Genomic DNA, 57,671 nt, shown 5'->3' on the forward strand with positions numbered 1-57,671 from the left:
CCATATTACTGTCTGCACGGAAGGTTTTCTTGGCAGTTTCTGCTCGCATATCTGCAGCATATTGGTTCAACAGCTTTTGCTCTTGAAGGCGTAAAGCCTCACGAGTAAAGATAGCCCCTTGTGGGTGTGCAAATTCAGTTAAGCCGCCAGCACGTTCTAATAGTTCACCTAAGGTTTCACCTTGGCGAACTGTGTAAGTACCAGGGAAGCGAACCTCACCTTGCAGTGTTACTGTGCTTTGCAATTTGACGTTTGGCTTTTCAAGAATGTTTAGGCGATCGCGACCAACAATAACGATATCGTCGGCAATACTACCCTTGATGGCTTGGCGCAAATCAATACGCTCTACGTCAATTACAGCACGCTCATCTTTACTGTTAATTACCGTACGTGCTAACTCGGCGTTGATGGTGAATGCGTTATAAGTTAAACCACCCGCAGCTTCAATTAAGGTAGAAATCGTCATACGTGGGGTAATTGGGTAACGACCAGGGTGTTTTACCTCACCGAAGACTTCGGCAATTTGCGGAGCCAAACCTAGACGAGATTGCTGTTGAAGCTGAAGCAACACAGGAGCAAGCAACGTACGACGCGTATTTTGTTTTAATGCTTCAAAATCATCTTTAGTGATTTCTTTGCCACGGAACACGATCTTTGGTTGTTTTGAATCTTTTTCTAGTGGAGTGCCAGAAGACACCGCCACTGATGAGCTCATGACTTCTTGCTCTTTCAATTGCTCTTGTTGTGCTTGAAGTTGAGCCTGCTCTAAGGTTTTCGCTTTGGTAACGGTTTCTTGATCCGCTAATGTATCCAAATCTTCGTTATTGAAACGGTTAAATACCAAGACTCGATCGCGAGAGTTTAGCTTCAAGTTATCTTTACTAGTTGGAGAAAGAATCGCATTAGCAAGGTTAACTTGGTAAACCTCAATATCGCGTTGAGGGTTAATCTCACGTACAACAACAGCGTAGTTAACATCGGCTGTAGAATTGAAAGACGTATCGACAGATTGGAATAAATCTGCGATTTGCAGACCGCTCTTCCATTCAATATAACCCGGATGGCGGACATCACCTTCAATTTGTACGTAACGGGTCAGCTCTTCACTTTTCTTAAGCACATCAACCGCATCACCATCTTTGACTTTAGTTTGTTGGTCATGTGACTGGCTAAAGTTCAGTGTTAATGCATCTCGAGCACCTTTTGCGGCATAACGCTTCACTTCGATTTGATCGCTATATGCGTTAGCCGTAAAGCCACCTGCCATTTGAATCGCTTGCTTATAGGTTTCACCTGGCTTGATTTCATAGATTGCAGGGCGGTTTACTTCACCATCAATCGAAATCGTGTTACCCAACGCGCCGATGAAGACTACGTCTCCTGGTAACAAGCGGATGTCGTTACGCGCATCACCTTTTAGTAGCAGGTCGTACATATCCAGTTTACGAATTACCTGACCATTGCGCTTAAGTTGTACGTTACGAAGAGCACCACTTTCACTAAAGCCACCACTGTAGTAAATCGCTTGAGAGATCGTGGTTAGGGCGCTCACCGTGTAAGCGCCAGGCTTGTACGCGTCACCCATCACAAAAACTTGCATGGTGCGCATTTCGCCCAACGAAATATCACTACGAACCCCGATCATTTGCTCTTTTACACGCTGATTTAAAGAATCACGCACATCAGAGAATGTCATGCCGGCCACTTGAACAGGACCAAGAGAAGGGAAATTAATGATACCAGCGCGATTAACACGAAGGCGATGCGTCGTGTTCTCTTTACCAAACAGTTGGATAACGATTTCATCACCAGCTCCTACCGTGTAGTCAGCCGGAACAGGCACATCACTGATTGGTGCAAACGTCGTAGGTGAACCTGCAAACAAATCTAAACCAAAACGCTTTAGACCTTGCTCGTTTTTTTCGGCGTCGTTTACTTTTGCTTCAGTCGCGCTACTAGTAACCGGACGTTGTTCAACCACTTGAGGATTTTGGTAACTACTTGGCTGAGAAGAAGCGCCGGATGGAATAGAGATACCATACTTACTCGCCAGTGCTTGTTGCTGGTCAGCAGGTAAGTTTTGAAACATCTGAATTTGTTCTGGGGTTGGAGTCTGCGCATTAGTAAGCGGCGCAAATAGGCTTGCCAGAATGCAAGCACCTATCGAGAAATATCCTTTGAGCATGATAATTCGCTATTTAAAGTCAGGAGTTAAAAATCCTAGCCACAAAACTAGGCGCTAGGTCTTTAATTAAAATCGGTGTTGAAAGCCAAGAGTAAGTGCGTTCAAGCGAACCTGATCTTCAGATGTACTGTCAACAAACTCAAAGACAACCGCATTCTGCTTATCTAAAGCGTAATGCATCCCTAAACCAAAGCTAAAACCTTGATCTTTATTTGAGCCTACATTTTGTTGGTCGATCTGAACACTCGAATAACCAGCAAGTCCGTAAAGTGCGATACGTTCGGAAACGGGCATGTTCAATTTGATAAAGCCACTCGCGAGGCTGTCTACTGCCACTCCGCTGTCTCGTTGTACAGAGGTTCCGTAACGCGCTTCAAAAGCGAGGTAATCATTGAAGAAGTAACCAGCTTGCGCTTGGAGAAGGAAAGGGTTTCCCTCGGTTACCGAAGAAGAGGAATGATGAAATTCAGCGTTAGAGTAACTGACTAACGCACCAGCATAAAAATCTGCTGAGGCAGAAAATGAGCACAAGCCTAAGCTGATTGCACTCAACGCCCCTAGCCATGGTCGTTTATTAATCACGTAAGTGTTCCTTGGGTGTCGACTGACCGCTGCACATTATGAACGACGCGCGCAGTGAATGTCTGTTAACTTTTGTCAATTTCGCTTGTGCGTTTACACGCTACCGCCCGGCGGCATTACGCGTTAGCCACTGTTCGCTGATTCCCGATCTATTCGGTTTATTGATATAAATATTCTTTTTAAGCCTCACTTTTGCGACTAACCGTTCAAAAATACAATCTTTTATAAACGCAACACAAAAGCTGGCAAATTATGCATGTATTAGCGCAAAACGGCAAGAGGGGGGGACTTCGAAGAGTTCTGTTTATGGTTAGCAAATTCTCACAGATGAGAAACTCATCGGCTGTCAGCGACTTAAAACAAGACATACAAAGAGTCGCGTTGAATAAAAATCGTGAACGTTTGCGTGAACTCTTAGGTGACTTGAACTTAAGTAGTAGGATACGCATTTTTATTAAATACGATAACTACACATAAGCAACCCTCAATACTCCTACGATCTTTCTTTAACGTTAGGTAAATTCGCATAGGAAACTATTTACATGCTGATTGTTTTTTAACTAGAATGAGAAGTGGTATGTGATAAACAGACCAAACATCGATGTTTTAAAATCTGAAATACAAGGATTAATAATGAAGAACACAGCTCTAGCTATTCTTATGGCTCTAAGCGCATCAACTGCATTTGCAGCGACTGAAGCAGGTACTACTGGTACTGCAGCAGCATCTGCAACTGGCACAACTGCAGTAGCAGTAGGTGCAGCAGCAGCAGTAACTGTAGTAGCAGTTGCAGCGTCAGACAGCGATTCTACTTCTACTTCTACTTCTACTTCAGGCTCAGGTTCTAACCCACAATAACCTAGTTGAGTTCTAAGTAAAATCATCGCCCTGAGTACTCAGGGCGATTTTATTTGTTATGAGGGAATGATGAACACCTTTCTATCGCTAAAATGGATGCGCTTATTTATTGCCCTACCTTTAATGAGTTCAATCTTTGGCTGTACACAAAAATTTAATGACGTATCCGCGACAGTCCAAGAAGCTTATGGCAACTACATCGATGTCGAGCTAACGCCAGAAGAAGTTGAAGCGGTTCCTTATGCTAGTGCTTACTTAAAAATTGGTGACCAAAAACAGGTCTTCGTAGTGTTGGCCTTTGCTGAGCAAAACCCATTAACTGGCAATACCCAATTAAAGTGGGTAAGTGCGGACAAGGCAATGGTGGTAACAGAAAACGGTCATATCGTTAAAACTATTGGCTTGCAAACCACCAATCTAGCAGGCATTTATGGCAACGTTCCTGCCTACTCAGCGCCCTCTGCACAATATTCTCTTTCTTACGATTGGGCTGACAAATACCGTTATGGGTTCCCGGCTAAAGTCCAACGTTCTCGTCAAGGTAAAGAAACCGTCATCACCCCTATTTCATCTACCTCTACTGATGTTTATACCGAGGTTGTAACGTTTACCAGCTTAGAAAAAACTGTAGAGAACCAATACTGGGTAAACGGTAAAGGAGAAGTAGTGAAAACACGTCAACACTTAGGTCCAAACATGGTGCCTGTTGAATTGACGATTCTGAAAGGGTACAGCAAATCATGAATAAGCGACTGCTATCTTTATTAAGCCTAAGTTTAACGGCAACGATTCTGGCGACACCTACTATCGTTCAAGCTCAAAATCACACTTCACCACTGCTCAATATAGAACTTGTAGGAACGGGCAAAGCATTGCAATTCCAACAAGCAGCACGTTTAGAGAGCATACTTAAGCATGCGCAAAAACAACAAATCGCCCTGCAATACCCTTTAGCTGTGACTCTATTTGATAATTCCGAATCAGCAGTGCAAAGAAGTACTGCCTTAAAGAATTCGGTGTTAAACCAAATGATTCAACATAATTTAGTTGCGCACCCATTTTACAAGTTTATCCAACGAAGCCAGTTTGCACCTCGCGTGCTGTCGGCCATTGATGTTGATCGCATCCGTCTGGATAAATTTGATAACCCTCTTTTACAAGGTCAACTGGCGTTAAGTGCACCAAAACGCAAAGAGAAAGTGTTGTATGTGGGTAACTTAGAAAAAGTCTACGCGGTAGAAAACCAAGCGGGTATCGCTCTGCATGAACAGATCGATAATCTACGTTCAAGTGATATTGATGAGCTGGCCTATCCGCCAATTCTAATTTACCCGGATGGCAAGGTTATTCATCCTCACCATGGCAGTTGGTTAACCACTCAATATTACTTGCCGCCACTTACCATTGTGTATATCCCATTTGATGAGTTCGAAAAATCACAAATGGATAAAGACATTGTCGCTCTGCTTGCACAACGTAAACCAACCTCATCGAAGAACTAGACATGAACCTGATCAGAACCAGTTTATCCCTTTCTTTAATGGGTCCAGCGTTGGTGTGGGCTCAAGACATACCTTTTGAAGTGCCGCCATTGCAACCATCACAAATGGACTTTGGTGGTGTCGGCTTAATGCAGATGCCAACAGGTCGTATGGCGCCTGAAGGCGAGTTTAACTTTGCTGTTACTGGCAGCGATGAGTACCTTTTCTATAACGTCACACTGCAAGTCATGCCCTGGTTAGAAACGACGATTCGCTACACCATGGTGAATGATCTTTTCTATAGTAGCGATCCAAGCTTCTCAGGTGATACCAAATACACTGACAAAGGCATCGATTTTAAAGTTCGACTTTTGCAAGAGTCAGAGTACTTGCCAGAGCTTTCTGTTGGTGTGCGTGATTTTGCAGGTACCGGTCTTTTTGATGGTGAGTTTGTTGCTGCAACAAAACGTTATTCTAACCCAAACCTTGGTACCTTTGATTTCACTTTAGGTATGGGCTGGGGCTACTTAGGTACGCGCGACAACATCAGCAACCCAGCTTGTAAGCTGTCCGATAGTTTCTGTGAGCGCCCTTCTGATTACAAAGGTAATGGTGGTAGTGTGGATTTTGAACGTTGGTTCAAAGGTTCTGCTGCACTCTTTGGTGGTGTCGAGTACCAAACTTTGCACGCGCCACTGCGATTTAAGCTTGAATACGACAGCAACGATTACAGCGAAGATTTCCCTGTGGTACGTGGTGGTGTAGACATGACACCTCATACGCCTTGGAACTTTGGTGTTCTATATCGTTTAGGACATATGGCAGATTTGCGCTTGAGCTACGAGCGCGGAGATACGTTAGTTGCTGGCGTGAGTCTTTACACTAACTTCAATGATATGCCATCTTTCTGGCGTGATACACCAACACCAGAAGTTGAAGACAAGCAACCAGAGCAACTGTCTGATGTAGATTGGGAACGTGTTACCGAGGAGCTGGATAAAATTGCTGGCTACCAAAATACCCAACTCTATGTTAAAGACAATACCATTTCGGTTGTCGGCGAGCAGAAAAAGTATCGTGATCGCAATGAAGCTCATGAAAAAGCGGCGGCAGTCCTTTATAACGAAATGCCAGACAACATTGATACCTTTACTATCAATGAACGCAGTCGTGGTCTGATCGGCGATCAAACGGTTATCTCCAAAGAGAAATACCATGACTTTGCAGAAGTTAACTACATCAATCCAAATATCGAAGATGCAACATCGACCTCGAGCGATAAACCGCAAGGTAAACCTGCTTACGATGGTTTTGAGCGCTTTGATTGGGGCTTTTCACCAAAACTGGCTCAGACCTTAGGCAACCCAGAAGAGTTCTATCTGTTCAGTGTCGGTTTAAGTGGTAGCGCGTCTTACTGGCTGACAGATAACCTAGAAATTGGTGGCTCGCTATACTGGGATTGGTACAACAACTACGACAAGTTTAACTACGTCACCCCACCAGACGGCACTTCGATTCCTCGTGTACGTACCATGTTCCGTGCTTATCAAAATGAACACGCGGTAACCATGTCCAACCTACAGTTAACTTGGTTCCAAGAGTATTCAGATACCATGGACCAGCAATTCTACACGGGCTATCTGGAGAGCATGTTTGCCGGAGTCGGTACCGAGTTTCTTTACCGACCACAAGGAGCTAACTGGGCGATTGGCGCTGACGTCAACTTAATTTCTCAACGTGATCCACAAAGTTACTTCGGTGTTTACGATGAGAAATGGCAAAACGTGCCAGAATATGGACGTCCGTTCCAAGTTATTGATAAAGGATTCACTGGTTTTGTATCTGGTTACTACTACCCTCAATGGGAATTCCTGCAAGATTTGATGATCCAAGTCGATGTTGGTCAGTTCCTAGCTGGCGATGTTGGTACACAAATCAATGTTTCTAAGCAGTTCAAGAGTGGCGTAATTGCTGGCGCCTTTGCCTCATTTACAGACTTGTCTGCGGATGAATTTGGTGAAGGTAGTTTTACTAAAGGTTTCTACTTGTCGATTCCGTTTGACATCATGACCGTTAAGCCAAGTAACAATCGTGCGAACTTTAGTTGGCAGCCTCTTACTCGTGACGGAGGGCAGAAGCTCGGCCGCAAATACAGCTTAATTGAGTTAACCGACGAACGAAATCCTTGGTACCAAAGACCTAACCGTTCGGATGTGGAATAATAAAGTAATCAAGGGAGCTGAGGCTCCCTTTTTCATATCTAGATACTGAGCAATAGAAGACTCAAACCTATCTTCCTGCTTCCAATAGCGCTACTTTTCGTTTCTTGCTAGAATTCCTGAGAAAATTTTAATCTATGGTGGAAGTTCTATGATCATCGTAACTGGTGGTGCTGGCATGATCGGCAGCAACATTGTTAAAGCACTAAACGAAGCTGGTATTAACGATATCCTGGTTGTCGACAACCTAAAAAATGGCAAAAAGTTTAAGAACTTAGTTGATCTGGACATCACAGATTACATGGATCGTGACGACTTTCTGACCCAAATTATGGCGGGCGATGATTTTGGTCCGATTGAGGCAATTTTCCACGAAGGTGCTTGCTCTGCAACGACTGAGTGGGATGGTAAGTACATGATGCTAAACAACTACGAGTACTCTAAAGAGCTGCTTCATTACTGTTTAGATCGCGAGATTCCATTCCTATACGCTTCTTCAGCAGCCACTTACGGCGATACAGATACTTTCGTTGAAGAACGCGAATACGAAGGCGCACTGAATGTATACGGTTACTCGAAACAGCAGTTTGATAACTACGTTCGTCGCCTATGGCAAGACGCTGAAGAACATGGTGAGACCCTTTCTCAAATCACCGGCTTCCGCTACTTCAACGTATATGGCCCACGTGAAGACCACAAAGGTAGCATGGCATCAGTTGCGTTCCACCTAAACAACCAACTTAACGCAGGTGAAAATCCTAAATTGTTCGCGGGCAGCGAATCATTCAAACGCGACTTCGTTTACGTTGGTGATGTCTGTAAAGTAAACCTGTGGTTCTTAGAAAACGGCGTATCAGGCATTTTTAACTGTGGTACTGGCCGTGCTGAATCTTTTGAAGAGGTAGCAAAAGCAGTTATCAAGCATCATGGCAAAGGCCAAATTGAAACCATCCCATTCCCTGAGCACCTAAAAGGCGCTTACCAAGAATTCACACAAGCGGATCTGACCAAACTGCGCACCGCAGGCTGTGATGTTGAATTCAAGACAGTTGCAGAAGGCGTTGCCGAATACTTGACTATTCAAAACCGTTAAGCACCACAAGGTGGTAGAACCATAACCTGCCACCTTTACTCAAGTGCAATAGCCTGTATCATTCCTAACTATCTTTTTTCTCATTTAAACCACTTCGCCCGTACACGAATAGGTAACTAGACACGCCATGACCATAAAACGTGATGACTTCGACCCTAAAGCATATAACCCTGAGTTTAAGCGCCACTTTCTGTCGCCTAAGTACTGGGGCACGTGGTTAGGTGTTCTCTTATTTTTACCTTTATCATTAATGCCACTGGGTTTACAAAAGTGGTTGGCGAAAACCATAGCCAAAAAACTGTCGAAATCCCACAAAGGGCCAGCTCACCGAGCGAGGGTTAACTTTGAGCTGTGTTTTCCAGAAAAGTCGTTCCAAGAACGTGAAGCTTTGATAGAAAAAACACTCTACACAGCAGCCATGTTCTTTTTTCGCTTCGGGTTACTAAGTTTACGCTCACCAAAGTGGCTTCAGAACCGTTGCCAAATTCGCGGCCTAGACATTTTACGACAGCACATTGATAACAACGAAAATGTGATTTTAATGGTTCCCCACTCTTGGGCAATTGATGTGCCTGCTATCTTGCTCGCTTCAATGGGAATGCCAGTTTCTGCAATGGCGAAGAAACAAAAGAATGATGTTGCTGACTGGCTGATGCACAAGCAAAGAGTTCAATACGGTGGTCGTGTTTATGAACGCTCAGGTGGCATTAAGCCTTTTCTGAAATCCATTCGAGATGGCTATGTGGGGTATTATCTACCCGATCAAGATCACGGCCCAGAGCATAGTGTGTTTGTCGATTTTTTTGCCACACGTAAAGCAACGCTACCTGGTTTAGGCAAAATTGCAAAACTATCACGCTCAAAAGTATTGCCTCTATTTGCGTCGATGAACACAGAAGACGGTACGTTTGATATTGAGATTTTACCGGCGTTTGAGCTGGATAAAGGCGAAGAGCAAGACGCTCGTACCTGTAATGAAGCCATTGAATATTTTGTCGGTGATAAACCCGAACAATACATGTGGGTACTGCAGTTGCTGCACTCTCAAGAAGACGGCAATAACTATTACAATATCTTTAAGCCTAGATATGATACTGATTGGCAAGTAAATAAATGAAAAAGATTTTAATTATTGGCCCAGCGTGGGTCGGCGATATGGTAATGTCGCAATCGTTATATATCGTATTAAAGCAACGTCATCCAGATAGCCAAATTGACGTTATCGCTCCAGGATGGTGTAAACCGATTCTTGAGCGTATGCCAGAAATCCACCAAGCGATTGAAATGCCTATCGGTCATGGTGAATTTAACTTATTAGGCCGCAGGGAAATTGGTAAATCATTACGTGAAAAGCAATATGACCACGCCTATATCTTGCCTAAATCAGCGAAATCAGCACTGATCCCATGGTTTGCCAACATTCCTCTTCGTACTGGCTGGAAGGGAGAAATGCGCTATGGTTTATTGAATGACTTACGCCCCAACATGACGTCTTTTCAATACATGGTAGAACGCTATGTAGCATTAGCTTATCCAAAAGCAGAGATGGTGGACTCCAACTCCCTTGGCGGGCTTGAAATCTTGCCCCGCCCACGCCTTGCAATCAACGCGGCTGAGCAACTAGCCACGCTCAAAAAGTTCAACTTAACGCAAGACCAACCAATCATTGGACTGTGCCCAGGAGCAGAGTTTGGTCCTGCCAAAAAATGGCCCGAAACACACTACGCTGAAGTCGCGACGCAAATGGCTCGATCTGGGCATCAAATCTGGTTGTTTGGTTCTCAAAAAGACTTAGAGATTTGTAACAATATCCGCGCACTTGTCCCGACGCAATTCCATGAGAACATTCATGTTCTAGCAGGACAAACCAGCTTAATTGAAGCGGTCGATCTACTTGCTGCATGCAAGACTGTTGTCGCGAATGACTCAGGCTTAATGCATGTGTCTGCTGCGGTTGGTTGTAATGTTGTTGCCGTGTATGGCTCAACTTCACCGAAGTACACCCCCCCACTCGCAGAAAAAGTGGAGATTGTTCATACCGATATTGATTGTCGCCCTTGTTTCCAGCGTGAATGTCAATACAAACACCTTAAGTGCTTGACAGAACTTTCGCCTAAGCAAGTGCTAGATAGCATCCAAAAACTTGACGCCATTACGATAAGCTCATGTTAGTTCGTATTGTTTATACCTTACTACTCGCTCTAGCGTCACCGCTGCTTTTATTTGGTTTGTACAAGAGCAAACCAAATAAGCCTAAGTTCGGCTCTCGCTGGAGAGAGCACTTTGGCATAACTCCCAAGCTAAAAAGCAACGACAAACCTATTTGGATACATGCCGTATCTGTTGGTGAAAGCATAGCAGCAACACCTTTAATCAAAGCCCTTAAGGAACAAAACCCCGAACAATCTATTCTAGTTACTACAACAACAAGTACCGGAGCTGAACAGATTGCTAAGTTGGGTGATTTAGTTGAACACCGCTATATGCCAATTGACTTTGGGTTCGCTATCAAAGGTTTTCTTAAAGCAGTGCAACCAAAACAGATGTTGATCATTGAGACTGAGCTGTGGCCAAACACGCTTCACAATGTTCACAAAGCGGGTATCCCTATAACTGTCGTGAATGCGCGCCTATCTGAAAAATCGTGTAAGAACTACGCCAAAATACAGCAGCTTTTTAACCAACTTCATCCATGCCTAACTCAAGTACTCTGCCAAACAGCTTCAGATGCCGAGCGCTTTGAACGCTTAGGCGTCGAGAAAAAGAAACTATCCGTTACCGGTTCTATTAAGTTCGATATTCAAATATCAGAGCAAGTGAAACAGCAAGGACAGCAGCTTCGAGCCCAGTTTGGAGACGATCGTCCGATTTGGATTGCCGCTAGCACCCACAAAGGCGAGGACGAACAGGTATTAGATGCACATAGACAAGTTTTAAAATCTCATCCAAATGCTTTACTCGTTTTGGTTCCTCGCCATCCAGAACGATTTGATGATGTATTCACGCTTTGCCAACAGCAAGGCTTTAACACTGTGCGTCGTACTTCAACGCATGCAGTAGAAACGAATACTCAAGTATATCTCGGCGATACAATGGGTGAGATGCTAACGTTGATGGGCGCAGCGGACATCTGCTTTATGGGTGGAAGCCTAATTGGAGATAAGGTTGGTGGGCACAATGTGCTAGAGCCCGCAGCACTGGGAGTCCCTGTAATCACGGGACCAAGCTATTACAACTTCCAAGATCTGGTTACGAAGATGCTTCATAAGAAAGTTATCAAACTGATTGAGTCACCTAACGAGATGAGTCTAAAGGTTGAAGCTATGTTTCAAGATGCGTTAGCAAAAAGTGTAGTTCAAGAAAACCTCCTTAGCTTTGTCAAAGATAATGTTGGTGCGCTAACTAAGACAATTAGATGTATTGAGAGTATAAAATGAAAGTTTTTGTTATTAACTTGAAACGCTCAGTTGATAGAAGAGTTCGTATGGAAAATGCACTCAACAAAGCCAACATACCATTCGAATTTATAGAAGCGATAGATTCCTCTGCGCCAAACTTTCTATACTCTGAACGTAGCAATGATGACCTTACTCGAAAACGATTTGGCTATAGGCTAGTTGAGAACGAAATTGCTTGCTTCTCTAGTCACCACCTAGCCTGGGAAAAGTGCTTGGAGGTAAACGAACCAATACTGATTCTAGAAGATAACTGCGACTTATTGCCTGAGTTTTTTGACGTGTTTTCACATTTCGACACATTAGCGGAACAATACGACTTTCTAAAACTTGCGGCAACCAAGCCTAAATCATTTAAAGTTATATCTTCAGTTAATAACAAACTTAATATTGTACGCTTCAACAAACGCACATGCGGTATTATGGGATATATTCTAACTCCACATGCAGCTTCGAAATTCATAAAAAACGCAACTCAGTTTATAGAACCTGTAGATGACTACATGGAAAAACCGTATAAACATGGTGTATCCACGTATGTTTTAAGACCAGATATTGTCAAAAGAGCCGATATTCCATCAACAATTGGCAGTTCTCGAAAAGATAAATCTGATATAAACCTCTGCAATAAGATATACATTGAACTTTTTAGACTCTACGAACAAATTCAAGACAGGCTTGTAGTTCACCGAGATAAATGACGAAAAACATGCCCCGATATTTTAGTTTCGGGGCATATCTTATTGTTTAAAAGGACAGCTATCTAAAAGAGGTTGAATATCTATCTTTATGTCATAGCTCTTTGGCAACTCACAGAGCTCTTCGATACTAGTGGAAGACGATACTTTGATAGGTAAATTACACTCTCGCCCCACTGAAAGGTAGTAATCGAAGAATTTAAACTCTCCTCCTTCCACCGTGTCATCAAAAGAAATATGGTGAGCGGGCACGCCATAAGCGTCAGCAATAATAATTCCGTGTAACGAGCTTGAAACGATTAGCTCACAAGATGCAATATCATCAATAAATGCCTGTACATCATCAGTTTCAATATCAATGACCTTTACATCATCAGGAAAATTTTGCTTGAAGAACGCGTCATTCTTATTGTTGTAGTGCGGAATAATACCTAACTTGTATGCTGACTCTGCTTCGTTGGGCTGTATTAATGTTGGAAGAACTAAAGCAGGATCACCATAAATTTCTGGGCATTCAATTCCTCGAGCGATTAAGATATCTCTGGTTTTAGGACCACGAACTGCATGCACTTTTTTAGGTTTGAAAAGTGGCGTTTTTCTATCCGAAATAATACCACTTCCCCAAACAATCGCATTATCGTTCGAGGATTGTAAGACAGAACCAATGACTAAATAATGTTCTTTATCCGATTTATCGGATGACCAAATAGCGCTCTTCCCTGACAACTTCTCTACGATAAACTTATTTACGACATCACCAAAATTAACTCGTCCATTCCACCAATGTAGTGCTACTTCTTTTGTTGCATCAACTTCTTGAGATTTATCATACTTATACGATAAACGCTTAACAAAACCGCGAAAACCTTTATAGTTTTTCACCATATCTCCTACTTATAGATAGATTTAAGTTTATCTTTATAAAACTTAACGTTTCTCTTATAGTAAAACTTAAGGAACAATCCCAGGTATTTGTTGTTGAATATCTGATTTAATTCCCATAACCTTTTATTTGATGCCTTAAACTCTCTCTCTCGCTTCTCTTTATCTAAACTTTGTTGTAACGTCCAAGAGCCTTCATGCATACTTCGATATACGGACATTTTGTCCGGAATATATAGTGCTCCTTTGCCTAAAACCATTACAGCCTGTAATATTGAATGGTAAAAATTTCTCTTAAAAAACTCTTCATTTTTCGAAACAATATCAAGTAACGGCTGAGCTCTGAAAAAAATTGACGCCATAGGCATCATGCTGCCACCCTTCATTACAACTTGACTGTAATCTATTTTTTTACCCTCTTCTTCAAGATAGCCATATCCTTTATCTTGAATATTTCCATCCAATAAAGTAAAAGACGGATGGAAACAAATATCCACAGAGTGATCGTGTTTAAGGCTCTCATATTGTTTCTGAAGCTTATTGTTATCAATCCAATAATCATCACCCTCACAAATGGCAATATACTCACCTTCTACGTACGGAAGCATAAAAGGAATTACAGTAAATCCTTTTGAATACTGGTTCTCACTCGGGAACACTAATTTTATTTCACACTTACCTTTATAAGTATCAACAATAGATTGAATAACATCACGACTTTTATCTAATGAGCAATCATCATATATAATCAACTCATAATCGAACTCTGTAACTTGATTAAGTATACCATCCAATGCATTTTTTAAATATTTCTCATGATTGTAAGAAATACATAGTACCGAAACTTTTTTTTTCATTGCTATCCTTATCTGATAGAAGCAACCAAGTATATTTATTGATAGACTAAGAAATTTTTTTAGCTGGATTACCAAGCACCGTCGTATTAGAGCGAACTTTGGTAAACACGACAGACCCCATACCAACTGTAGCATCATCTGCTATTTTGACTTTGGGGTGGATAGTTGATCCTGAGCCAATTAATACTCGCTCACCAACTTCTACATAACCATTGATAGTGTTGCTTCCTAGTAAAGAGGTATAGCAACCAATTTTGACATCATGTCCAATAGCACAATTACAGTTGATAAGCGAAAAGTCACCAATAACTGCACCAGGAGAGATGCTGCAGTTTGGGTTAATAATTACACCTTCACCTATTAAAGAGAATGGGCTCAACACAACACTAGGGTGAATAAACGAGATAGCATTACCGCCTTTATCTTTTAGCATTTCGGCAATATTAGCGCGAGCATAACCTTCCCCTCCAAATGCCAAAATAAAATCAAACTGTTTAAGTTCATCTAGCATGGAGATTGATTTTACTTCGTGACCATAAAATGTTGTTCCTGATACAAAATATTCGTCAGTCACACAAAAGCACAAGAAACGTTCACGAATATCATTTACATCTTGTATCCAGCTGTACACTTCCGCAGCTAGACCACTAGCTCCAAATATAATAATTGGATTAGACATTATTTATCCCTGCTCAATCTCGATTTTTTCAACGTGTATTTTTAACAAGCCAAACTCATCATTTATCACGATGCTACTTTCGCTACTATTTACAGATTTATCGCTTGGTTCATCAATAAACTGATAAGCACGTACAGAGTATCTATCACCATCATTATCAATTAGAGCCTTAGGAAAAACTTTAAATGGTCCATAATCTAATGCTCTCAATATGCGATAGTTCTCAAGCGTTGATTGTTTTATATCTAGCCAGCCATTTCCGGGAATATCTTTGGACAGGTACAGATAGTCATACCTCAATGGCTGTTTAGCCAAGCAAGGAGTACTTCCTGTTTGCAACAATTCATCAATTACGTTTGAAAAGGCTTCCAGTCCGGCATGCATACATTTATGAGCGACCTGATATGCTTTGTCATGCTTATCAACTAACACGTCCGAAAAAGCAATAGCCTCACCAGTATCTACACCTTCATCAACATAATGCCAAGTGACACCTGTTTTTTCTAATTGATGAAAAATAGCCCAACTAGGTGCGTTTCTTCCTCGTAAATTTGGTAAAAGTGCATTATGAAAATTGATAATAGTTACATTCTTTAAAGTCAGTAACTTCCCTTTAAAAAGGTAGTTATTATTCGCACTGATGATTAATGTATTACCAGATAGCCACCTGAGTAACGAAGACTCGATTTCTTCTTTCGTATGCTTAAATTGATATGCGACGTCGTGTTTTTGCGCAAATGACTCAAGAGTAGAAAAAGGTTGCATCTCTGTCTGTAACAATTTCAGCGTCACATCATATTGAAGAAGCTTGGAAGCTACGTCTTGAGCTATCTTACCAAAACCGATCACGATTACGGTTTCAAACTTTAATTTAGACACTGCGCCCTCCATCAATCACAAGATCTAAACCAGTCACCCAGCGAGACGCTCTGCTACTCAAAAAATAACAGGCCTCTGCAACATCTTCAGGTTTGCCTAAACCTAAAGGATATAGGTTATGTAACTTTTCAAGCGCTGCTTCGCCCAAATCAACCGCTACATCTTTTGTGTGCTTGGTCTCAACCCACCCAGGCGAAACGGTATTTACTCTGATTTTACGCGGAGCTAATTCTCTAGCCATTGATTTACTTGCAGAAATCAATGCACCTTTTGCTGCAGAATAAGCAACTAATCCTGGCTCACCAACGAAATGGGCAATGCTAGAAATCAGTGTAATACTTCTATCCTGAGACTTATCTGAATACAAAGCATTCGAAAAAAGCTGGCAAAGGAGCAAGTGACTATTCACATTCGTTTGCATAGTCAAAAGAAGCTCTTCATCCGATACTAACTTCAACGGCAAGATTTTATGGTAGCCCGCAGCACAGATAAGATCTGTAACTTTACCTTGCTCAGTAACGATCTTTTTCAACAGCGGTTTTAATGATGAAGGAGACTTCAAATCCCAAACATAAGCGGCAGAGGAATCTTTTCCTAAAGATTCCTCTGCGATTTTAAGGCTCTCTTTATTACGTCCAAGAAGGATCACAAAGTTTCCCTCTTGAACATGTTTGTGAGCAATACTCAAGCCAATGTCTGAAGTCGCTCCTGTGATAAGAACTTTTCTTTTCATCGAAATTACTGAGGAAGTAGCTCGAGCAATTGACCCACAGTTTTTCGTTCGATTAAATCACCGTGCCCAATTTCTACTTGATATTCATCTGCGAATAAAGTGATAAGAGACAATTGGGCTAAAGAGTCCCACTCTCCCGTTTCTTGATATTCAAAATCAGGAGTTAGCTCTTCTACTTCCAACTCAAGGATCTCAGCTAGTTCTTCCAAAAAAACAGTCATTTATACATCCAACTTAATTAGTTTACATAGTGTAAGTTCATTGAGATCAACCAAGGTTGCCCCCCAACTCAGACCTACACCAAAGCCTGATAATAGTGCTTTTTTACCCTCAAAGCCCGAATTCTTCATCCAAGATGATAAAATCGACATTGGAACAGTTGCGGACGAAGAGTTACCATAAATAGTCACTACCTCTGAAGGTAACTGCTCTTCCGTTACCTTCAGTGCTGAACGGAAACGATCCAAGATAAACTTATTTGCTTGATGAAAGAAAAAGTAGTCAATCTCTTCTGGTTTTGTGTTCGTTTCAATAAACTCTTTAATAAAATTTATTACCGTTGTTTGAGTAAACGTAAAAACGTCTCTACCTTGCATGACCAAATGTTCAGAGCAACGCCAATTCCCTTCTTCGTCCTCGGCAAGAGTGGCAGTATCAGACGTACAAGGGTGTACCATACCACCTGATGGGATCATTAGAGCTTTCGCTCCTTTACCATCATGTTTGATCTCAAGAGGAGCCTTCACATTTTCCGCTCTTTTTTCTATTAAAGAGATAGTAACTGCATCCCCAATAAGAGGGTATGAATTACGATCTTTTAAAGAAACCTTACGGCTTAAAACATCACCAGCAATTAGCAAAACTTTTTGCGCATCACTATTACGAATTAGGCTCGAAGCTTCAAACAAACCTCGAATATAACCGTTGCAACCATCGTTGATGTCCATGCAATAACAATCGGTTTTAAAGTCAAAAGCACCATGTACTATCGAAGCCGTTGATGGAATAGGGTAATCAGGGGTTTGAGTTACCACCAAAATTCCATCCACATCCTGATAGTCGCACCCAAGAGTGGTTGACAGGTCCTCAAGCAAAGGAAAAATCATATCAGTGAGCGCCGTTTCTTTTGAAACAACATGATGTTGATTGTATCCCATTAGCTTCTTCAGCTTTTTAGAGCTCTGCTCTGTGTGTGAGTAGTTTTTTATCTCATCATCAAAGTAAGAAATATGCTTTGGGACGGCTGCGATTATCCCTTTCAGCGAGATATTGCCAATGTCACTTTTCATAAGTTAACCTTGAATCTTTTTAAGATACTCACCAATAACATGCGGCGAAACAAAATTCTCAGGAACCAAACCTTCACCAGGGATTGAAATAGCTAGCTGAGCTTCGATCTCACTTACTAGGACTAACAAATCAAAAGAGTCCAACAGACCTGATTCAAAAAGTTCAGTATCTTTAGCAAACTCATGTTCTGGTTTCATTGTGGTTAGGATTGCTATAATTTTTTCACACATACTACTATTTAACCTTTACAAATTCTTGTAGCGCTTTCTCTGAAAAAGCTTTTCTATTTAACTTACCATTTGGCGTAAAAAGCATTTCTTGTACAAAGCCAATCTTGCTTGGAATCATGTACTTTGGTAAACGTTTCGTCAGTGCAACTTTAAGCTCAACTTCACTCATTGAACTACTGCATTGAACAAAAGAATAAAGCACTTTATCTTCTGATAAATAACCAACAACACACTGTTCGACAGCATCTAGCTCCATGATCTGAGACTCAATTTCACCAAGTTCTATACGATAGCCATTGTGCTTAATCTGGAAGTCTTTTCTACCAATATAATAAATTAAACCATCAACAAGTCTAACCAAGTCTCCGGTACGATAGATCATATCAATGTATTTATCTTGAAGAGGGTTTTGACAAAATACCTCTTCTGTTTTTTCTGAGTTAGCCCAATAACCAAGCGCTAAGCTAGAGCCTCGAACGCACAATTCACCTTCATCATTACGCTGGTCGTTTTCATCTAGGATTAAAATGCCTGAGTTATGGCAAGGTATCCCTATAGGTAAGCTATCCCCGTCCCAGTCTGACGGCACATCATAGTAGGTGCAATCAACGGTAATTTCTGTTGGTCCGTACAAGTTAGAGTAATGAGCATTAGGATGCTTATCTAACCAGTACTTAATCGTCTTCGCTGGCATAACTTCCCCAGCAAAAAATACATTCTTCAAGCATGGCAATTGAAACTGATCAAGTAACTTAAGATTCGCAATATTTACAAGCAATGAAGGAACCCAGAAGATCGTTGTTATTGCTTTTTCTTTTAAGTATTCAAGTGTTTTCTGAGGAAAAATAAACACGCTTTCAGGGATAACATGCAATTCTGCCGCATTAGACAACGCCAAATAGATGTCTAAAGTCGAGTTATCAAAGAATAGTGGTGCTTGACTACCAATAATATCAACATTGCTCACTTTATAGGCAGAATTAGCCCAGTCAATATAATCAATAATACTAGAGTGGCAAATAGTGACACCTTTTGGTGTGCCAGTAGAGCCTGAAGTAAAAATTATATAGCATGGATCTTTATCAATAACGGTTTGATTAAACTTTTCGATATCAACCCAAATCTCTTGCATAGGTAGCTTAGATGCCGGTATTTCATCGATATTAATAGTTGAAATTGGATGATCTAATTCTAATGAATTTAATAAATTTCGTGACGTTTCATCATAAAGAACAAGACAATCTTGAAGGTTAGATAAGATCTTTAATAGTCGTTCTTTAGGTGAGTTAATGTCTACGGGACAGTAAATCCCTCCAGCCATTGTCGCAGAAAAGATCATGGAGAGTGCATTTACAGATTTTTTCGCAAACACAACAATCGGCTTGTTTAAACTTCCCAGCTGTCTTAGTTGCAATGAGATAGCATATGACTTTGCTGTACTTTCTGCATAAGTCAAAGAGTGGCTCGAATCCGAAACACAAATATTTTCTGGGTGTTTCATCGACGATGCTTGTAGATATTTCAGGATGCTGTTTCTCATCTTATATTCTCTTTTTGCAACCAATCATGATTTTTAAAGTATTTGTTTTATCTTGTTTACCATTGATTCACACAAATCAAAATATATAGGCAAGCATAAGATCCTTTTACTAGTCGAGCGACTAACTTCACATGGAGTTCCTTCATGACCATAACTATCAACAAGATCTAAACTTGGATAAAAGTACCTTCTTGGAAAGATATTATTCGCTTCCAAATTAGCCTTAGCTCTAAGTAATGACGGCTCCGAATCAAACACAATTGGTACATACGCACCATTAGGTTTTGAGCTATCCAACCAATGTTGCATTTGGAAAACATCAGAAAGGTGAGTTTGATAACTTTGCCATAAGCCTCTTCGCTTGGTCATGATACTTTCTATATCATCTAGAACGCAGTGACCCATAGCTGCTTCAAACTCATTCATCTTGGCATTGGTTCCAACACCTTCTATTGAATCCGGTCCCGTTATTCCAAAGTTAATCATAGAGCGTACTTTAGCTGCTAGCTCATCACATTGCGTAATCACAGCTCCACCCTCTATCGTGTGGAATAACTTTGTAGCATGGAAACTTAATGTACTTATATCACCGTGCGTTAATACACTTTCTTTATTTAGATCCACACCAAAAGCATGAGCGGCATCATAGATAACTTTTAAACCGTGCTTGTTTGCTATAGCTTGAATCTCATTGACTTTACATGGATTACCAAACACGTGCACCGGTACTATTGCAGACGTTTTTTCTGTAATAAGATCTTCAATTAAATCAGGATTTATATTAAAGGTATCACTTTCAATATCACAAAAAACGGGTGTTAAGTTTTCCCAACTAAGCGTGCTTGTAGTCGCAGCAAAAGAGAAAGGTGTTGTGATCACCTCTCCTGTAAGATTTAATGCCTTATAAGCAACCTGAAGTGCTAATGAGCCATTTGCAACCAATATAACATGCTTAACACCAAGATACTCAGCTAGTCGAGATTCTAAATCCTTAACGAGAGGACCACTATTGGTCAACCAACCGCTCTCGTACACACGATCAACATATTGTTTATACTTATCTTTTGACGGTAGATATGGTTTTGTTACAGGAACAATTTCATTGCTCATCATTTAATATCTCATTGCAACTAACGAGTAGTGCTATTTTTGTTCGGTGATTAACTCGGAAAGGTAACGTCCGTAATCATTTTTTTGCATCGGTTTTGCAATAGATAGTAGCTGGTCCCTTGTTAACCACCCATTGCGCCACGCAATCTCTTCTAAACAGGCAACTTTCAGGCCTTGAACATTCTCAATGGTTTGAACAAACGAAGAGGCTTCATGCAGGCTTTCATGTGTTCCAGTATCTAACCAAGCAAAACCTCGCCCTAGTAATTGAACATTCAGGTCACCTTGCTCAAGGTACATCTGGTTTAGCGTCGAAATCTCTAACTCACCACGAACTGAAGGTTTAACTTTTTTTGCCAATTCGACGACTCGGTTATCATAAAAATACAGCCCAGTGACAGCATAATTGGATTTAGGCTTTACTGGTTTTTCTTCAATTGAAATCGCCTGCATATTGGCATCAAATTCTACAACGCCAAATCGCTCAGGATCTTTAACCTGATAACCGAATACCGTCGCACCACGGCTCTTCATCGCAGCTTGCTGAAGAATAGGAGTGAACCCCTGCCCATAAAAGATGTTGTCACCCAGCACTAAACATACTGAATCATCACCAATGAATTCTTCACCAATGATGAAGGCTTGAGCTAAGCCGTCTGGACTTGGTTGAATCGCGTATTGCAACTCAATGCCAAACTCTGAGCCATCACCTAATAGGCGCTGAAAACCCTCCAGGTCTTCTGGCGTGGTGATGATCAAGATTTCACGAATGCCAGCAAGCATGAGTACCGACAACGGGTAGTAAATCATTGGTTTGTCATAAACCGGCAGTAACTGCTTAGAGACACCGCGTGTAATAGGGTAAAGGCGAGTGCCCGAGCCGCCTGCTAAAATAATACCTTTCATTATTCGCCCGCTCCTAGTCGCTCAAGACTGTATGAGCCATCAAGCACACGCTGCCACCATTGCGGATTATTGAGGTACCATTCCACGGTTTTGCGAATACCGCTTTCAAACGTTTCTTCTGGCGTCCAGCCAAGCTCTTGAGCGATCTTGGTGGCATCAATTGCGTAACGAACATCATGACCAGGTCGATCTTTGACATAAGTGATCAAAGATTCATAAGACTCGACCCCGGCCGGCTTATCTGGTCGCAACTCTTCAAGCAAAGCACAAATGGTTTTCACCACTTCGATATTTGCTTTTTCGTTATGGCCACCAATGTTGTAGGTTTCACCGACTTCACCTTCGCAGACCACTTTGTACAGCGCGCGTGCATGATCTTCCACAAACAGCCAATCTCGGATTTGCATACCATCGCCATACACAGGCAACGGCTTGCCGTCGAGGGCATTTAAAATCATCAGAGGGATCAACTTCTCTGGGAAGTGGTACGGGCCATAGTTGTTTGAGCAATTGGTGACAAGTGTCGGTAAGCCATAAGTACGTTGCCAAGCGCGAACCAGATGATCGCTCGAGGCTTTTGACGCTGAATATGGGCTACTCGGCGCGTATGAAGTGGTTTCGGTGAACAAATCATCCGTCCCCTCTAAATCGCCGTACACTTCGTCCGTAGAAATATGATGAAAACGGAATGCCGATTGGCGCGCTTCATCTAGGCTCGACCAATATTGACGGGCCGCTTCGAGCAGATGGTAAGTGCCCATCACGTTGGTCTCAATAAAAGCAGCAGGACCATCAATAGAACGATCGACATGAGATTCGGCGGCCAAATGCATCACCCTATCGGGTTGATGCTCTGAAAAAACGCGGTCTAGTTCAGCTCGGTCACAGATATCCACTTGCTCGAAGTAGTAACGTTCACTATCTGAGACATCAACCAGTGACTCTAGATTCCCTGCGTAGGTCAGTTTATCTAAATTGATAACGGTATCTTGGGTGTCACGAATGATATGTCGGACAACAGCTGACCCAATGAAGCCTGCTCCACCGGTTACTAATATTTTCATTACAAATGTTACCTACGTTAATTTGTGTGCCATCAGATACACATGAATACTTTATGATTATTGTAGTTTATAGACTCACTCGAGCATCGTTAGACTCAAGAGGGCTTACTTAGAGCAATTAATGCAAAATAATAAAAAACTCAATTAAGATTGAGAAGCATAACCGTCCTGCAAATGCTCAAAATCGGATTCTTGCCAAATAATCTGTCGCTTTAAACGCTCTTTATTAAATGAACGCAGGAGTCTACTTAGATTTTGATCTTTCCAATCACCAGAAGTTTCAAAACGACACTTATCAAAATCGATAATCCATACCTTATCTTTGTCGTCGATCAAGATATTGTGGATATTCAAGTCGGTATGGTTAACGCCAACCTGATGCATCTTGGCAATTTCTTGCCCTATTTTCTGATACATTTCTGCCGATAACGATTGTTCTTGCAAGATACTAACCAGATCTCTGGCGTTTGGGATTCGCTCACTTAATAAATCAGCTTGATAGAAGAGCCCTGACTTTACGGCTCTTGCTGAAATTGGACGAGGAACGTGCACCCCAGCCTCAATTAGCGCCAACAAAAGCTGAAACTCTTGCGCACAACGGGTGTTATCCCAGCCAGAGAACCAATAATGATCGTTAACCAACTTCCCAAACAAACCGCCACGACGGTAATGACGCAGTGCTGCTTGCATGTTCTCTAGTTGGATAAACCAAGTCGTGCCTCTACCCGTCGCACTGCCAACCACCTTGTCTAAGGACTGCCAGTATTCCGCATCAAATATCGGTTGGCTAGGGTCTGTAATGATCTCGTCATCAAACCAGATCATTTGGTTGTTGTTTTGATACTGTTGAGTCACGCGCTTACCCTCTAGCCTAAATATCGGCTGGCTAATATATACAACCAAGTAAATCCGGCGAACACCAATGCAACCATAACGGCAGCAGAGCCTATGTCTTTAGCTCGACCACTGAGTTCATGCCGCTCAATACCGATACGATCAACCACAGCCTCAATAGCTGAATTCACAAGCTCTACAATCAAGACTAACACCACGACCCCGATCATTAAGATACGCTCAACCATGCCGACATCCACTAACCAAGCCAAAATCACAGCGATACTCAACAGAGCCAACTCTTGTCGAATGGCGGCTTCATGCTTAAAAGCCGCTTTTAATCCTTGGATCGAATAACCCGTCGCTTTAACGATGCGCTTTAGCCCGGTATTACCCGGTTTGCCAGATTCTTGCGATTGATGCGGTGTTATCTTTGACATTGCAGAACACTTATCAGTACTTAGCTATATTCGAGCCGTGTATTTTACATTTATTGGGGATGTCTGCATAATTTACCTGCCTCTATTCATCGAATCAGACAATAATTATGTTCACTTCTGCCCCATCGTCATTATGCATCTTGCGTTTGTCCGCTATTGGAGACGTTTGCAATACCATCGCCACCGTTCAAGCTGTTCAGAAACACTGGCCTTCGACTCAGATTACTTGGATAACGGGTAAACTTGAAGCCCAGTTATTAGCCGCCATTGATGGCGTAGAAGTGATTGTTTTTGATAAAAAAGCAGGACTCGATGGCTACAAATCGCTTTGGCGACAGCTGAAAGGCAGAGAGTTTGATGCGCTATTGCATATGCAGTACGCGATTCGAGCGAGTGTCGCGACGTTGGGCATTAAAGCAAAATACAAACTTGGTTTCTCTTCTGATAGAAGCCAAGATTTTCAGACGCTATTTACCAATGTCAAAGTGCCTTCCCCGCAATCTCTGCATGTCGCAGATGGCTTAATGGCCTTTGCCCATCAAATTGGAGTACCAAAGGCAGAACTGGACTGGGTACTTTCTTATTCAGATCACGACCAAGCTTGGGCAGAGTCTCATATTTCTCGTAATAAACCTAACCTGCTGATTGTGCCTGGTGCGAGCAAAGCTTATAAAAACTGGAACGCGGAAGGTTATGTGGATGTGATTCATCACGCCAGAGCTAAAGGCTGGAACGTGATTCTGGCAGGTAGCCCAGCTCAAGTTGAACTGGATTTGGCTGAAGCCATTCAATCTCGCTTGGAAGAACCGTGTCTAAATTTAGTTGGACAAAGTTCAATTCTGCAAATGCTTGCGTTAATAGATAAGGTTGAAATGGTCATCGCGCCCGATACCGGACCAGCACACATGGCGAATGCAATGAAAACGCCAATCATCGGGCTCTATGCACACCATAATCCGCTGCGAGTGGGACCTTACCGCTACCTAAAATACGTTGTCTCGGTTTATGAAGAAACGATCTTTGCGGAAACAGGCAAAAACAGTCACGAGTTAAGCTGGCGAACTCGCGCTAAAGATGAAACGGCAATGAACCGCATTACCAGCACTCAAGTAATGAGCATGTTCGATCAAGTCTTAGAAGATTTGTATCCTCAATACCAGTAAACTTACTGTCTTGATTTGTTAAGAAGGAAATGACCTTGTCCAAACCAACCTTAGCCGTTGCCTTAATTGTAAAAAATGAAGAGAAGCACTTACAAGCTTGTCTAGACACAGTAAAAGATTGGGTCGATGAGATTGTCCTTCTAGACTCGGGCAGCACCGATCGCACCGAAGAAATCGCCCGACAATACACAGATAAGTTTTACACCAACCTAGATTGGCCAGGTTTCGGTAAACAACGCCAACTTGCGCAGCAATACGTTACGGCAGACTACGTTTTATGGCTTGATGCGGACGAACAAGTCACTCCAGAGCTAAAAGAAAGTATCTTACACGCGGTATCAGCCAATAAGCCTAACGTTTTATACAAGCTTAATCGACTAAGCTCAGCGTTTGGTAAGTTCATCTACCATTCTGGCTGGTCTCCAGACTGGATTGTGCGTTTATATCGCACCGAATATACGCAATATAATGATTCGCTCGTTCATGAAAAAGTTGATGAGAAAAACTATCAAACTGAAAAACTGGATGGTCGACTGCATCACTACACTTACGAGCACCTTCATCATTACATCAATAAAACCACTGGCTACCTCAAGGCCTGGACGGATGAACGTGAAGGTAAAAAGAAAGCGGGTTTAACGACCGCTATCGTTCACGCTCTTGCTAGCTTTTTGAAGATGTATGTGCTCAAACGAGGCTTCCTTGATGGCAAGCATGGCTTCATTCTAGCTTGGCTAAGCATGCACTCTACTTTTGTAAAATATATCGACCTCTACTTACGTGAACAGGCAAAAAAATCATGAAAACGACTTTAATTATCACCACTTACAACTGGAAAGAAGCATTAAAAGCGGTGTTAGAAAGCGTGAAACGTCAAACCGTTTTGCCTGATGAAGTCATCGTTGCAGATGACGGTTCTCGAGACGATACCAAAGCAATGATCGACCAACTGCGTGACGGCTTTCCAGTACCACTTATTCATAGCTGGCACGAAGATAATGGCTTTCAACTTTCAATGAGCCGCAACCGTGCTATCGCAAAAGCATCAGGTGACTACCTCATCATGATTGATGGCGACATGGTATTGTCTCAAACGTTTATTGAATCACATAAACAAGTCGCAAAACCAAATTGGTTTGTGCAGGGTGGACGTGTATTAACGGACGAAAACTGCAGCAAGGCCATCATGGAAAACGGCTTAGTGCCTTCTATCTTCAGCAAAGGCATTCGCAATCGTAAAAACTGCATCACCAACGCTTTGCTATCGAAATGGTTCTCTTACGAGCGCAATAACGATAAAGCCACTCGCGGTTGCAACATGGCGTTTTGGCGACAAGATGTCATCGAGGTGAATGGCTTCAACCAAGATTTTGTTGGATGGGGACGCGAAGACAGCGAGTTTGTTCATCGCATGTTGAATGCGGGTAAGTCACGTCTTTACCTAAAATTCGCAGGTGTAGGCTACCACTTGTACCACGTAGAAAACTCTCGTGCGTCACTCGGACAAAATGACGAGATTTTAGAGAACACCATTAAAAACAAGCTTAAACGCTGTGAGAATGGTGTTGATCAATTTCTAGAAGCTTAAGATTATAAAAAAGGGGCGAAACGCCCCTTTTTTATTGTTGCTGAGATAAAACGAAGTACTTATCGGCAACCATCAATGAGATCAAACGCTCTTTACGTTTATCTTTGAACTGCTCAACCCACTGGTGCGCATTTTCAATGATCGCTAATGCTTCTTGCTCATTCGCTAGATAATAGTCCATCTTTTCGGGCAAATCCGAATAGTCATCCTTCACTTCAACATAGTGGACACCAGCCTCTAACTTACCTTCCATAAACCAAGTCTCATATTTTGGCTTTGACATAATAACCAAGGAGTTAGACGACATAGCCCACTTAAGGTTGGTGGCCACATCATTGCCTTCTATACACAACAAGAACTTGTATTGAAGTTGCTCCTCAATGCTCATAAAACCTTTTTCCCAAGGCTGCCCTTCTACCGGGCGGGTCTGGCCAATGTTGCATTGCGGATGGTTGTAGAACGCATGAATCACCTTTTGACGATGAGGCTGAAAACCCACACCACGCCAAGCGACCATGTCCTTTTTATCTTGATAGCGAACAGGATCATCAACAAATTTAAAATGACGAACTTGGTTGAGTTTCAATACCACTGAATTTTGGTTGCTACCAAAAATAGGGCGGCTTTTTATAAAGCTCGGTACATTGGGAATGTGTGTAACATCACCGTTGATGTAGTTAAACGCAAAACTGGAAGGGAAATAGCGTACAACTTGGCGAAGATCGAAAAAATACGTCCAACCTTTCGTTTTTTTGAATGTATCGACAGTCGCGTAACTCTGTTCTCGGCTATCGACTGAAAACGGCATTTCACACTTGTTGTAATAGTTCACCCGCTCAAGGCAGAGTTGCTTCTCGGCTTCAGTTAAATTCGAAAGTAAACGCTTTGCTTGTGCTCGATATACAAAACGAGGGATAAGTATCGAGAGAGCGTTTGAGAAATAATAAGGGAATTTACTGTCTTTCATTCAGTTTTTCCCCAATCGCGATGGCTACTGGCTTGGGAACGAACTGATCGATACTTCCGCCATGAATGGCCACTTCTCTCACGATAGTCGACGATAGAAACGCAAACTCTTCTTCAGGTGTCAAAAATACACTTTCGATACCTGGTAATAGCTTTCGGTACATGTTGGTCAGTCCAAACTCGTATTCAAAGTCTACCGTTGTTCGCAAACCACGAATAAGAACCTTAGCTTGCTCATCTCTCGCGAAGTCCACTAATAACCCAGAGAACCCCTTTACCGTCACCCCCGGTAAATGCGCTACAACGTCCTGCATCAGTGCAACGCGCTCTTCCAATGAAAACATGGTGTTCTTCGATGGGCTTGCGGCTACGCCAATCACAACCTCATCAAACATTTCGTGAGTGCGTTCTATTAGATTGAGATGACCATTAGTCACTGGATCAAAAGTGCCCGGATAAATGACTTTCATATAATTTACTAAGTTATTCGAAACTGATTGAATTATTGAGGCTCGAGCGCAAGATTACAACAACTTAAGCTCGATATTAGCTCGTCTTACTTCTGACACTCACCACAAAAGAAGGTATTACGCTGCCCTATTTTTAGCTCTTGAAGTCGTTCGCCGCACTCTGGGCATGACTCTCCGGCTTTTCCGTAAACTAGTAACTCTTGTGCAAAGTAACCCGGCTTTCCATCGGCTTGCGCAAAATCTTTCAGCGTAGTTCCACCTTGCGTAATGGCAATCTCAAGTGTCATTTTGATATTTTCAACAAGTAACCCCCACTCTTGAGAAGTCAGCTTACCTGCGGGCCTTGAAGGGTGAATTCGAGATTTAAACAACGACTCATTCGCGTAGATGTTCCCGACACCAACCACGACTTTGTTGTCCATGATGAACTGCTTGACGGCAACACGCTTATTTTTAGCTTTCTCCGCTACATATTCCGCATTGAACTCTTTAGTTAATGGTTCAGGCCCCATGTTTGCTAGTACAGCATGTGACTCGCCAGGAGCACACCATAACCATGCCCCAAAACGACGCGGATCGTTATAACGCAGTATTTTTCCACTGCTTAGTTTGAGATCCACATGATCGTGCTTTGCTGGCGGAAAGTCGGCATCTAGGACACGTAAAGACCCAGACATGCCCAAGTGAACAATGGCTGTACCTGTGTTTGTCTCGATCAGTAAGTATTTCGCACGACGGCTAATCGCACGGATCACCTGCCCTTCCAATTTTTTAAGCTCTATAGGAATATCCCAGCGCAATTTAGGCGTTCGAAAAGTAAACGACTGGATCGTTTGTCCAACCATGTGGGGGCTAATCCCCATACGACTGACTTCAACTTCTGGCAACTCAGGCATTAGATTCTCCAATTCACCGGCTAATAGTTCTCGCTGCTAGCATAATCGAAAAGAAAAACGATAAATAGAGAAGCTTATTAGGGGTATAGACGCAAAAAGGCTTTACTCTGGCATAAGGTAGTTTTCATCGACGGAGATAGCGACCCATTTGTCTTGCCAGGTTTTAAATAGCCAGAAATCAGGTAAACGAAAGAAAGTCACCCGCTGCGGCTCTTCGAGATCTTGATACCAGACTTCTACCGTTTCAGGTGCCGTCAGGTTAGGTTTTAAATGATCGAACTGTTCCGAGGTAAGCTCGGTCCCTTCCAATGATTGCCAGCGTGATACAAGTTCACTGATCGGTGCATCGACTTTGACATTAGATTGCCACCGTCCATCATGCAGTTCGAACTCCCAGCCACTATAGTACAAAGACTCCACCGTATAATCGGAGCGAAGTACATTTGGGTAGGGGTCTGCTTGGTCTGTTAATAGGTAAGTTTTGATCCACATCGGCGCATTTAAGATCACTATAAACGCGATAATGCCCAGAATAAGAATATTGTTCCATCGGCGGCGACGAGCCGGACTCACACGCATAACCATCTCTACTCTCTTATAGTTATGAGTAAACTACCAAAGACTATTGAGCTTGACTAGAACAACGGTGTGCAAGTGTGTAGAGAAGTGGTGACTAAGCGACAGAGAGCGATCAATCAAAAATTCAAGTATAGAGTCGGACCAGTAAAATGACTTCAGCAGTGCTTTATAATCCGATGACGTACTGAACATTTTTCTTCAAGTAATAAAAAACCCAACTCGAAAGTTGGGTTTTTCAATTCATCAAAGAGACTGAAACCAATTATTTGATTTTTGCTTCTTTGTACATAACGTGCTGGCGAACTACTGGATCAAACTTTTTGATCTCAAATTTGCCTGGCATGTTACGCTTGTTCTTATCAGTTGTGTAGAAGTGGCCTGTACCTGCAGAAGATACTAGACGGATTTTCTCACGAACGCCTTTCTTTGCCATTGCTTATTTCCTCTTAAACGTTTTCGCCACGTGCACGCATGTCTGCAAGAACAGTATCAATACCTTTCTTGTCGATGATGCGCATACCTTTAGCAGATAGACGTAGTTTAACAAAACGTTTTTCGCTCTCTACCCAGAAACGATGAGTTTGTAGGTTCGGCAGAAAACGACGCTTAGTAGCATTTCGTGCGTGTGAACGGTTGTTACCCGTTACTGGACGCTTACCAGTTACTTGGCATACTCGTGACATGAATGTCTTCTCCAAAATCGTTTCAGCTCGATATCAACCTTGGTGGCCGAACCTCTCTATCTCTCGAAAAGAAGTTAGAGGTTAAGAACCGCTATGGAAAATCCATACAAGGCTATCAAAGGTCGCGCATTATACTAACTTGATATGCATTGCTCAAGACCCGAACAGATCCTTTTTACAGGTTTTCGTGATCTTTTTTTAGACAGCAGATTTTTTTAGCAGTCCAAGCTGAATTCAGTTAAAAATTTAGTGGCGTGGATGATAGCAGATTTTTAGCAACTAACAACCTAAAAAACGCACAGTTATATCCAGCCTCTTTCAGCAAAAGAGACACTTTCCCCATCTCCGATGACGAAATGGTCCAAAATACGAATATCCACCAATGCTAATGCGTCGGTGAGACGCCTTGTAATCCTTCTGTCAGCTTGGCTCGGCTCAGCAACGCCTGAAGGATGATTGTGCGCCAAAATCAAAGCCGCCGCATTATGATGCAGAGCTCGCTTGACGACTTCTCTCGGATAAACCGACGCGGCATCCAACGTTCCTTCAAATAAAATTTCATCTTTTATCACTCGGTGCTGGTTATCGAGAAAGAGAATATAAAAAGCCTCTCTTTGCCGATCCCTTAAAATAGAAGACAGATATAACTTAGTTTGGTCGGGACTGGTTAAGGCATCACCACGCTTTAGCGTCTCCGCCAAGTAGCGTTGCGTCATTTCTAGTACCGCTTGCAACTGAACATACTTGGCTTGCCCCAATCCTTTGTGACGACAAAACTCTTGCTCTGATGCTAAAAATAGTTGTCTGAGCGAACCAAAGTCTTGAATAAGGAAGTCTGCAAGCTCAATCACGTTCATTCCGCGGGTGCCTGTGCGCAAGAAGATGGCCAGTAGCTCAGCATCGGTCAATGCTTGCGGTCCTCGTTGCAACAACTTCTCTCTGGGCATGGACTCAGTTGGCATAGCTTTCAGTATCATCTGATGTCTCTTTATATGGAAAGTGCCCCTATTCCACAAAACAAAAAGCGAAAGTCGAGTATGACTTTCGCTTTCTTCGTACCATCAGTGCTTTCAATGCAACTTAACAGTTCATCAGAGTTTAAAGTTGCCAACCAAGCCGTGAATTTCTGTTCCAGATTGTGATAGCTGCGTGCTGATTGACTCGGCATGCTGCAACGTCTCATTAATGTTGTTCACGATCTGTTGAATAGCCACTAAGTTTTGGTTGATGTCTTCTGCAACCGCACTTTGCTCTTCGGCGGCAGACGCGGTTTGAATACCCATATCTCGAATCGTACCGATAGAATGATGAACACCAGAAAGAGATTGCTGAATGAGCGCCGATTCTTCCGCCGTTTTTACACCTCGTTTTTGGCTCACCGACATTGTACTGACCGCTCTTGATACACCATTTTGCAGCTGCTTAAGCATGTCACCAATTTCATGAGTACTATTTTGCGTACGACTGGCTAACGAGCGAACTTCATCCGCAACGACGGCAAACCCTCGGCCTTGCTCACCCGCTCTAGCCGCTTCAATCGCCGCATTTAGGGCCAACAAATTCGTTTGCTCGGCTATCTCGCCAATCACATCCAGCACTTTGGTTATTTTTTCGGTTTGTAAACTCAACTCAGAAATTGCATCTGACGTACTGTCTATCTCCCTCACTAGCTCGGTAATGCCTTCAATTGCTTGTTCCACTTCACGCTGAGCTTCGGTAACTTGACTGTTGGCATCCTCAATCGCCTGTGCAGTCGCATTGGTATTGCTGGCCACTTCTTTGGCTGTCATGCTCATTTGTGTCACCGCAGTCACGACTTTGTCCGTCTCTAAACAGTGATCCTGCATTTGACCGCTCGCTTGGCTGGTCTGAGTGTTCAGGCTTTGAGAAACGGTCTGTACTGTCGTCGCAGAGCGATGAATGTCTTGCATCAGTGGGTGCAGCTTATCCATAAACTCATTAAACGCGGCCGCCACTTCACCGACTTCATCCTGACTTTCGACTTTTAAACGAGCCGTTAAGTCACCGCCGCCTGCGGCTACATCTTTCAATGACGCCGCGACATGTTGTAATGGCTGAATGCCTTTCGACACCACGATACTGGTGAGAATACTGGTGATGATCAATCCAATAACGGAAATCAACACGGCAGATAACGTATGCTCTTTTAGCTCTTGAGTCTTTAACTCTCTGTGCATCGCAACTTGCTGGTCGATGTCATCAATATAAACACCAGTGCCTAAAACCCAGTCCCATTTCGATAAATATTCTGCATAGCCTAGCTTAGGCGCTTGTGCGTCAATGGTCGGTTTGTGCCACGAGAAATAGAGGAACCCATCCCCTTTTTGAGAAGCATCAATCAAGCCCGCGATAACTGCGACCCCATTTTCATCTTTTAAGTCGTAAAGGTTTTTACCCTCTAAAGAAGGTTTGATGGCATGTAACGTATTCACACCTTGAGAGTCGTAGGCAAAAAAGTAACCATCGCTTTCAAAGCGCATGGCTTTCAGAATTTCTTTTGCTGCCTCTTTATTACTTCCATTTACATCCGTGTCGTATAACGGTTTTATCGCCGTCACACCCATCATCATGTAGGCTTGTAGCTCTTTCTTCTTCGTTTCGATGAGCTCTTGCCTGTCTCTTGCCAGCTCCGCTTCCAAACTTTTACTGCTGTTGATGTAATACACCACTGAGATCAACGTGGTGATCAACAACAGTGGAATTAGGGTTATCAACAGCAATTTATTTCGACTTTTCAACACCATGGTTTCCACTACCTCTTTTTCTTTTCAGACTTGCAAACTCCGCGCAACTTGTCTGTGAGGTAGGCGAGAATTTTCCCTTCCTCGGTCAGATTAATACTCTGGAGTTTGATGTGAATTATCTTCTCGTTATATATGCTCGGGCGGTCAGACTTTGAATTGTGTTAAAATCCGGTCATCAAATTGGAGATCTCACATGCAAACACTAGCAGGAAAGAAAATTCTACTCGGCATCAGTGGCGGTATTGCCGCGTATAAATGTGCGGAGCTAACCCGTCGCCTCATAGAGAGGGGAGCGCAAGTTCAAGTTGTAATGACGAAAGCCGCAAAAGAGTTCATTACCCCTTTAACCATGCAAGCCGTTTCGGGCCGTCCTGTCTCGGACAGTTTACTAGACCCAGCAGCGGAAGCCTCTATGGGCCATATTGAATTGGCCAAATGGGCAGATTTAGTGCTATTAGCGCCCGCGACCGCGGACTTAATCGCGCGCATGTCCGCAGGCATGGGGAACGATTTACTTACTACGCTCGTGCTCGCGACGGATTCCCCTGTTGCTGTTACTCCTGCGATGAATCAACAGATGTATCGCAATATCGCAACCCAAGAGAACATCGCTACGTTAGCGCGTCGTGGTATGCACATCTGGGGCCCTGCGGCAGGAGAGCAAGCCTGTGGTGATGTAGGACCAGGTCGAATGCTGGAACCAATGCAGCTAGTACATCTATGTGAACAGTTCTTTCAACCAAAATTGCTAGAAGGTAAGTCGATACTCATTACCGCCGGACCAACTCGCGAAGCGATTGATCCAGTGCGTTACATTACGAACCATAGCTCCGGGAAAATGGGCTATGCATTGGCGAGCGCCGCAGCGCAGATGGGAGCAAAAGTCACCCTCGTGAGCGGTCCTGTCAGTTTAAATACGCCCGTAGGTGTTGAGCGCATTAATGTTTCCAGTGCACAAGAGATGCACGAAGCCGTTATGACACATGCAAACAGGCATGATGCGTTTATTAGCTGCGCTGCCGTTGCCGACTACCGCCCACAAACGATCGCGTCTCAAAAGTTGAAAAAGACAGAAGACAACGACGAAATGGTCATTAATATGGTTAAAAATCCTGATATTGTTGCATCTGTGGCAGCAATGACGGAGAAGCGTCCGTTTACCGTCGGTTTTGCGGCTGAAACCAATGATGTAGAGACCTATGCTCGAGGCAAGTTAACAAAGAAAAACCTCGATATGATCTGTGCGAATGACGTTTCGGTTGCAGGGCAAGGATTTAACAGCAACGACAACGCGATTACCCTGTACTGGCCTGAGGGTGAACTTGCGCTTGCTTTAGAATCAAAAGAAGCATTGAGCTTTAAAATTCTCGAAAAAATGCATCACTTGATGTAACTAACGTTTGAAAACCCTGCCAACTTTTCACAAAAGCTGGCATAAATTTGGTACAAACATGACAACTAAGGGTGTTAAATCTCCCATTCCACCCTTAGTGGTCTAGTTTGAGGCGAAATAGCGTCTTATAATCCCCTCCGCTCAACTTTGTATTTTGAAAGGAAGTAACTAATGGCCGGCAGTAAAAAATCCAACCGTCGTGAAGAGATCTTACAAGCATTGGCAGAAATGCTTGAATCAACAGATGGCGCTTCACGCATTACTACGGCAAAACTGGCCAAGCAAGTCGGCGTTTCAGAAGCCGCGCTGTATCGTCATTTCCCAAGTAAAGCGCGCATGTTCGAAGGGTTGATTGAGTTCATTGAAGAAGCCTTGATGACACGTATCAACCGTATTCTAGACGACGAAAAAGATACTCTAGAGCGTATTCGTATGGTGATGCACCTTATTTTGGCGTTCTCTGAACGTAACCCTGGTCTGACACGCATTTTGTCGGGCCATGCTCTAATGTTTGAAAATGAACGCCTACGTGAACGCATCAATCAACTCTTTGAGCGCATAGAAACACAATTGCGCCAGATCCTGCGTGAACGTAAGATTCGTGAAGGGAAGTCTTTCCCTGTCGAAGAGCGCATCCTAGCCGCGCAAATTCTGGGACAAGTTGAGGGTAGCCTAAACCGCTTTGTGCGTAGCGACTTTAAATACCAGCCGACTGCAAACTTTGACGAGTACTGGGCGCTTTTGAGTGCACAAATAAAGTAAAAGACTATGAGTAAAGACAAATACACGCAGCCCGAGTTTTCTCTTTCACTTCTTCACCCTCGTAACTGGGGCGTATGGCTTGGGTTTGGTCTGTTGGCCATCCTCGTCAATATTCTTCCTTATCGGCTGCTGCTTTCATTAGGTCGTTCACTCGGCAAACTTGGCATGCGCTACGGTAAAAAGCGTGTCCACGTTGCTCAACGTAACTTAGAATTGGCCTTTCCAGACAAAACACCTGAAGAGATTCAACATATTGTTGAAGAGAACTTCAAAAATACCGGTATGGCACTCATAGAAACCGGGATCACTTGGTTCTGGCCGACTTGGCGCTTTAAAAACCTGATCGTCGAGAAAGATCTCGGCGCACTGCGTGAAAAAGCCAAAGAAGGTAAAGGCGTCCTACTTTGTTGTGTCCATGCTCTTAATCTAGAGATCACTGCACGTGCTTTCGCCGTGCTCGGCGTGGCCGGGTACGGTGCGTTTCGTCCGCATAATAATCCTGCTTATAACTTTATCCAGTATTGGGGACGGACACATAACGGCAATAAATTGATTGATCGTAAAGATGTGAAAAAGATGATTCGTGTATTACGCAGTGGTGAGCGTCTGTTCTATCTGCCGGATCACGATTACGGTCGAAAAAAATCTGTATTTGTGCCCTTCTTTGCCGTAGACGATGCGTGTACGACAACAGGTACAAGCATTCTGGCGTATACCTCAAAATGTGCGATCATCCCAGGCTCAGGGTTTCGCAATGGTGAAGGGAAATACGACATCATCGCCGATAAGTGCATTGAAGCCGACTATCCACAAAAAGACGAAGTCGCCGCTGCCGCTTATATGAACAAGTATGTGGAAGAGGTCATTCTGCGCGCTCCAGAGCAATGGATGTGGCTCCATAAACGCTACAAAACCATGCAAGATGAGCATGTCGAGAAAGGCATTCGCTATAAGTAAGTCGTCAAGGCGATAAATCCAAAAACAAAAAAAGGGCAGATGGATATCCATCTGCCTTTTTTACTTTTTCAGAAAAAGTAACAAATTAAATGCCGTATTCCGAGCGATAGGCTTTAACTGCTTCCAAGTGCTCAGCAGCGTCACCTTTCTCTTCTAAGTAAGTCACAAGATCACCCAAACTTACAATTGAAATCACGGCACAACCAAAGTCACGCTCAACTTCTTGAATCGCAGAAAGCTCGCCCTTGCCCTTCTCTTGGCGGTCGATAGCAACCAACACACCCGCAAGGTCAGCGCCATTTGCTTTAATAATTTCCATCGATTCACGAATCGCAGTACCTGCTGTGATTACGTCATCCACTAGCATGATACGACCTTCTAACGCAGAACCAACAAGGTTGCCACCTTCGCCATGATCTTTTGCTTCTTTACGGTTGAAACAGTAAGGCGTGTCGACGTCATGATGATCTGCCAGTGCGACTGCTGTTGTCGTTGCAATAGGAATACCTTTGTACGCAGGGCCAAACAGTACATCGAACTCAATGCCAGAATCAGCGAGCGCGGCTGCGTAAAAACGGCCTAGACGAGCGAGATCACGACCAGTATTGAAAAGACCAGCGTTAAAGAAGTACGGGCTTTTACGGCCAGATTTCAAAGTAAACTCACCAAACTTAAGAACTTCTTTCTCAAGTGCAAACTCAATAAACTCACGCTGGTATGCTTTCATGGATTTCTCTCAATTTTCTTTTCGTGTGGGGATCAGATCCTAGGACCTAGTAATATGCAAAAAAATAGCTTCCTTTCGGGGAAGCTATTTAAATAAATCATTAATTTTGTAACGCCGCCTTCTGCGCTGCGACAATTTCCGTAATGCCGATTTTCGCCGACTCGAGCAATGCCATCAGCTGTTCGTGACTGAACGGTTCACCTTCTGCGGTGCCCTGAATTTCAATCATCTTACCTTCTTCTGTCATTACCACGTTCATGTCTGTATCGGCTGCTGAATCTTCAACGTATTCAAGATCACACAATACTTCATCGCCTAGCAAGCCGACAGAAACCGCAGCTACGTGGCCTTTCATTGGATTCGCTTTTAGCTTACCGCTATCCACTAGGTGTTGGAACGCATCGGCCATTGCAACACTTGCGCCGCTGATGGATGCAGTACGCGTACCACCGTCAGCTTGGATAACGTCACAGTCAACGGTGATCATGAACTCCCCCATAGCTTTTAGATCGACAACGGCACGTAAGCTTCGCGCAATAAGACGCTGAATTTCCATCGTACGGCCGCCTTGTTTGCCACTTGCCGCTTCACGACGAGTACGAGAATGTGTTGCTCGAGGTAGCATGCCGTATTCAGCTGTAACCCAGCCTTTACCTTGGCCTTTTAGCCAACGTGGCACAGATTCTTCGACGGTCGCATTACACAACACTTTGGTGTTACCGAACTCAACTAGCACTGACCCTTCAGCGTAAGCTGTGTAGTTACGAGTAATTTTGATAGGGCGAACTTGATCCGCCTTGCGATCGTTTGGACGCATGGGCATCTACCTTAAATATGAGGAGAAGACGATTTGGTTGGGCGAAGATTATAACGGAATCGATTCCGGATTCATAGGTTACGCCGCTGGCACAACATAAACAATCCATACATCCCGCGCACCTATCGACGCAGCGTGATACACTCTTGAAGTAATTTTCAAAAAATGAAGACAGGAAAATTCGATGATTTACAGTATGACAGCGTATGCACGCAAAGAAGTAAAAGGCGACTGGGGTTCTGCGGTATGGGAAATCCGCAGCGTGAACCAGCGTTATTTAGAAACATACTTCCGCATGCCAGAACAATTTCGTGGATTAGAGCCCGTTTTACGCGAGCGTTTTCGTAAGCGCTTAGCGCGAGGCAAAGTGGAATGTAATCTGCGTTTTGAAGCAAACCCTGCCGCAAAAGGTGAGCTTAGCATCAACGAAGCGCTTGCTAGCCAGGTAATTAAGGCCGCTGAACAAGTCATGCACATGACTGGTGAACTGAGCCGAATCAATCCATTTCAAGTCATGCAATGGCCGGGGGTAATGGAAACGCCAGAGCAAGACATGGATGCGGTAAATAAAGTGCTACTAGAAGCGTTTGATGGCGCAATGGATGAATTTATTGAAGCGCGCGCTCGTGAAGGCGAGAACATGAAGGCGCTGATTGAACAGCGTTTGAACGCCATCTCTGCAGAAGTCGTAAAAGTGCGTGCGCGCATGCCAGAAATTTTAGAATGGCAACGTGAACGACTATTCTCGAAGTTCGAAGACGCTAAAGTGGAACTGGATCCGTCTCGTATCGAGCAAGAGTTGATTTTGCTAGCGCAAAAATCGGATGTTGCTGAAGAACTCGATCGCTTGGACTCTCACGTAAAAGAAACCACAAACATTCTGAAAAAAGGTGGCGCAGTGGGTCGTCGTCTAGACTTCATGATGCAAGAGTTCAACCGTGAATCGAACACGCTAGCGTCGAAATCCATCAGCACAGACATCACAGCATCGGGCGTTGAACTGAAAGTTCTGATTGAACAGATGCGTGAGCAGATCCAGAATATTGAATAATTTCCACATACCTCCATGTTGTTATTTAAAACAATAAATATCAAAATCTTAACCAAAATTAGATTCCATACCGGTCCATAGAGAACCACCTTTAACCACCACAAACTGGTGGTTAAAGTGGTGGGTATGTTACACTACCTTCAGAGCATGGCGGTGGGTAAAGTAAGGCTCCGCCGATTTAATGGGTATGGAGTTAAGTTAGGATGTCTCAGTTAACAGTTAAGAAAGTAGAAGCATTAATTAAAGCTGGTGGGGATAAAACAAAGCGCTATGGTGATGGTGGTGGTTTGTATTTGGTTGTTCCCCGCTCTGGCTATCCTAGCTGGATGCTACGTTTCACATCTAACAAAAAGCGCCGCGAAATGACACTCGGCAAAGTCAGTGACATATCTTTGCGAGACGCCCGACTCCTAGCTGCCGAAAAAATGAAACAAGTCCGTGAAGGGTTTGATCCGCTCATACAACGCAAGCGCGCAGAGCAAGAAAAAATTAAAACCGTTAACGACTTGTTTTCAGACTGGTATCCATCCCTAGAAAAACGTTTAAAGCACCCTAACATTCCGAAACGTGTCTTCTTAAAAGATATTGCCCCTCATATCGGCGATATCCCGCTCGAGCAAGTCAACGCTCGTGATATTCGTACCACTATTAATGCCATTATTGCTGCTGGAAAACCCGCAATTGCGAATGACGCCCTTAACTATTGTAAACAACTGTTCAACCATGGAATGAAGCTCGACCTCATGCAAGGTAATCCTGCTTCTGCATTTACGGTTCGGGATGCTGGCGGTGTGGAAAAGAGCAGAGATAGAGCCTTAACTACCGAAGAGCTCAAGCAGTTTTTTAATACCGCTAAACAAAACCCGATGAGCTTTACCCGTGACAACTATTTAGCATGCGCCTTACTAGTGTGCTTAGGTGTGCGTAAATCCGAGCTGTGCGAATCCAAATGGGAAGAGTTTGATTTAGAAAAAGCAGTGTGGGAACTCCCAAAAGAACGCAGCAAAACCAATGTCGCTCTTACTATCCCTTTAGCTACACCAGTATTAGAATGGCTTGAAGAACTGAAAGTGAGAAGCTTAGGCTCTGAGTATGTATTCCCTAGTCGTCGATCCAGTAAAAATCCACATATGGGGCCAGATACGCTTAATCGTGCGATTACCAAACTATTCGGGCATGAACCTGGTAAAAAGAAACAGCCGCCGAATCTTATGGGGGATATGCCTCACTTTACTGTTCATGACCTACGCCGTACGTGCCGAACCCTATTGGCACAACAAGGCACCTCCGGCCATGTGGCCGAGAGGTGCTTGAATCACAAGTTAAAAGGTGTTGAAGGGATTTATGACCGACATGATTATTTTGAAGAGCGGAGAGAAGCACTAGATAAATTAGCTCTATCGATATCTAAAATTATTGCTTAAATGGGTACTTAATGAAACAACTAAACACCTACTATACAAAAGAAGAAGGCGAAGCAGCACTTGCCAAAATCGATGAGCCAAAACGCCTGGCTAGTGAACGTGACAGTACCGAAGTTATCTATAACCTATTTGGTATACCTAGCTGGGGAAACTTCTACAAACTAGATATGTTTAATCTCACAGCTCTCAAAATGATTGTACATCAAAAGCAAAATGGTCAACCCTATGACGAAAAAAAGCACCACGAAATCATCACGATGCTTCAATATGTTGCTAAGAGCTTTGATATAGAGATTCCTACTCACTGGAAATAGAAAAAATTATGTGTAGGTGGTCTTTGGTCTTACAATCATCCCTAGAACTAAAACAAAGAGTGACTTGAGGGCGTTCAATATCCCAGCGTACAGCAGCTTTAGCAAGCTATTTTCGTTCGGGAACACACCGTTGGTTTTGGTCAGTTTGCGGAACTGGCGGTGCAACGCTTCAATAGCATTGGTTGTGTAAATAGCTTCGCGTACATAAGCAGGGTATTTGAAAAAAACCGATAGATTTTCCCACTTATTACTCCAAGAACGTAACACCATCGGGACTGTTGCTCCCATTTTGATTCTAAGCGTTCGAGTTCCATTTCTGCGGCTTCTTTACTGACTGCTCTGCAGACTGGCTTCAGATCTGCCATGAACTCTTTTTGGTGCTTAGTGGCCACCTACTTCATGGAATTTCGGATCGGATGAGCGATGACACTGCTGAATCTCGGTATCAGGATAAATGGTTGCTATAGCTTCTGGGAAGCCGATCAGTCCATCTACACAGGCAATCAAGATATCCTCAACACCACGGTTATACAGATCCGTTAGCACGGAGAGCCAATAATTTGCCCCTTCAGACTCTGATAGGTATAGACCAAGCAGTTCCTTTTTACCTTCAATGTTTAACCCTAAGATCGTGTATATCGCTTTGCTGACATAGCGTCCGTCTTCTTTGATTTTATAGTGGATGGCATCAAGCCAGACAAACGGATAGAGAGCATCGAGCGGACGTTGTTGCCACTCTTTCAGCTCTGCTATCAAACTGTCTGTAATGCTCGTAATGGTGGCTTCTGATACATCAATACCGTATATGTCTTCCACATGTCCACGGATATCAAGATAGCTCATACCGAGCGAGAACATAGATAAGATCTTATGGTCGATCTCATCAGTCAGTTTGGTCTGGTTTTTCTTAACTAATTGCGGCTCAAACGACCCAGAGCGGTCACGTGGGGTATCCAGTTCAAATGAGCCTACAGAAGACTTAATCGTTTTCTTGCTGGAGCCATTCTTTCTGTTTGGTTGCTCATCATTTTTTAGGTGTTGTTGAAGCTCGGCCTTCAAGGCTGCTTCGGTGATCTGTTTAATGAGCGGAGTTAAAAAGCCATCTTTACCAGTTAGGTCTTGTCCGGACTGAAGTGCTTTAATGGCTTGTGCTAAATCGAATTCGTTGGTCATGTGTGAATCCTGTTTTGAGTATTCTACTGAAATGACACAAATTTCTAAACACTACCTATGACTTACACATAAGTTCTTCTCAAGATAAAAGAGCAACTCCTGAAAGTGTTTCATTTGATGCAGAGGTAGATATATCTTATCTACATGACCAACTTGCCTTCCGCTTCTGTAGTCACCATCTTGCCTAACTCTAGAGTAAGTTTCGGCTCTAGCTCTATAGTCAAAAACATAGTCGCAAAACTGCCAAAATACGCCTTTCACACATGGTATATCATACCAATAGATGTAAACTGTCTTATCCTTTATGCCATTGTGGTAAACTAACTGCTTTTGTTTGTTAAGTTTATCATCGCCATCCAATGTCATTGAATGGCTGTAGCAGTGTGTATTATCTATTTTTCTGCCAACCATGATGAAAGGCTTAAAGATACATTTGAACTCAAAGTAAAGAACAATACTTCCTGTTTCTGTATCTGTTATTTTAAAGTCAGGCATATTCAATCTTTCAGTGTCGGCACGCTCGCAGACAAAAGGCCAACTTCTTAAATTAAATTGCTCATTCATAAATTGCATGAAATGTTGCTCTAAATACGTCCCAATCTTTAAGTCATTTTGATGGTCTATCTTAGGTCTATTCCCTAGAAAATGTCCTTTACAGTTTTGACATGTGGCATCATTTGGTGGGTTTCTTAGCTTTTTATTGTCAAGAATTCCTACCTGATCAATAAACAGTTGTTTGTAATACCCCCCTGACTTTTGGTCGGGGTAAAACTGGGTATCATGAGGCTGCCCTACTATCCCCAACAGCCCTTGTCTACCGTTTCCAAAACTAACCAGCTGTCTGTATAAGCTAAATGATTCTCTGTAGTTTTCCATCGCTCACCCCTTTTTAACCGATGGGGTCAAAAAAACCGATTGAAATCAATCGGTTTTTTCCTGAATCTATCATTTTGTGGAATCAGTCAACTTCTAGCATTTTTGAAAAAACCTTCTCTAGATATAGGCTTCCACCATCTTCCATGAATAGAATATTCCGATTCTCAAGATCTTTTTTATCCTCTGAAATATTTATTAGATCGTCAAAATGCGTATCTGATAAGATAAACGCACTAAGAGATAACGCATTATCATCAAGTTTACGCTCGAGAGTTTTTATTTCTTGATAAAGACCAAACTTCGCATCATCTAAATTAAGATTTCGGATACCTTTTGGATCTACGAGGCTTAACCACTGCTTGCCCGTCTTATCGTCCACTAACCATAGTAAGAAATCTGGATAGAAGTTACCCGCTGTCGCAAAGCCTAATCCTTTCGATTTTGTATCAGCATTGCGTAATAAGTATAAACTCTTGTCACCAATAATCTCTTGGCCTTTTGGCGTTTCAATAAATCGCTCTAAGTCTCGAACGAAGGCCACCTCACTTGGGGCATCAAAAGCTGTCGGGCGCATTTTTAAAGGCAAATCAGCGTCTTTTTCTACAGAAAGTAATGGATAGTAAAGGTGTTTATCGAATGACACCGCCACCATTCCGGGAGCAGTCCATTCTTTTGCTTTACCGATATCTCCGCGAGTTACAATCTCTTGTAACTGCTCAAGTCGCTCCGCATAATCCATCCCTTCATCAGACTCCTCAATCTCGAAATGGTACATTCCGATCATACCAGGGTCGTCTTCTTGAACTTGAGTTACTTGATAGAATTGGCCTTCATAAGCATTCTTCAATGCTTGGTAAAAACGAACAGTGTAGTCAAGTAACAAACGCAGCATGATATCTTCTTGTTTCGAAACATCAGAAAATTGCTTAACGTCTAACTCTGACTTAGGAATTAGCAGAGTGTACCACTTGTTAGAAAAATCTGTTTTGCCCAGACAAAAATCCATCAAGCGTTGCTTATCAATGCGTAAGTTTGACCAACCTCGTTGCAACTTATAGTCCTGAACAGCAAGATATAAGCGATCAAAGTCAAATGCAGCGATAACCTTATAGTCGAGTTTACCTTCATAACGTACGTTAACAGGCGTGTTATCGCCTTTCCTACTTGTATCAATAGATTCAAGTTTTGGGTAAAGGTCCAACTTCACATGAGGCAGTTTAATTTTACCCTCAAACTCGGCTGGGACTTGGTACAATTCTGGGTAGTGAACTCTCTTAAAACCATGCTTTTGGTTGTCCTTATAGCCATCTTTTAACTTAAGCGTCTTAAGCTTAGTGGCGGGCAAGTTTGGACGAGTCTCAAAATTGAGTTCTAATATTTCATCGCTTGGTGTAATACCTTCATCTTCAAGGTATTGTTTAAACGTCGCCATGTAATCTGCACGAACACCAAAAATGTTCAAGGTTTCTAGCTTATCAAGGTGAATCCTTTTTGGCCTTTGAGCCGGTGTACTTCGTTTTAGCGAGTAATCTCGCCCTTTAAGACGTACACCACGGCCAAATAACTGGATAATCTGCGAACCTTCACCACGGCCCATATTCAAGAGCCCCATGGTCGATACACGCCAGCTACTCCAACCTTCGGTAAACTTACGCGAACCAATCAAAATATGCAGTTTCGAGTCTTTGTCGTTCAAGGTATGAAAGAGTGATCTCGCAAAATCATCCCTTTGATAATCAAAGGTGGTGTCCTCTTCACACATCTTGTAGAGCGACGGTGAATCGCCAATATTGATCAAACCAAAGGGTTCAGCCTCACCAACCTGAAGTGCCAATTCACCTTTACTGCCAATAAGGTTCAACACTCGGAGACGCTGACCTGAATGCGTCGTATTGAAAAGCTTTGCAAGAATATCGACATAAATACCTTCGGCGTCATGCATCAAAGCGGTGAAGCGCTTCTCAAAAATATTTCTACCTTTGGTATCTAGAATTCTAGCTTTGTTATCCACCAAGTCTTTTATCCAAGCTTTCGCTTGTGCTTCATGGTTTAAGAACCAGGCTAAAAAGCGTAAAACTGCGTGAATATCGGAGTCTTCACCACCAACAGTATTCCCCACAAAGACCCAAAGTGGTTTCTCAATGTTGAACTCTGCTAGCTGGTCTTTATTTTTGTTGAACAAGTACTGCTGCTGATAGAAGCTAAGCAAACATGCCGTGAAGTACTCATAGCGCCGCTCATCTTGCTTATCTTGCTCAGGGTTAAGGTTAAGGATCAGAGACTCTTTACCGTAACCATCCTCGTAGAAAAACTTGTAAGAGTAATCAAACAAAATAGACTTGCCGTAGACCTCTCGCGTTGCTTGAATACGGGCGTCACGCTTGGCCTCACTGTCTAGTTCAAGTTGTGCTAACTGTTCTTCTGTTAATTTCCCCAATGCTGTGGTTTCAAACAACATTTTTGCTTTTTTCTTTTTAAGATCCGTTTCGATTGCCTCGACGGTCTTTCCATCTGATACCGCCTGACCAAAAGTCGCGGAGTACTCAAACGCAAAGCCATCTCGCGTCAATTTATCTCGACGACGCATCCATGCACCAGCAGCAGTCCCTGTACCTTTATGGCCTTCATCAATCAGCACCAGGTTTTTGCCTTCAAAGGCCTCAACAGCTACCGTTTTATCTCCCATTTCATCAGCCAATTTATTGATATCAATAACTTCAATTGTGCCTCGAAATGGAGTTGGCTTACTTTTATCGAACAACTGAATATGCGAGAAACCTGAGTCATACAGCTCATTCATGTGCTGCTGTGACAAGCGCTCATCTGGAGTCAGTAGAATGATCTTGTCTGGGTAATGGCTGCTATTGCCGTTTTGGAAATAATGCAGATATTGCAGAATATTAACGTGCAGCAGCAACGTCTTACCCGAACCGGTCGCATTCCAAAACGCCAGCTTATTCAAATCATCTAATATATAATTTCTAAATTGATTCGCTCTGTCTTGTGCTGTTTTACTGTTCTCAACATTGTAAGCATCAAGCTCGCGATTCAAGCCATCAAGCAGCTCTTGCTTTCGGTTAAAGTGCCAGTCGAGGTAGATCTCCGTGAACAGTAAAGACAAGTACTGAAAGTACTTCATATTCAGTACTGTTTCTTCTTTACGGTTGCGGTGCTCGGTGATCTGCAGCCAGTGTTTAACAATGTTCAAGTCATAGCGGCGCAGTTCATCAAGGTCAACTAAATCCACTTCAAACAGATAGTTACTCAGCTCATGGAAAAATAAGCTTTGTCCATCATCATGAATACCCTCAAAACGGTCTTCGCCTAAACGGAGCTTCAAACCTTGCAATGTCCCGTCTTTAAAAAAACGAAACATAAAACGATTGAGTACCAGTTGTTTGTGAAAGCTCAGTTTACTGTTGCTCTTTTTCTTAACAGCTTTACCAGTAGACGATTTTTTGACCATGCTTAAGCCTCCTCAGCAAACATAAGGCTTAAGAACTCAGGTTCAATTTGGCGCAGTTTTAAGCTTCGAACGATTTCACCATCTTCACCTTCAACAGTAAATGCGGTTTGAACGTTATGATCACCGTTGATATAGATAACATCAAAGGTTTGTTCTTTGGCATAAAGATCAAAACGGTTTGCGTAGTCATTCAGCTTGTCGTAACCAATTTTGTCGCAATCACGCCATAGAACGAGGGTGCGCTCGCCAGTAGGCAAAGTACCCTCAATACGCACATAGCCGCGCTCAATATTGGATTCAATTGATTTTACATGCAGACCAAGTAAGTAATTAAATGTTTCAACCAGATCGATCGTTTTTCGCTCTGTTGCACCAGCAGAGTCCGTCGTAATATCCATTTTGTAGTCAAAAGGTCTTTGGAAAGACTTTAAATTTACCAATGATTCCTTACTTTCAACGTCAAGCATGTAGTTAATCAGATAATCAGTTTTTGCGTCTTCATCTAACATACTAAATAAGTCTGTATTAGATTGCTTCTTAACCAACGCAATGTTATTAAGGGTATCTTCATAGGATTCTAGCTTTAGAACTTTGGCAAAGAATTTAAGCCCCTTCCTTGGTGTTATTGCTCTACCACTTTTCCAATTATTCGAATATGCTGCTTTAACGATTCTAGGCTTTGTGACTGTATCGAAGTACTGGCCTTGTTCTACAACGACGAAACTAGCCGATTTATCATTATCTAGATTGGAATAATTATGCTCTATAACTGCATGCCCCGTAGTCCCCGAGCCCGCAAAATAATCAACTATCAGAGGTGTTTTTTTATTCTGCGTTGTTATATCTATACAACGCTTTACAAGATTTATGGATTTAGGGAAATCAAACCTTTTTTCACCAAGCATGCTTATAAGCAGAGAGTTCCCCCATTTACCGGCATCATACTCTCCGCCAGACCATACAGTCTTTGGTACAGATTGCTCATGTGTTAAAAATAGATCGTACTCGCCATTTTTTTCAATAACGGCTATTCGGTCCAAATTCTTTTCGATCGAATCTAATCCAAAATTCCATCGTCGCTCTATTCCATTTTGGTCTATCGGCCAGACCTCGATTAAGCCATCTTCTTGAAAAACATTTTTACCAGCAGGGTGGAAGTCATCGCTTGGAACATCTCCAACTCTTACTACCTTCCCATCGCAAATATAGATAGGATAGAAAGATAAACGACGTTCAGTTCTAAGTGAATTTTCTCCCCAACGTCTCATCTTTCTTGGTTTATCATTTTTTTCTAGCGTCCGCCCGATAGCCTCTTTATCATTTTCATTTGTCAAGAAAAGGCAATACTCATGCGTTCTATTAAAATCTTTCGTAATTGATCCCTTAGGGTTGTGGACAACTGTTACGCGTGTCAAACGATGTTCATTACTCAAAGATTCCATGATTTTTGATAAGTTAGTTACTTCCGAGTCATCAATGGCTACTGCTTTTACACCATCTTTAGACAGTAAACACATAGATAGCTCTAAGCGATTAGCCATTAAACTAGCCCAAGATGACCTTTTATATTCGTTCTTATACAAGATCGGCGTAGAGTTTGTATTATATGGCGGATCAATATAGATAAGGTCGACCTTCTCTCTATATTTATTTTTGAGCAGGTTCAAAGCTTGATAATTGTCAGAATTCACCAGTGTCCCATCTAAAAAATCATCAATATTGTCAACTGAACTAACTAGCTTAGCCTTGAAATCTTCACTAAATAGGCTTGTGTCAACTACTAACCAATCAGTGTCTATTAAATTATCCTTCGTAGCTTTTGAGTCAATAAGGCCTAATTTTTTCCATTCGTTCCATTGGGCTTCACATGATATGACATGTTTTTTTAAGTCTTCATTCAAAAGACAAAAAGAAACCAAATAGTTTGTAGAAGCCACAAATTTCTTTTTATTCCAAAGTTTTCTTTGGAAGTTTTCCAATTGAGCTAGAAACGTGATCAGGTCTCTGGCAACCGCGCGTAAACACTGAATCATTCGCAACTGCTTTTCGATACTTGCGAAGACTTCTGCATTTTGAACATTATCCAAATTCATAACTTCATTCTTGATGTAGAAATCAAGTTCATTAGTTAAGAAGCCACTGAGATCTTTATGAATAAAGTAATCTGAGGTATTGCGCTGAGTATAAGTCGTAAGATGACGTTCAAGTTCAGTACGGCTCGGGTTCTTCTCAGTGGGTGCACGCTTAGCTAATTCGACCCAATGCTTTTGGACAACTTGATCTGACAGAATGCTGGAAATAGCTGCTTGTACCAATGCATCTTGCTTAGTGCCTTTTTTCATTGCCTTGTATTCGAAGTGAATAACTAGCTCTTCTTTCTCAATGCTTTCACCGTCGACTAACTCCGTTATTTTTACAACTTCCACGGGTTGATAGGCTTGTTCGTATTCTTCACCATTATCATCGAGTTTAGTGCGGGTATGCGGCTCAATCAGAACAAAGCGGCGATCTGCATCGTTATCTTTGCGATTGTCTTTGGCTGTATCTGCGGCAAGCAACTTAAAGCTTACCTTACGACCATCATCCAACTTGAATGAATAGTTGGCGAAGTTCTCACCACTTTTGATGTAATATTGATCTTTATTCGCCCAATGCAGCATGACTTCTTCGCCAGCATAGGGGATCGCATAGGTGTCACCTTTGTAACGACGCTTGCTGATAAAGTCGCCGTTATCATAGTAGCGAGAAAAAAAGGTTAACAGATGAGAGAACACAGCGTTTTCATGCTCGCTGGCCCCTGAAGCCGCTGCCACTAATTGAACCTTCAATTCTTGCACTTTAGGGCTTTGATCTGGTTCAAATCCTGCGTCCGTTGCGGCCTTAATCGCTGCTTGCAACTGCTGCTCAAGATCAGCCTTATTCGCATTGCCAGCATCAGCCAGTGCAGACTGAATTTTGGATTTGAGCTTATTATCTAGGTAATCGTTTATCTCGTCTGCACGAGCATTAAGGATACGATAGATACCAAAATCTAGTTCCGGACGGTCAATCTGAAAAATCTCTTTTAGCTTTTTAACTAGCTCGTTGTACTTACTCATTGTTTTCTCTTTAAATTTATTAAATCACTTGCCAACGAATGGTGAATAATTCGGTTACTTCTGTCTTTTGTTTCATACGCGCTTCAAGAGCTGCTATCATTTCGTCGCGCTTATCAGCAATCTCATCTTCTACATCGAAGATTTCCATACGCTGACGCTTTTGCTGTCGTTCGAGTTTTTGCAGTTTTTCTTGGTTTAGCTTTTGCTCTTCCACCGTTAACGCATATCTTGATTCTCGTTTAACCGACTTGATCTGTGCTTTGGTATCTCGTAATGCTTCTTCAGCTGCGAACATTTTATCTTCTGCCCACTTTTCCAACTTTTCCCGCTCTACTTCGAATAACGCATTGTTTTGGTCCATCACTTCTGCAAGCTTGGCCTCAACCTGCCTGTTTTTTTGTTCAACCAAGTCAACGGGTAAAGTATGAACCTCAGCATCAAAAAAGGTATTGTTTACGGTTGCACCAATGCTAAACAGCCTCTTGCAAGCCTCACTGTCTACAAGCCGCCCACTGTCAGTTCGTGCGGTAAACAACAAAAACTCTTGGCGATTGAATGCATCGACAGCCAGCACATTTAAAGTTAACCACCCCGACTGCCCCTTCAGTTTTTCAGCGACAGAAACTTTGGCCGCATGATTGGTGCAATCAAAAACGAGCTCTGTATTACTGGTTTCCTGAGATTTAGCGGCATCAATAACATATTCACCCAAGGGATGGTTGATCCTGTACGCGAAACTGTGATGGTCCTGAACCTGAAGTTCACTGTCTCCTTTTCCCGCTTTTCTGAGCAACTGATATTGGCCTACAGGCATCTGATTGACTGACTTTTGAAGTGTAAAACGGTAGTTGTCATGGTCAAAGAGCGCTTGCTCTTTTAGTTGTTGGTGAGTAACGGCCCAAAACCAGCGGCCAACCTTATCCAAACGCTCTTTGGCCTCATCCAGTTTGATTTTTAGGATGTCATGAATATCTTCATCAAAATGCTCAAGTAGCTGCGCTTGTGTCTTTTGCATTTTGTTATTAATTTCGTCCTCTAACTCCTTTTGCAGCGAAGAGAACGCCGCTTCAATCTCGTCTGGCGTACGGCAAGACTCGTAAATCGATTGAATGCGTTTTTCGAAATCAACCCCGCTTTCGATACTGCCAATCACACTGTCCGAGGCTCCAAACACACCGTCAAAAAGATTAAACTTTTCTGTCAACAGCTCGAGCACCCGCTGATCTGCCTGGTTTCGTCGATTAAGGAAGTTAACTACAACAACATCAAACTTTTGCCCGTAGCGATGACAGCGGCCAATCCGCTGTTCGACACGTTGAGGGTTCCAAGGCAGATCATAATTTATCAGTAGCGAACAGAACTGAAGGTTAACGCCTTCTGCTGCTGCTTCCGTCGCAATCATAATTTCAGCATGGTCTTTAAAATGATCGATAAGCGCTGAGCGTTTATCGATTTGTGCAGACCCTGTAATGTGTGAGGAGCCTTGATACTCCTCACGCCACTGTTGATAAATCTTGTTAGCTTGCGGGGTGTTATTAGTACCACTGAAAGTGACAACCTTATTGGCGTAGCCGTTATTTTCTAAAAACTGAGCTAGATACTGCTGAGTGCGCATTGATTCAGTAAAGATAATAACTTTCTTGGCAGCCCCCATTTCTTGTAGTTGCGCGAAGCCTTTTTCCAAACCAACCAGTAACTCTTTAGACTTGGTATCTACGCTGATTCGCTCCGCTTTAGCAATCAGTAGCTCCAACTCTACAATTTCAGCCTGTAGGGCCTTTAGATCTATTTTTTTACCTTCTTGTTCTTCAGGTGCGCTTTCAAACTCATCAACAAAGTCATCTTCTAGATCATCATCCGTAATAATCTGCTGAACAATGTCTATTTCACTTTCATTAGCTCCATTTTGAGCTAGCTTTTCCAAACGGTACTTAAGGATCTGCAAGTTGTTCAGCACGGCCTTTGTACTCGAAGACAAGAGCTTTCTTAATATCAAGCCTGTTAAGTGCCTGTGCCTTTTGGGTAAGGCATAACTATCTTCTCGTTCTAGCAATAACTGCACACGATCATATAGCTCTTGTTCTTGTTCGCTAGGATAAAAAGGAATAGTGATCGCTTTACGTTCTGTGTATTTGATGTACTCGAGCACATTCTTGCGCAGTGTACGTTTTACAAAACCAGCCAAACGCTCTTTTAACTCCAAAGTATCGCTATCTGCTTGCATGAACTGCTTGCGAAACGCTTTTGGATCGCCGAAAGCATGCTCGTCGATCAGAGTCGACATTCCATAGAGCTCCATCAAAGAGTTCTGTAACGGTGTTGCGGTCAATAACAGCTTCTTTCGACCATCTAAAGCACGTTTGAGAACCTGCCCCATTTTGTTGCTTTCACGGTGAGCATTTCTTAGTTTATGGGCTTCATCAATAACAACTAAGTCCCACATTTCTGCGACCAGCTTGTCTTCTAACCTTGCTGCATAATGGTAAGACATAATGATGATTTGCCTGTTATTCAGTGGGTTATATATGCCATCTTTTTGAAACTGGTTATAAGTTTTCGCATCAATTACTTGCGATGGTAGGTTAAACTTCTCTGACAACTCACTGGCCCACTGACGTCTCAAAGACGCTGGGCAAATAATCAACAGCTGTCGTTTACGTTCAGCCCAGTACTGACAAAGTACCAACCCCGCCTCAATCGTTTTGCCCAGACCTACTTCATCAGCAAGCACCACACCTTTGCTTAGCGGGTTTTCAATGGCGAAAAGCGCCGCTTCAATTTGGTGTGGGTTTAGATCGACACTTGCATCAAACAGCGACTGCGACAATCTATCAACACCGTTGTTGGCATGAAGAATAGAAAGCTCATGAGCAAAATATTTTGCATGATACGGCGTGATATTGTTCATTCATCTTCCTCATAACTCGGTGCCAAAGCTAAGCTTGGTACTCCACACAATGCTTTCTTGTTTTTTAGCCACAGTTGATATTCGAGCCCTTTTAATGAATGATTTTGCGAACAGTCAACATTCCATCGCCTTAGTAAATAGCCAGCTGTTGCCGCTCTAACTTCAATTTTCATTACTCCATTGACCATACCATAGTCCAGCTCAATCGCTTCACCGTGTTCTATTTTCGGGTGAGGTACTAATTCTAGCTCTACAAAAAAGTTCCATTGCCGATCTTGTGTTTCGAGTTCAGATTCAGAAAGGACTGAGCTATCAAGCACTTCAGCATCTTTAATCCTAGTCAGTACAAAATCTCTGAATTCACACTGCATGCGGTCAAAACCACGGACATGCCAACGTAAACCATTGTCCACCAGTGTATGCGGGACAATTTCACGCTTTGTTTCACCGCTTGATAGAGACATGTAAGTAATACTAAGAGCTTTACGTTTGTATATGGCCTCGGTGACTTTTGCCACTAACGATAAACTTGGCTTGTTCACGTGATAATGGGCTTCACAAGCAAGTGTGGGTTTTATCTTCCCGGTAAAACCATCACCATATCCTTGACTGATTGTGGCTAATGTTCTCACTACGTCATAATCAAACAAGGGTTCAAAAGATTCACCACGTTTATGCAACTTGAGCTTTTGGTCATACTTAATATTACCCGGTGCAAGTTCTCGATACAGGGTGAAATCTTTGGTTGCTTGGGTTGGTGCGATACCGAATCGCCCAACCAAATCAGCTCGTACAGCTTCACCTTTGAATAACAAAGTGAAATCAATGTGCGCTATACGCTCCCTGGTAGCTTGAGGTAATGTATTTAATTCTACCTCCGCCTTAATCTTGACATTTTTTCTTATCATTCAGATCGTTATCTCTCAAAAACCGATTGAAATTTGAGACGAGACTTCACCCTTTACTCTTCTTCATCACATTTAATCAACCTTCGAGCTATCTATACTGATAGCAAGGAATACCACATACCCAACCTAATTAAATTTATTAGGTCTTACATTATCACGTATTTTGTCCCTAAAAAATATTAAGCAGCCTGCTTTTATCTCTTTTACTATGGAACCGTAGGTCTCAGAAAAGAAAGTAGTTAAGATCTTAGCACCTCAACTACTTACTAGTTATTATTCTTTAACAGCACCTAACTTACTCATCATCCAATCTTCAACCTCCTTTTCATTCCAGGCCTTACGTTTACCTAATACGGTGAAGTTTTTTGGAAACTCCCCATTTTTCATTAGCTTATAGATGGAGCTTTTGCATAGTGTTGTTTTGGTTTCCACTTGCTCTAAATTAAGAAAATTCAACATTTTAAAACCTTGTTATGTAGTTCAACTCATAACAAAGGCCGCTACGTTATTTTTTACTTTTCCTACTCGCCTACTCTAAGGCTACAGCTAATAGTTCCTGTAAAGAGCAACACACAAAGATGAATCACTTGCTGGAACTACCAGCAAGTGATTCATTGTCCTTACAACTGACGTTTCGTCGCCAGGAGAGCGTATCTATAAGCTGCATCTTTTCCTGCTGAACAGGCAGCGACTTTTCTCACCTCAACACGCTTCTCCGCGCTTCTTTCATCCACCAGCCGCCAGAGCTCTGCATTAGCTATCGATTCTTTATTTGCTTTACGCCAATCTCGTCGCTTCCAGCCATCTAACCACTCATTAAAGCCTTTGACGCAATAATCGCTGCTTGAATAGATAATATCGCCATCTCTCGCATGCTTTAACCCAAAAGCAAGCGCTGACAGCTCTAGGTAAGTTTGGTCTGCGACATAGTCAAAATACTCCCAATCTTCATGTTCAATGCACGCATCATCATCGATCACGATTAAGCCAACACCGCCAACAAGACGACCTCTTTGCTTTCTCACCATGGCCGCTTCTACATAAATTTCTGTCTTCATTGTCATACTCTCCAGAGACTAATAAGCCGATACATTCTTTGATTTGGCTTGATTGTTAATAACTTGCTTTACAGCGATTCCTACATAACAACTGCAAGTCAGTTATTTTTTACCTGTCTCTGGGCACGCTTGCTTTCTATCCTCCAATTCCTAACAAGCCTGATTTAAAACCCTTTCAGATATATTTCATCAGTACGCAGAACCAAACAGATACCCCAAGGAGCCCTTATGCGTACCCAAAAGACTGACCATGACTACCCCTTTGAGACTTCAGAACTCAATGAACTGCTAGAGCGTGCAGCCGAAGCACTGGCTACGAAATACAAACGTGAAGGCACGTTCACTAACCCAACCAATGTCAAAGAGTATTTAAAGCTCAAATTAGGAGCTCATGACCGCGAAGTGTTTGCCGTGATGTTTCTTGATAATCAACATCAATTGATCAGTTTCGAAGAGTTGTTCTTTGGCACGATTGACGCCGCTTCGATTTATCCCCGTGAAGTATTGAAGACAGCACTAAACCACAACGCTGCCGCGGTGATTTTTGCCCACAACCACCCTTCCGGCATTGCTGAGCCTAGCCAAGCCGACAAACGCATTACTCAGCGACTTATCGACGCTCTAAAGCTCGTGGATATCCGTGTTTTAGACCACATCGTTGTTGGTGAAGACTGTGTCTCATTTGCTGAAAAAGGATTGATATGAGTGAGTTTATTGTTTCCGGGCTTAATGATGAGCTCGTTACTCCAATGCATTGCTTTCTTGATGCCCTGCTATTGGACAGCACCATTCCTAATACAGTTGAACGATTAGCGTTAAACATACGCTCTCAAGAGACTGACCAACGATTTCAGCCCATTGAAATTCAATTAGAACGCACATCCAGTGATTCGCCCTGGCAGCTTCGCTTTATCGCAACCTTTGATGTTGTCGTCACAGGTACGCCACAAAAAGAGTTATCGCTGTATTTCAACTTCGCGGGTTGTTGGTTCTATCACCCTGAAATCAAGCAGTGCAGCTTACAAAGGCCAGAAGTACAAACCTTACTCGCCAGTTGGCTTACAGCAGTCACTCGATCGCTCATCGCACACTCTGCAATCTCAATCGACATTACCCCCATTCGCTAATCTCCATTTCTCTCAAAGAGGTCACTATGAATCAAGCTGCTAACCTGGCTATGTTCGCATGCAAGCGAGCCAAGCCTTCACTCCAACTCAAAGACTTAATCAAACGCTCTATTCATGATGTTAATTACCGAGGGCGGCTGACTATCCGTTTTAAGGACACTAGTTACCACCCGAAAGAAGGCGGGTTTCATCCTGTCTCTATCACCATCGATATTAAAGACAGCCATATAGCCATTAGGGAGATAACGGACCGCGTTTATGTGGGTGACGTGACACCGGAACTGGTTCCCGACCTGACTTTTGATTTTGCTAACAACGTCGCTTTCGCACGCTTTAGCGGCTGGCTTGGCATGCACCTACAAGAAACAACCGAGCTATATGAAATGTGGGAGAGTAACTTTCTAGCTTATGTGGCAATGGACGCTTACAACCAAATTCAGATTAAGTGTGGCTAACAACCAAAGCCAATCCACTTACTACCCCAGAGCACTCCCCTTCCCTTACCAAACATTCAACAAAACCACCCGCATAGAGCTACGCCGATGCCTGCTTCCCATATTGTTAAAACGGGAAGCTTCAATCCCTTATTGCACAAAAGGTTCTCGATATCGTCAGCTCTGTGCTTCCCCAAAAAACCTTCTACAGACAAAAAAGGAAGCAGATTATGGCTGAGGTCCAAGCAATCAAAGACAATGACACCATACGCCTGGTTGGTCATCTATTGAGTATTCGTTGTAATCCGCAAATGGCCGATGTGTGGCATATCGGATTAAACCTGGCACTGCGGATTTCTGATTTGTTATCGATCCGCTTTGAAGACATTCATGGTGACCGACTTATTATTCGTGAAAGCAAAACCGGCAAGCTGGCAAACATTCAACTCAATACCAAAGCACAGCAGCATATTGCTAGATTAAGGGAGCAACATCCCGACCACATCTATTTGTTTCAATCCCACCGATGCCAACAGTTGAAAAACAAACCACCGCAGCCAATCACGCGACGTGCTGTGTCCATGGCATTTCAACAAGTAGGCCAAGAGCTAGATATCGCTTTAGGTACTCATTCGATGAGAAAGACACGAGGCTACTTTCTTTACCAATCTACAAAGGATATAGCCCGTGTCATGAAAATGCTTCGTCACACATCTGAGGGCGTCACCCTTCGCTATATCGGTATCACTCAAGATGAAGTCGATAAAGACTTTGTTTCTCTTGAACTTTAAACCGGGTCATTTAGTGAGGGGGCGGGACCGCCAATCCCTTATAAACATTAAGCTCAGAGCCTTTTTGAGTTTCGCAATTATTACATTTGAGAGCAAATAACATGAACCCATATCACGCAATAGGAAGCTTTCTAGTTGGCAGTTTATCGAAAAGTTTAATCCAAAACTTATTCTGGAAAACCAATCAACCAATCAGAGGTAGCATTGTATATTGCGATCTCGCATTTGGTACTGCTGAGCATTCGGGTGTCTACGTGGGAAATGGACGTATCATCCACCGTAATGGCAAAGGTCTTATCGAAGCCGTATCAATTCATCAATTCCTAGCAGATACCACAGCCCTTTCCATTTACGTGAGTTGCAATGCTCACGGCCATTCCATTGGCAGCGAGTTTACCGCTCAAATTGCAGAAGCCATGCTAGGTGTGCAAACAGACTATTCTCTGTTAAATGAAAACTGTCATCAGTTCTGTAGCTACTGTCTAAGTGGTGACATCTTCTCAAACACCTTCACATTGACTCAGCTTAAACGTGACGCTCGTGCGCATATTCAAGCGAGTCAGTGGGGCGTATGGGACTTAAGGCATCGTCATAAAGGATAAGGGGATTCTCTCCCCTTTTTTTTAACCCCTTAGTCGAGGTTACCTAGTGCTACAGCCAAAGCAACGATGCCCCTCACCATAGCGCTTAGTTCTCTTCTTAGCTAGATAGCTAATACGATAAAACAGCTCCGAATATTGCTCGGCAAAGTATTCACTATTTTTTTCGATATAGTAACTATGGTTAATCGGAAAATGGACCAAACCTAAAGCCTGTTCCTCACTACACCCTAAAGCGCTTCTCCATGCACCAATAATAAGGTTTGCCAAAGAATCTCTTTGTTTATAGCGACCAATTGTGAAAAAGCGGTCTTTATTGAAAAGCAGAACAAGGTGATAATGCTCATGCATTGATGTGTCCTGCTCTCTAGCCCATGCGTATCTCACTTTGCACTGAGCTGCCCTCTTGCCCATTCTTTTCCTTCGTATTCCTTGAGCTTTAATCTTTTCACTTAATGAATCTTTGAACCGCGACATTAGCTTTGTACGACGAATGTTATAGCTCACAGCTTCATCGCGAGTAAGATCATCAAGAAAGCCATGAGACGGTAGTCGCAAGTCGACTCGTATCGCATAGGTTCTAGGGTACTCTTCGATAGAGTAGTTCATTGTTTCGATTAACTGCTCTAAATAACCTTCTTCATTATCTTTAAGAGTGCCTAG

57 protein-coding genes and 1 pseudogene (2 of these 58 only partly in view) are annotated in these 57,671 nt (G+C 42.7%); 23 read left to right on the plus strand and 35 right to left on the minus strand.

What is annotated here, in order from left to right; all coding sequences use genetic code 11:
* A protein-coding gene (locus tag F7Y48_RS13380; protein ID WP_258507085.1) for an SLBB domain-containing protein crosses the window boundary here: on the minus strand, positions 1-2,185 show its 5' portion. It extends 488 nt beyond the left edge of the window; the window shows 2,185 of its 2,673 coding nt (coding positions 1-2,185); it begins with the start codon at positions 2,183-2,185; the stop codon falls past the left edge of the window.
* Between the two features lie 66 nt (positions 2,186-2,251).
* Positions 2,252-2,767 (minus strand): porin family protein, encoded by a 516-nt coding sequence (locus F7Y48_RS13385; protein ID WP_256952864.1) that lies wholly within the window; start codon positions 2,765-2,767, stop codon positions 2,252-2,254.
* 633 nt (positions 2,768-3,400) lie between these two features.
* On the opposite strand from F7Y48_RS13385, the gene F7Y48_RS13390 reads away from it, so the two are divergent.
* From F7Y48_RS13390 to F7Y48_RS13430, 9 genes are all read left to right on the plus strand, one after another.
* Positions 3,401-3,625 carry a hypothetical protein gene (locus F7Y48_RS13390; protein WP_213896281.1) on the plus strand — a complete coding sequence of 75 codons (225 nt, stop codon included), beginning with the start codon at positions 3,401-3,403 and terminating at the stop codon, positions 3,623-3,625.
* Positions 3,626-3,694: 69 nt separating this feature from the next.
* A complete protein-coding gene (locus tag F7Y48_RS13395) occupies positions 3,695-4,369 on the plus strand; it encodes a YjbF family lipoprotein (protein ID WP_175413475.1) in 675 nt (224 codons plus the stop codon).
* Positions 4,366-5,127: a capsule biosynthesis GfcC family protein gene (locus F7Y48_RS13400; RefSeq protein WP_225452387.1), complete on the plus strand. Its 762-nt coding sequence runs from the start codon at positions 4,366-4,368 to the stop codon at positions 5,125-5,127. Before F7Y48_RS13395 ends, F7Y48_RS13400 begins: the two co-directional genes overlap by 4 nt.
* Before the next feature lie 2 nt (positions 5,128-5,129).
* Positions 5,130-7,328: a YjbH domain-containing protein gene (locus F7Y48_RS13405; protein WP_316684557.1), complete on the plus strand. Its 2,199-nt coding sequence runs from the start codon at positions 5,130-5,132 to the stop codon at positions 7,326-7,328.
* 148 nt (positions 7,329-7,476) lie between these two features.
* Positions 7,477-8,418 (plus strand): ADP-glyceromanno-heptose 6-epimerase, encoded by a 942-nt coding sequence (gene rfaD, locus F7Y48_RS13410; protein WP_047732764.1) that lies wholly within the window; start codon positions 7,477-7,479, stop codon positions 8,416-8,418.
* A gap of 127 nt (positions 8,419-8,545) precedes the next feature.
* Positions 8,546-9,535 (plus strand): lauroyl-Kdo(2)-lipid IV(A) myristoyltransferase, encoded by a 990-nt coding sequence (gene lpxM, locus F7Y48_RS13415; RefSeq protein WP_258507087.1) that lies wholly within the window; start codon positions 8,546-8,548, stop codon positions 9,533-9,535.
* A complete protein-coding gene (waaF, locus tag F7Y48_RS13420) occupies positions 9,532-10,590 on the plus strand; it encodes a lipopolysaccharide heptosyltransferase II (RefSeq protein ID WP_316684561.1) in 1,059 nt (352 codons plus the stop codon). The genes lpxM and waaF overlap by 4 nt, the downstream gene beginning before the upstream one ends.
* On the plus strand, positions 10,584-11,855 hold the full coding sequence (waaA, locus tag F7Y48_RS13425; RefSeq protein ID WP_124007363.1) for a lipid IV(A) 3-deoxy-D-manno-octulosonic acid transferase: 1,272 nt from the start codon (positions 10,584-10,586) through the stop codon (positions 11,853-11,855). The genes waaF and waaA overlap by 7 nt, the downstream gene beginning before the upstream one ends.
* A complete protein-coding gene (locus tag F7Y48_RS13430) occupies positions 11,852-12,574 on the plus strand; it encodes a glycosyltransferase family 25 protein (protein WP_258507089.1) in 723 nt (240 codons plus the stop codon). The genes waaA and F7Y48_RS13430 overlap by 4 nt, the downstream gene beginning before the upstream one ends.
* 39 nt (positions 12,575-12,613) lie before the next feature.
* On the opposite strand, the gene F7Y48_RS13435 is transcribed toward F7Y48_RS13430, so the two are convergent.
* From F7Y48_RS13435 to F7Y48_RS13500, 14 genes are all read right to left on the minus strand, one after another.
* Positions 12,614-13,453, minus strand: a complete 840-nt coding sequence (locus F7Y48_RS13435; protein WP_185090660.1) for a polysaccharide pyruvyl transferase family protein — start codon at positions 13,451-13,453, stop codon at positions 12,614-12,616.
* 8 nt (positions 13,454-13,461) lie between these two features.
* The gene (locus F7Y48_RS13440) at positions 13,462-14,310 is read right to left on the minus strand and encodes a glycosyltransferase family 2 protein (protein ID WP_158173584.1); all 849 of its coding nucleotides are present in this window, start codon (positions 14,308-14,310) and stop codon (positions 13,462-13,464) included.
* A 46-nt stretch (positions 14,311-14,356) separates the two neighbouring features.
* Positions 14,357-14,989: a NeuD/PglB/VioB family sugar acetyltransferase gene (locus tag F7Y48_RS13445; protein WP_258507090.1), complete on the minus strand. Its 633-nt coding sequence runs from the start codon at positions 14,987-14,989 to the stop codon at positions 14,357-14,359.
* 3 nt (positions 14,990-14,992) lie between these two features.
* Positions 14,993-15,868, minus strand: coding sequence for a formyltransferase family protein (locus F7Y48_RS13450; protein ID WP_258507092.1), 876 nt, complete (start codon positions 15,866-15,868; stop codon positions 14,993-14,995).
* Positions 15,861-16,601 carry an SDR family NAD(P)-dependent oxidoreductase gene (locus F7Y48_RS13455; protein ID WP_124007357.1) on the minus strand — a complete coding sequence of 247 codons (741 nt, stop codon included), beginning with the start codon at positions 16,599-16,601 and terminating at the stop codon, positions 15,861-15,863. Before F7Y48_RS13455 ends, F7Y48_RS13450 begins: the two co-directional genes overlap by 8 nt.
* 5 nt (positions 16,602-16,606) lie before the next feature.
* Positions 16,607-16,822, minus strand: a complete 216-nt coding sequence (locus F7Y48_RS13460; protein ID WP_124007356.1) for a phosphopantetheine-binding protein — start codon at positions 16,820-16,822, stop codon at positions 16,607-16,609.
* A complete protein-coding gene (locus tag F7Y48_RS13465; protein WP_124007355.1) occupies positions 16,823-17,890 on the minus strand; it encodes a ketoacyl-ACP synthase III in 1,068 nt (355 codons plus the stop codon).
* Between the two features lie 3 nt (positions 17,891-17,893).
* Positions 17,894-18,121 carry a phosphopantetheine-binding protein gene (locus F7Y48_RS13470; RefSeq protein WP_124007354.1) on the minus strand — a complete coding sequence of 76 codons (228 nt, stop codon included), beginning with the start codon at positions 18,119-18,121 and terminating at the stop codon, positions 17,894-17,896.
* A gap of 4 nt (positions 18,122-18,125) precedes the next feature.
* A complete protein-coding gene (locus tag F7Y48_RS13475; protein WP_258507095.1) occupies positions 18,126-19,661 on the minus strand; it encodes an amino acid adenylation domain-containing protein in 1,536 nt (511 codons plus the stop codon).
* A gap of 33 nt (positions 19,662-19,694) precedes the next feature.
* Complete coding sequence (locus F7Y48_RS13480; RefSeq protein ID WP_258507097.1) at positions 19,695-20,774, minus strand: DegT/DnrJ/EryC1/StrS family aminotransferase; 1,080 nt, start codon at positions 20,772-20,774, stop codon at positions 19,695-19,697.
* 30 nt (positions 20,775-20,804) lie between these two features.
* Positions 20,805-21,677, minus strand: a complete 873-nt coding sequence (gene rfbA / locus F7Y48_RS13485; RefSeq protein ID WP_316684565.1) for a glucose-1-phosphate thymidylyltransferase RfbA — start codon at positions 21,675-21,677, stop codon at positions 20,805-20,807.
* Complete coding sequence (gene rfbB, locus F7Y48_RS13490; RefSeq protein WP_104974585.1) at positions 21,677-22,741, minus strand: dTDP-glucose 4,6-dehydratase; 1,065 nt, start codon at positions 22,739-22,741, stop codon at positions 21,677-21,679. The genes rfbA and rfbB overlap by 1 nt, the downstream gene beginning before the upstream one ends.
* A 144-nt stretch (positions 22,742-22,885) precedes the next feature.
* Positions 22,886-23,596, minus strand: coding sequence for a 3-deoxy-D-manno-octulosonic acid kinase (locus F7Y48_RS13495; RefSeq protein WP_316684566.1), 711 nt, complete (start codon positions 23,594-23,596; stop codon positions 22,886-22,888).
* Between the two features lie 11 nt (positions 23,597-23,607).
* A complete protein-coding gene (locus tag F7Y48_RS13500) occupies positions 23,608-24,015 on the minus strand; it encodes a diacylglycerol kinase (protein WP_258643164.1) in 408 nt (135 codons plus the stop codon).
* Positions 24,016-24,122: 107 nt separating this feature from the next.
* Here F7Y48_RS13500 and F7Y48_RS13505 point away from each other — a divergent pair, with 107 nt between their 5' ends.
* From F7Y48_RS13505 to F7Y48_RS13515, 3 genes are read left to right on the plus strand one after another with little or no spacing between them, the layout of a single operon-like run.
* Positions 24,123-25,178 carry a glycosyltransferase family 9 protein gene (locus F7Y48_RS13505; RefSeq protein ID WP_256955272.1) on the plus strand — a complete coding sequence of 352 codons (1,056 nt, stop codon included), beginning with the start codon at positions 24,123-24,125 and terminating at the stop codon, positions 25,176-25,178.
* 35 nt (positions 25,179-25,213) lie between these two features.
* The gene (locus F7Y48_RS13510) at positions 25,214-25,981 is read left to right on the plus strand and encodes a glycosyltransferase family 2 protein (RefSeq protein ID WP_005395793.1); all 768 of its coding nucleotides are present in this window, start codon (positions 25,214-25,216) and stop codon (positions 25,979-25,981) included.
* Positions 25,978-26,766 (plus strand): glycosyltransferase family 2 protein, encoded by a 789-nt coding sequence (locus F7Y48_RS13515; protein ID WP_053808663.1) that lies wholly within the window; start codon positions 25,978-25,980, stop codon positions 26,764-26,766. Before F7Y48_RS13510 ends, F7Y48_RS13515 begins: the two co-directional genes overlap by 4 nt.
* Before the next feature lie 31 nt (positions 26,767-26,797).
* Here F7Y48_RS13515 and F7Y48_RS13520 read toward each other — a convergent pair whose 3' ends face one another.
* From F7Y48_RS13520 to F7Y48_RS13555, 8 genes are all read right to left on the minus strand, one after another.
* Positions 26,798-27,733 carry a glycosyl transferase family 90 gene (locus F7Y48_RS13520; protein WP_316684573.1) on the minus strand — a complete coding sequence of 312 codons (936 nt, stop codon included), beginning with the start codon at positions 27,731-27,733 and terminating at the stop codon, positions 26,798-26,800.
* Positions 27,720-28,202, minus strand: a complete 483-nt coding sequence (gene coaD, locus F7Y48_RS13525) for a pantetheine-phosphate adenylyltransferase (RefSeq protein WP_005395788.1) — start codon at positions 28,200-28,202, stop codon at positions 27,720-27,722. The genes F7Y48_RS13520 and coaD overlap by 14 nt, the downstream gene beginning before the upstream one ends.
* An 86-nt stretch (positions 28,203-28,288) precedes the next feature.
* The gene (mutM, locus tag F7Y48_RS13530; RefSeq protein ID WP_316684574.1) at positions 28,289-29,098 is read right to left on the minus strand and encodes a bifunctional DNA-formamidopyrimidine glycosylase/DNA-(apurinic or apyrimidinic site) lyase; all 810 of its coding nucleotides are present in this window, start codon (positions 29,096-29,098) and stop codon (positions 28,289-28,291) included.
* 102 nt (positions 29,099-29,200) lie between these two features.
* Positions 29,201-29,677, minus strand: coding sequence for a hypothetical protein (locus tag F7Y48_RS13535; RefSeq protein WP_258459880.1), 477 nt, complete (start codon positions 29,675-29,677; stop codon positions 29,201-29,203).
* Between the two features lie 262 nt (positions 29,678-29,939).
* Positions 29,940-30,110: a 50S ribosomal protein L33 gene (gene rpmG / locus F7Y48_RS13540; RefSeq protein WP_004410866.1), complete on the minus strand. Its 171-nt coding sequence runs from the start codon at positions 30,108-30,110 to the stop codon at positions 29,940-29,942.
* Between the two features lie 13 nt (positions 30,111-30,123).
* Complete coding sequence (gene rpmB / locus F7Y48_RS13545; RefSeq protein ID WP_005384783.1) at positions 30,124-30,360, minus strand: 50S ribosomal protein L28; 237 nt, start codon at positions 30,358-30,360, stop codon at positions 30,124-30,126.
* A gap of 302 nt (positions 30,361-30,662) precedes the next feature.
* Entirely contained in the window at positions 30,663-31,337 is a 675-nt protein-coding gene (gene radC / locus F7Y48_RS13550) for a RadC family protein (RefSeq protein WP_258507102.1), read from the minus strand.
* A 114-nt stretch (positions 31,338-31,451) separates the two neighbouring features.
* Entirely contained in the window at positions 31,452-33,125 is a 1,674-nt protein-coding gene (locus F7Y48_RS13555) for a methyl-accepting chemotaxis protein (protein WP_258507105.1), read from the minus strand.
* Positions 33,126-33,318: 193 nt separating this feature from the next.
* Between F7Y48_RS13555 and coaBC the strand changes: the two genes are divergently transcribed.
* From coaBC to F7Y48_RS13570, 3 genes are all read left to right on the plus strand, one after another.
* Positions 33,319-34,518, plus strand: coding sequence for a bifunctional phosphopantothenoylcysteine decarboxylase/phosphopantothenate--cysteine ligase CoaBC (coaBC, locus tag F7Y48_RS13560; protein ID WP_258507106.1), 1,200 nt, complete (start codon positions 33,319-33,321; stop codon positions 34,516-34,518).
* A gap of 171 nt (positions 34,519-34,689) precedes the next feature.
* Positions 34,690-35,280 (plus strand): nucleoid occlusion factor SlmA, encoded by a 591-nt coding sequence (gene slmA, locus F7Y48_RS13565; protein ID WP_005379386.1) that lies wholly within the window; start codon positions 34,690-34,692, stop codon positions 35,278-35,280.
* Positions 35,281-35,286: 6 nt separating this feature from the next.
* Positions 35,287-36,237 carry a Kdo(2)-lipid IV(A) acyltransferase gene (locus F7Y48_RS13570; protein WP_086046439.1) on the plus strand — a complete coding sequence of 317 codons (951 nt, stop codon included), beginning with the start codon at positions 35,287-35,289 and terminating at the stop codon, positions 36,235-36,237.
* 85 nt (positions 36,238-36,322) lie between these two features.
* On the opposite strand, the gene pyrE is transcribed toward F7Y48_RS13570, so the two are convergent.
* Positions 36,323-36,964 carry an orotate phosphoribosyltransferase gene (gene pyrE / locus F7Y48_RS13575; protein WP_124007343.1) on the minus strand — a complete coding sequence of 214 codons (642 nt, stop codon included), beginning with the start codon at positions 36,962-36,964 and terminating at the stop codon, positions 36,323-36,325.
* A 100-nt stretch (positions 36,965-37,064) separates the two neighbouring features.
* The gene (gene rph, locus F7Y48_RS13580; protein ID WP_225461837.1) at positions 37,065-37,781 is read right to left on the minus strand and encodes a ribonuclease PH; all 717 of its coding nucleotides are present in this window, start codon (positions 37,779-37,781) and stop codon (positions 37,065-37,067) included.
* A 184-nt stretch (positions 37,782-37,965) separates the two neighbouring features.
* Between rph and F7Y48_RS13585 the strand changes: the two genes are divergently transcribed.
* The 3 genes from F7Y48_RS13585 to F7Y48_RS13595 all read left to right on the plus strand — a co-directional run bounded on the left by F7Y48_RS13585 (position 37,966) and on the right by F7Y48_RS13595 (position 40,570).
* Positions 37,966-38,832 carry a YicC/YloC family endoribonuclease gene (locus F7Y48_RS13585; protein WP_046874112.1) on the plus strand — a complete coding sequence of 289 codons (867 nt, stop codon included), beginning with the start codon at positions 37,966-37,968 and terminating at the stop codon, positions 38,830-38,832.
* Positions 38,833-39,035: 203 nt separating this feature from the next.
* Positions 39,036-40,256 (plus strand): tyrosine-type recombinase/integrase, encoded by a 1,221-nt coding sequence (locus tag F7Y48_RS13590; RefSeq protein ID WP_316684670.1) that lies wholly within the window; start codon positions 39,036-39,038, stop codon positions 40,254-40,256.
* Between the two features lie 11 nt (positions 40,257-40,267).
* The gene (locus F7Y48_RS13595) at positions 40,268-40,570 is read left to right on the plus strand and encodes a hypothetical protein (protein WP_258693478.1); all 303 of its coding nucleotides are present in this window, start codon (positions 40,268-40,270) and stop codon (positions 40,568-40,570) included.
* A 6-nt stretch (positions 40,571-40,576) separates the two neighbouring features.
* On the opposite strand, the pseudogene F7Y48_RS13600 reads toward F7Y48_RS13595, so the two are convergent.
* The 8 genes and pseudogenes from F7Y48_RS13600 to F7Y48_RS13635 all read right to left on the minus strand — a co-directional run bounded on the left by F7Y48_RS13600 (position 40,577) and on the right by F7Y48_RS13635 (position 54,057).
* Positions 40,577-41,743 (minus strand): annotated as a pseudogene (locus tag F7Y48_RS13600) (IS256 family transposase).
* Positions 41,744-41,794: 51 nt separating this feature from the next.
* Positions 41,795-42,619 carry a hypothetical protein gene (locus tag F7Y48_RS13605; RefSeq protein WP_316684673.1) on the minus strand — a complete coding sequence of 275 codons (825 nt, stop codon included), beginning with the start codon at positions 42,617-42,619 and terminating at the stop codon, positions 41,795-41,797.
* Positions 42,620-42,701: 82 nt separating this feature from the next.
* Positions 42,702-46,085: a DEAD/DEAH box helicase family protein gene (locus F7Y48_RS13610; RefSeq protein ID WP_316684674.1), complete on the minus strand. Its 3,384-nt coding sequence runs from the start codon at positions 46,083-46,085 to the stop codon at positions 42,702-42,704.
* A gap of 2 nt (positions 46,086-46,087) precedes the next feature.
* Entirely contained in the window at positions 46,088-49,183 is a 3,096-nt protein-coding gene (locus F7Y48_RS13615; protein ID WP_258693481.1) for a DNA methyltransferase, read from the minus strand.
* A gap of 19 nt (positions 49,184-49,202) precedes the next feature.
* Positions 49,203-52,091 carry an SNF2-related protein gene (locus tag F7Y48_RS13620; RefSeq protein WP_316684678.1) on the minus strand — a complete coding sequence of 963 codons (2,889 nt, stop codon included), beginning with the start codon at positions 52,089-52,091 and terminating at the stop codon, positions 49,203-49,205.
* Positions 52,088-52,999 (minus strand): WYL domain-containing protein, encoded by a 912-nt coding sequence (locus tag F7Y48_RS13625; protein WP_258693483.1) that lies wholly within the window; start codon positions 52,997-52,999, stop codon positions 52,088-52,090. The genes F7Y48_RS13620 and F7Y48_RS13625 overlap by 4 nt, the downstream gene beginning before the upstream one ends.
* Positions 53,000-53,272: 273 nt before the next feature.
* Positions 53,273-53,458: an AlpA family phage regulatory protein gene (locus F7Y48_RS13630; protein ID WP_046874118.1), complete on the minus strand. Its 186-nt coding sequence runs from the start codon at positions 53,456-53,458 to the stop codon at positions 53,273-53,275.
* Between the two features lie 161 nt (positions 53,459-53,619).
* The gene (locus F7Y48_RS13635) at positions 53,620-54,057 is read right to left on the minus strand and encodes an RNase H family protein (RefSeq protein ID WP_316684680.1); all 438 of its coding nucleotides are present in this window, start codon (positions 54,055-54,057) and stop codon (positions 53,620-53,622) included.
* 228 nt (positions 54,058-54,285) lie between these two features.
* Here F7Y48_RS13635 and radC (F7Y48_RS13640) point away from each other — a divergent pair, with 228 nt between their 5' ends.
* From radC (F7Y48_RS13640) to F7Y48_RS13660, 5 genes are all read left to right on the plus strand, one after another.
* Positions 54,286-54,762 carry a RadC family protein gene (gene radC, locus F7Y48_RS13640; RefSeq protein ID WP_029834116.1) on the plus strand — a complete coding sequence of 159 codons (477 nt, stop codon included), beginning with the start codon at positions 54,286-54,288 and terminating at the stop codon, positions 54,760-54,762.
* A complete protein-coding gene (locus F7Y48_RS13645; RefSeq protein ID WP_316684683.1) occupies positions 54,759-55,184 on the plus strand; it encodes a DUF2787 family protein in 426 nt (141 codons plus the stop codon). Before radC (F7Y48_RS13640) ends, F7Y48_RS13645 begins: the two co-directional genes overlap by 4 nt.
* A gap of 26 nt (positions 55,185-55,210) precedes the next feature.
* Entirely contained in the window at positions 55,211-55,639 is a 429-nt protein-coding gene (locus F7Y48_RS13650; RefSeq protein WP_316684684.1) for a DUF2787 family protein, read from the plus strand.
* Between the two features lie 209 nt (positions 55,640-55,848).
* Positions 55,849-56,409 carry a tyrosine-type recombinase/integrase gene (locus F7Y48_RS13655; protein ID WP_316684685.1) on the plus strand — a complete coding sequence of 187 codons (561 nt, stop codon included), beginning with the start codon at positions 55,849-55,851 and terminating at the stop codon, positions 56,407-56,409.
* Between the two features lie 101 nt (positions 56,410-56,510).
* Positions 56,511-57,011 carry a lecithin retinol acyltransferase family protein gene (locus F7Y48_RS13660; protein WP_316684687.1) on the plus strand — a complete coding sequence of 167 codons (501 nt, stop codon included), beginning with the start codon at positions 56,511-56,513 and terminating at the stop codon, positions 57,009-57,011.
* A gap of 39 nt (positions 57,012-57,050) precedes the next feature.
* Here F7Y48_RS13660 and F7Y48_RS13665 read toward each other — a convergent pair whose 3' ends face one another.
* A protein-coding gene (locus F7Y48_RS13665) for an inovirus Gp2 family protein (RefSeq protein ID WP_033905931.1) crosses the window boundary here: on the minus strand, positions 57,051-57,671 show its 3' portion. Its footprint extends 33 nt past the window's final position; the window shows 621 of its 654 coding nt (coding positions 34-654); its start codon lies beyond the right edge, outside the window; it ends in the stop codon at positions 57,051-57,053.

Source organism: Vibrio sp. 2-1-2a (assembly GCF_032648565.1).
Lineage (GTDB): Bacteria > Pseudomonadota > Gammaproteobacteria > Enterobacterales > Vibrionaceae > Vibrio > Vibrio diabolicus.

Coding starts and splice junctions, on each gene's coding strand:
- F7Y48_RS13390 (WP_213896281.1), top strand. CDS start 3,401: ATGAAGAACACAGCTCTAGCTATTCTTATGGCTCTAAGCGCATCAACT.
- F7Y48_RS13395 (WP_175413475.1), top strand. CDS start 3,695: ATGAACACCTTTCTATCGCTAAAATGGATGCGCTTATTTATTGCCCTA.
- F7Y48_RS13400 (WP_225452387.1), top strand. CDS start 4,366: ATGAATAAGCGACTGCTATCTTTATTAAGCCTAAGTTTAACGGCAACG.
- F7Y48_RS13405 (WP_316684557.1), top strand. CDS start 5,130: ATGAACCTGATCAGAACCAGTTTATCCCTTTCTTTAATGGGTCCAGCG.
- rfaD (WP_047732764.1), top strand. CDS start 7,477: ATGATCATCGTAACTGGTGGTGCTGGCATGATCGGCAGCAACATTGTT.
- lpxM (WP_258507087.1), top strand. CDS start 8,546: ATGACCATAAAACGTGATGACTTCGACCCTAAAGCATATAACCCTGAG.
- waaF (WP_316684561.1), top strand. CDS start 9,532: ATGAAAAAGATTTTAATTATTGGCCCAGCGTGGGTCGGCGATATGGTA.
- waaA (WP_124007363.1), top strand. CDS start 10,584: ATGTTAGTTCGTATTGTTTATACCTTACTACTCGCTCTAGCGTCACCG.
- F7Y48_RS13430 (WP_258507089.1), top strand. CDS start 11,852: ATGAAAGTTTTTGTTATTAACTTGAAACGCTCAGTTGATAGAAGAGTT.
- F7Y48_RS13440 (WP_158173584.1), bottom strand. CDS start 14,310: ATGAAAAAAAAAGTTTCGGTACTATGTATTTCTTACAATCATGAGAAA.
- F7Y48_RS13445 (WP_258507090.1), bottom strand. CDS start 14,989: ATGTCTAATCCAATTATTATATTTGGAGCTAGTGGTCTAGCTGCGGAA.
- F7Y48_RS13455 (WP_124007357.1), bottom strand. CDS start 16,601: ATGAAAAGAAAAGTTCTTATCACAGGAGCGACTTCAGACATTGGCTTG.
- F7Y48_RS13460 (WP_124007356.1), bottom strand. CDS start 16,822: ATGACTGTTTTTTTGGAAGAACTAGCTGAGATCCTTGAGTTGGAAGTA.
- F7Y48_RS13465 (WP_124007355.1), bottom strand. CDS start 17,890: ATGAAAAGTGACATTGGCAATATCTCGCTGAAAGGGATAATCGCAGCC.
- F7Y48_RS13470 (WP_124007354.1), bottom strand. CDS start 18,121: ATGTGTGAAAAAATTATAGCAATCCTAACCACAATGAAACCAGAACAT.
- F7Y48_RS13475 (WP_258507095.1), bottom strand. CDS start 19,661: ATGAGAAACAGCATCCTGAAATATCTACAAGCATCGTCGATGAAACAC.
- F7Y48_RS13480 (WP_258507097.1), bottom strand. CDS start 20,774: ATGATGAGCAATGAAATTGTTCCTGTAACAAAACCATATCTACCGTCA.
- rfbA (WP_316684565.1), bottom strand. CDS start 21,677: ATGAAAGGTATTATTTTAGCAGGCGGCTCGGGCACTCGCCTTTACCCT.
- rfbB (WP_104974585.1), bottom strand. CDS start 22,741: ATGAAAATATTAGTAACCGGTGGAGCAGGCTTCATTGGGTCAGCTGTT.
- F7Y48_RS13500 (WP_258643164.1), bottom strand. CDS start 24,015: ATGTCAAAGATAACACCGCATCAATCGCAAGAATCTGGCAAACCGGGT.
- F7Y48_RS13505 (WP_256955272.1), top strand. CDS start 24,123: ATGTTCACTTCTGCCCCATCGTCATTATGCATCTTGCGTTTGTCCGCT.
- F7Y48_RS13515 (WP_053808663.1), top strand. CDS start 25,978: ATGAAAACGACTTTAATTATCACCACTTACAACTGGAAAGAAGCATTA.
- F7Y48_RS13520 (WP_316684573.1), bottom strand. CDS start 27,733: ATGAAAGACAGTAAATTCCCTTATTATTTCTCAAACGCTCTCTCGATA.
- coaD (WP_005395788.1), bottom strand. CDS start 28,202: ATGAAAGTCATTTATCCGGGCACTTTTGATCCAGTGACTAATGGTCAT.
- mutM (WP_316684574.1), bottom strand. CDS start 29,098: ATGCCTGAGTTGCCAGAAGTTGAAGTCAGTCGTATGGGGATTAGCCCC.
- F7Y48_RS13535 (WP_258459880.1), bottom strand. CDS start 29,677: ATGCGTGTGAGTCCGGCTCGTCGCCGCCGATGGAACAATATTCTTATT.
- rpmG (WP_004410866.1), bottom strand. CDS start 30,110: ATGGCAAAGAAAGGCGTTCGTGAGAAAATCCGTCTAGTATCTTCTGCA.
- rpmB (WP_005384783.1), bottom strand. CDS start 30,360: ATGTCACGAGTATGCCAAGTAACTGGTAAGCGTCCAGTAACGGGTAAC.
- radC (WP_258507102.1), bottom strand. CDS start 31,337: ATGATACTGAAAGCTATGCCAACTGAGTCCATGCCCAGAGAGAAGTTG.
- F7Y48_RS13555 (WP_258507105.1), bottom strand. CDS start 33,125: ATGGTGTTGAAAAGTCGAAATAAATTGCTGTTGATAACCCTAATTCCA.
- coaBC (WP_258507106.1), top strand. CDS start 33,319: ATGCAAACACTAGCAGGAAAGAAAATTCTACTCGGCATCAGTGGCGGT.
- slmA (WP_005379386.1), top strand. CDS start 34,690: ATGGCCGGCAGTAAAAAATCCAACCGTCGTGAAGAGATCTTACAAGCA.
- F7Y48_RS13570 (WP_086046439.1), top strand. CDS start 35,287: ATGAGTAAAGACAAATACACGCAGCCCGAGTTTTCTCTTTCACTTCTT.
- pyrE (WP_124007343.1), bottom strand. CDS start 36,964: ATGAAAGCATACCAGCGTGAGTTTATTGAGTTTGCACTTGAGAAAGAA.
- rph (WP_225461837.1), bottom strand. CDS start 37,781: ATGCGTCCAAACGATCGCAAGGCGGATCAAGTTCGCCCTATCAAAATT.
- F7Y48_RS13585 (WP_046874112.1), top strand. CDS start 37,966: ATGATTTACAGTATGACAGCGTATGCACGCAAAGAAGTAAAAGGCGAC.
- F7Y48_RS13590 (WP_316684670.1), top strand. CDS start 39,036: ATGTCTCAGTTAACAGTTAAGAAAGTAGAAGCATTAATTAAAGCTGGT.
- F7Y48_RS13595 (WP_258693478.1), top strand. CDS start 40,268: ATGAAACAACTAAACACCTACTATACAAAAGAAGAAGGCGAAGCAGCA.
- F7Y48_RS13605 (WP_316684673.1), bottom strand. CDS start 42,619: ATGGAAAACTACAGAGAATCATTTAGCTTATACAGACAGCTGGTTAGT.
- F7Y48_RS13610 (WP_316684674.1), bottom strand. CDS start 46,085: ATGGTCAAAAAATCGTCTACTGGTAAAGCTGTTAAGAAAAAGAGCAAC.
- F7Y48_RS13615 (WP_258693481.1), bottom strand. CDS start 49,183: ATGAGTAAGTACAACGAGCTAGTTAAAAAGCTAAAAGAGATTTTTCAG.
- F7Y48_RS13620 (WP_316684678.1), bottom strand. CDS start 52,091: ATGAACAATATCACGCCGTATCATGCAAAATATTTTGCTCATGAGCTT.
- F7Y48_RS13625 (WP_258693483.1), bottom strand. CDS start 52,999: ATGATAAGAAAAAATGTCAAGATTAAGGCGGAGGTAGAATTAAATACA.
- F7Y48_RS13630 (WP_046874118.1), bottom strand. CDS start 53,458: ATGTTGAATTTTCTTAATTTAGAGCAAGTGGAAACCAAAACAACACTA.
- F7Y48_RS13635 (WP_316684680.1), bottom strand. CDS start 54,057: ATGAAGACAGAAATTTATGTAGAAGCGGCCATGGTGAGAAAGCAAAGA.
- radC (WP_029834116.1), top strand. CDS start 54,286: ATGCGTACCCAAAAGACTGACCATGACTACCCCTTTGAGACTTCAGAA.
- F7Y48_RS13645 (WP_316684683.1), top strand. CDS start 54,759: ATGAGTGAGTTTATTGTTTCCGGGCTTAATGATGAGCTCGTTACTCCA.
- F7Y48_RS13650 (WP_316684684.1), top strand. CDS start 55,211: ATGAATCAAGCTGCTAACCTGGCTATGTTCGCATGCAAGCGAGCCAAG.
- F7Y48_RS13655 (WP_316684685.1), top strand. CDS start 55,849: ATGGCTGAGGTCCAAGCAATCAAAGACAATGACACCATACGCCTGGTT.
- F7Y48_RS13660 (WP_316684687.1), top strand. CDS start 56,511: ATGAACCCATATCACGCAATAGGAAGCTTTCTAGTTGGCAGTTTATCG.